This window comes from Marinomonas arctica (genome assembly GCF_003259225.1).
GTDB classification, from domain to species: Bacteria; Pseudomonadota; Gammaproteobacteria; order Pseudomonadales; family Marinomonadaceae; genus Marinomonas; species Marinomonas arctica.
This window is the reverse complement of sequence record NZ_QHJF01000010.1, coordinates 1-57,671: the sequence shown is the minus strand read 5'-3', so window position 1 is coordinate 57,671 and position 57,671 is coordinate 1. Positions and strand designations below refer to the sequence as shown.

Genomic DNA, 57,671 nt, shown 5'->3' with positions numbered 1-57,671 from the left:
TCTCAAAATTCGCTAAATTAGCCCTAAAAGGCCGTCTATTTTTAAATGTCAGCGCCTCTCTGCTGGCTTCACCTAATCATCAGTCAGGCATGACCTTAGCCATTTTAAAAGACTTAGGTTTGGATCAAAAAGACATCGTCATCGAGTTATCCGAACAACACCCATATGATCATAATGGGCTACCGCGCAGCAGCGTTGACCATTATCGTAAAATGGGCTTCCAAGTTGCGATTGATGACCTGGGCGTTGGCTATTCAGGTCTACAACTTTGGTCTGAATTGCAACCAGATATCGTCAAAGTCGATAAGCACTTTATTAAAGGCATCGACAAAGACGAGATCAAACGCGAATTTGTCCGCTCTATTTTAACCATTGCTCAACGACTAAACTGCACCCTCATTGCCGAAGGCATAGAAACACAACAAGAACTCGATCAACTGATTGAAATTGGTGTCACACTAGGACAAGGCTATTTCCTCGGTCGACCTACAGAAAACCCAGCCTTTTCAACACATCCGTATTTAGTGAAACAAGCCCAAAGACGCTCTCAGTTCCACATTGATCATACCGAGACGGTGCAAACCTTGTGTCGACCAACACCAACCTTGCACGAAGATTGCCTCTTGGATGACGCGTCACAATGCTTTAAAAAACAACCAGACCTTGTGGCTATTCCTATTTTAAACGATAAGCAAGAGCCGCTTGGTGTCGTCCACCGTAATCAATTGCATGAACTGTTTTCCACCCCCTACGGGCGCGCTCTGTATGAACATAAATCCGTCACCAATTTACTCAGTAACGATGCGCTTATTGTTGAAAGCAACGTCAGTTTGTCGAGTGTGTCAGCCTTAATCACTGATCAAGAAGCCGACCGACTCAATAACGAGATCATCGTCGTTAAAGAAGGCAAGTTTATTGGCACTGGACACCTGAGAGACTTACTTAAACGCATTACCGAATTAAAAATCCAAAACGCCACGTACTCGAATCCGCTCACGTTATTACCTGGCAACGTTCCCATACACAGAGAAGTGAGTCGACGCTTGGCCGCGAATGAAAACTTTTATGTGGCGTATTTTGACCTGAACGATTTCAAACCGTTTAATGACTTCTTTGGTTACTCAAAAGGCGACGCGGTCATCCAATTGGTTGGTTCGTTGATTAAAGAGTGGGTCACTCCTGACAATAATTTCATTGGCCACATTGGTGGCGATGACTTTGTGGTGATTTTTGGTGATCACGATTGGCGCCCTCAGTGTGAAGCGATTCTCCTTGCTTTTGATCAAAAAGTACGTGAATTTTATTCTGCTGATACGCTCCAAGAAGGGGGTGTTTGGGCAAAAAACCGTCATGGCGAAGTCCTTTTTCACCCTATTTTGAGTTTAGCCATCGGCGTTGTGCACCCAGACCCGCAACAATGCAGCAACCACCATCAGGTAGCGGAACTGGCAGCACAAGCGAAAAAATCGGCCAAACAACAAGGCGGCAACCATATTTACCTGCAGCCTTATCTCACACAAATAACCGCAGTAGGATAATGTGACCTAACTGTCACAAAGCCCTCATAACCCTGTCATAAAAGCGCTTTAGTCTTAGGATAGACCATAGAGGAGGCGTTTATGCAGACCACATTTCGATCCGTGTTTATTTCTGATGTGCATTTAGGCACCAAAGCCTGCCAAGCCGCACATTTATTGGATTTCTTGCAAAACATCAAAACTGACACCTTGTATTTGGTTGGTGACATTATCGATCTACAAGAAATGCGTCATAAAGCCTACTTTATCGACACACATCATCAAGTGGTCGAACGCATTCTTGCTATGGCAAAATCAGGCACCAAAGTTATTTATATTCCAGGCAATCATGATGCGTTTTTTCGTCAATTTGCCGGTCAAACGCTTTCTGGGATTGAGATAAAACTCAACGCTCGCCACAAAACCGCCAACGGCCGCACCTTTTATGTCAGTCATGGTGACGAATTCGATCAAATGGTTAAAATTAGCCCTCTAATGCTCGCCATTGGCGACAAAGCCCACGGACTGATGTTGTCACTGAATCAATGGATAAACGGCATCAGACGTCTTATTGGCTTACCCTATTGGTCTTTGGCTGGCTATGTAAAAAGTCACATTAGCAAAGCAAAAGAGTTTATCGAACGCTTTGAAACCGCCGCGTTAAAATCGGCCAAGAACCAAAAAGTCGACGGCTACATCTGCGGTCATATTCACTTTGCTTCCTTTCGTATCAAAGACGACATTCTTTACTGCAACGATGGGGATTGGGTCGAACATTGCACGGCGCTAACAGAATCCGCCGCAGGAGAAATGAGCCTAATACACTGGTCGGAAAACCCAAAAGTCTTAGCCACGGAACCCAAAGAAGAAGATTGGGGGTTATCACCACTGCCTACTCGGAGTTAGTGACGAAGGACGTCGAAAATATCAGTCACTTTTATTCTGCAAACAACTAACGCGTCGTAAACTTCACACGCCCTCCGCCCATTTGGTTTAGGTCGTGCAGTCGGCAGTCTTTGCCTTGGTAGGCGATTTGTGCGAGTAGTAGTTCGGCGGTGGCTAGGGCGTCGGTTAAGGCGTCGTGGCCTTGGTATTCGGGTAAGCCGTAGCGTTCTCGGCAAGCGCCAAGGCGAAAGCCGCCATCTTGTATCGGTTGCTGGGATCGATTGGCTTTAGTGCGTTCAATCGCTAGCGTGTCTAGCCAGCTGGCAGAAAAGGTCGGTAAGGCTTCGCTTTGCCATGCGTGCTTTAAAAAGCCCAGTTCCATAGGGGCGTGGTGCATAACCAAAACGCGCTCGCGCAGGAGATGCCTTAGATAACGCAGCACACTTTCTTGGCGTTTCCCCTGTTGCTGCACGTCCGAATCGGTGATCATGTGAATGCCGACACTGTCGCCAATTGGTGCGCTATCCAACACAATATGCCGCGCCGTATCCAGTTCAATCACGCCTTTATGAATGCAAACCCAACCGACGCTGACGATATGGTCTTGTTTCGGATCCAGCCCCGAGGTTTCAATATCCAACACCAAGTAATTCCACTCAGTCCAAGCACGTTGCATCGCTTGACGTGATATATGCCACGCTTTTATTTTCTGCAGGCAGCTTAATGGCATCTAGCTGTACCCTCTTAAAAAGCGCTGTTGCGCCACATCTTGCACATCGCTAATGATACTAAACGTCGTTTTCAAGTGCTTACGCTCTAAGGAGCTGAGATTTTTCGGATCCAAGTAGGCGCTGGCTTTACCGGTCGATTGCCAGTGCTGGCTTTGTACCTCCAAGCGCAAACCGTTGAGTTTGTCCCACGCGTCGATCAAATTACGGGCCGTATCGGTGCTGATCAATTTTTCTCGAATCGCCTGCTCGATACGATCCAATGTCGCTACCCGATAGGTCTGACAAGACAAACCGTACAAACGAGCCAAATCATTAATCAGCGCTAAACCTTGGTGTTTCAGATCCAATTGATGCTTGTGTTCACCAGACGATTCCAGCAAAAAGTGTCGGAAAAAACCCAATGGTGGCTTAGTCGCCAACGCCGTGCGTGTTAAGGTCGCTAGGAAAACACTATTTTTCTGAATGTCCCGTTGCATCGATGCAATGAGGGCATCAACAGGCGCTTCACTTCCATAGACACAACGAATATCAAAAAAGATGCTGGCATGAAGCAAAGCACTGGGGGCGCCACTTTTAATCCAAGCCGAAAACACCTGCCGCCAACCAGCTTCAGTCTTGCGCCACTCTGGGTTACTGGCCATGATGTTGCCGGGACACAAACGAATACCACACAGGGCGAGCCCTTGGCAGATAAACTCCGCTAAATCAGCAAAGTACTGACTTTCCGTAGCCGTTGGTTCACGCTCTAACATCAAGCCATTATCTTGATCACTGCCCAATGATTGGTCGCGGCGCGCTTGTGAACCGAAGACTAAAAACTGGAACGCCATGGGCGCTGGGCCAAATTTCTCCAGCGCCAGTTCAATCACTCGACGCGTCAAGTTATCACTTACCGTCGCTATGACCTTTCCTACGTCAGCTGGTTTCATATCGGTCACAATCAGGTTAATGATCAAGGTCGGCCATTGTTTACAAACATTGGCTAGGCTGTCTAGGGCATGCTGACGATGAATTTGATTGATCAATAACAGCGGGCTGAGCTCTTGGTGCCGTAATAAGTCTGCCGCGGTGAGCATTCCCACCGCTCTTTGTTGTTCATCAACAATCGGCAGGTGATGTATATTGCTCTCGCTCATCAGAGTCTGCGCCTGCATCACTAACGCGTCTGGCGTCAAACTAACAGGATGTAGGGTCATAATATCTCTGACCAACGTATCTGAAGAACCACCTAATGCCAAAATACGTGAACGCAAGTCTCGATCTGTCACTATGCCCAGCAAGCGTTCTTCCTCAACCACTAAAATCGAGCTGACCCGAGCCTCGGTCATACGCATGGCAATGGTTTGCACCGTCTCTTCTGGCATAGCTAAAATCAGCTGGCGGGTCATAATGTGGGTAACTGGGGTAGACAACTGTAAGGCGGGCGATGCCAGTTCGTTACGTTGACTGCGAGAGAGTTTGCGTAGCCGGTTATGTCGCGTGTGCTCAAAGAAAAGCCCAAAAGCGTCGCTCTTTTCTAGCGTCTCCATAAAGTGTGCTTTGTCAAAACGATAAACGAGGCTGTCTTCCATGGCGACCACCTGTAAACCATCGGGGTTTTGTGCCATCACACTGGACACACCAAAGCATTCACCGTCGGCAATTTGATCCACCAACCCGCCTTTTGGAGTACGGATTTCGCACGCGCCACGACGAATCAAATGCACGGTTGCCGCATCGCCTTTTAGGATGAGCGTCTGCCCCTGACGCACATATAACATTGTCACCCCCGTCAGTAAGTGCTTACGTTCGAGTAATGTTAGACTTGAGAAAGGCGGTATGGATTCGATAAATTTATGTACTTCAGGGATGTCTATGGCGGCCATTTTATTATTCTCGTTTTATCGACGTATAAAAGAGTGTGCGCTTTTATCATAGACAACAAAACCCTTCTTAGACCAATGTCTAGAAAGACGAATAAGAACTTGCCCCAAACAAGCAATGAATGACGGTGGACGATTATGGGCTAACCAAGTATCACACTGTTGCGGCCATGTGATTTGGCCAAATATAACGCATTGTCTGCTCTCGACAATAATGCATCCATGGTGTCTTTGTCTTGATAACTCGCGATGCCAATACTGACACTGGTTGAGACAGTTTTATCGTCCGCTTTAAACGAATAGGCATTCACTTTTGCACGTAGGGATTCCATCAGGATAGACGCGTCCTTGATGTTATGGCAGGGTAAAATCACTAAAAATTCTTCGCCTCCCCAACGCCCAATAATACCGTGACCATCCACTGCTTTTTCCATTAACTTACCCAGAGCAATCAGCACATCATCGCCCACTTGATGGCCAAACTCGTCGTTTACCTTCTTAAAATAATCAATGTCAATCATCGCCACCGTCAGATTCTCAATGCGCACACCGTGTTGCGATTCGTCTTCCAACTGCTCATCAAAGGCTTGAGATAAACGCTTCATCATCATGCGTCGATTCGGCAATTCGGTTAACGGATCAATCAGTGACGTTTTCTCTAATTCAATATTAAGCTGTCTTAAACTACGCTGATAACGATCCGATATTCGGGTCATTTTTTCTAATTGGCGTAAGTGTTTATCAAAACGTTCACTGAGACTTCTTTCCCGTTGAATCATCATGTCTTGATACGAATCAGACAACCGAGTTAAACGATCCATACGATCCCACTGATCTTGATTGATTTCCCATAGCTGCTTTAACGCCTTACTGGCAGGATGATCCCGATATTCAGGCACAGCTAAAATGTCATGAATGGTTTTTTCAAGCTCAATGAAATCGGTTTTCATTTATTTGCCTATGATATTAAAAGGAAAAGTACAGTCTTCTTTGAACTCTTCAGCCAACTCAGCGACGCGTTCGTTTTCTGCATCAAAGTACCAGTTGACCGCGACTTGACGACCTTTTTGAAAGGCGTCTTCCATTTCATCAAAGATGTCCATCATCACCTTAATACTGCTGGTGTTGAGATACAACAAGGTCAATTCCAGCGTCAGTGGTGACGCGGTTTCTTTCAAGTAGTCCATTACCCAAGCCACCATTGAGCTATAAAGCTCATAAGAATTCTCTGGGTAAGAGTCGCCTTCCATGTAGAGTATGCCGTTTTGCCAATCGCCTTTTATGCTAGGAGAAGACACGGTTCCTGTTATTACTAAATCATTCATTGTCATTGTCTCAAATTTGTATACTTAGACTAAAATACGCCGTTTCATCGTCTATATTTTTCAGTGCGGCTTCCATGGGCTTTGATGATTTTCGCGCCATATCAATCAGCCCCAATCCGGCTCCCGTCACAGCCCCTTCATCACGAGGCAGACGAAGCTGTGTCTTATAGGCTGCTTTCAACTCTGACTTATCCAGTTTAGCAAGAGATTCTATTCGTTCCACCAACGCGCTACCATCCTCTACACGAACAATGTTTCCAGCGGCAACTCGGTAACATCCCTCATAATGACTGACGATCACGGTGGCGGTATCTGCACCGGGTAATTGCGATGACGCCGCATAATGACGAATATTCTGCGTCAACTCGATATAGGCTGCAAACACATCTAAAGCAGACGCGGGTGACAATTGCTCAGACTTCAAATAATTCTTTAGCGCATTGCCTATTTCTTCTATCAAACTGCGAGAAATTGGCCCATTGAAACACAATAAAATATTGTCTTTTTCGAAACGCTCTCTTAACCCGTATAAATCCGGCGAACTCATTTCACCTCCCCTTATAAATGCGTATTGTTAACGTCAAATCGAAATAACAGCAATGTAATATCGTCCCTTTGTGGCTGCTCTCCCATGTATTGGTCTAGAGCAGACTCAAAGGATTCAGCTTGCTCTTTTAACGACAAAGCCGCATTGGCTTTAATCAAGGTTTCAAACCGTTGATTACCAAAACCAAAATTTTTCTCACCGCCCGATTGGTCCAAAAAGCCATCTGTCGCCATATAGTAAGTCCAACCAGACATAGGCAAATCGGTATTATCGTATTCACCTAAACGACGGTCTCCCAGGGCACGGCGGCCAGCATGATACTTCACAAAGTCATCACCGTTACTGCCATACAACGCAATTTTAGCGCCAGAAAAACGTATAAAATCACCGTTTTTAGGCACAAAGACCAAACCGACATCAGCATTGGTAGCGACCTTGTTGGCACTGATCTCTTCATTTAACATGGAGCGCAATGTTTCATCAATCAGCTTTAATAACGCGGCTGGATCTGCAATGCCGACGCGAACAATAGAATAATCAATTGCCGCCCTGACTAACATGGTCATTAAGGCACCTGGGACGCCATGTCCTGCACAATCGACTATTCCCAATAAGAAGCCTTCATCAGTGGAATGAAAGACATAAAAATCCCCACCCACCACATCTCTGGGCCGCCAAATGACACTGTGATCATCCCCTAAAAAATGGCGCATCTGGCGATCAGGCAAAATGGATTTCTGAATCAAACTCGCATAATCAATCGAGGCGCCTATTTTGCGCTGGGCTGCCATTATTTTCTCATGACTTTCTTCCAGCTCTGCGGTTCTTTCTTGGACGCGTTCTTCTAATTCCTGAGTGTGATTACGAACTTGTTGAGCCATTTTATTAAAGGTTTGACTCAAATCACCCATTTCATCATTACCACCCACATGAAAAGACACGTCATAAGAGCCGCTGGCAATGGTTTTCGCTGACTGCTGTAATTGACGAATAGGCGCAATTAATAAACGCTCTACCGCAAAACCAAACACAATCAACAACAAAATTAACAGCAGTACAAACACGCTCACCGCAGGCAACACGAGACTGGAGTCAAAAATACTCACATTATCCAAATCCACATTGGTCACCACAAACCAATCCAGTAATGGAAAATACACAAAAGACATGAGTTGCTTATGTCCACCTTGCTGAACACTCACTGTCACGACATTTGCCCCGCTGCTTCGGGCATTGGCTAAAGCGGCTTTTACACTTTTTTTAGATGCCTCGTTATCTAGCAACGCATAGATAGAGCCTTTTTCAGAACGATTCGTCTGCACATTGTTAGCGACCAGCATTTCATTGGGATGAATTTCGATCACACCATCGGCATTAATAATAAACGGGGTTACCCCTTGTACTTGGTTTTCAAGAAATTGCGCCACAAAGACATCTAACGAAAAGCCCGTTCCCGCCAAGCCTATAAATTGCCCTTGATCACGCACAGGTACATTAATCCAGACCTTCATGACCTTTAATACTTCATCGTAGTTGACGTTAATATCAAAAGGCACTGTCGTCTGACGTGTTGAAAAGTACCAACTGTCCGCACTATTTTGAGCGCTTAACGCGTATTTTGGTGTAAGAGATAAGCGGTTGTCTTGATCCGCAAAATAATATTGCCCCGTCGCATCATTCACAATGAACATGGCATGATTTTGAAACGCATCGAGATAGCCTTGAGTCTCTTCCAACCAAGCATTTGCCAATACTGGATCATCAGAACGCTGTAACCACGTCTTTACCACCGTTGAATTGGCAAAACGTTCGGCCAAAGCCACTTCTCTTGATACCGGTGTTAATATGCGCTGATAGTTTAGCTGCGTAAAACTGTTGGCATAATTTGTGGCTGACAACTCCTGCCCTTTTTGCACAAAAGACCAGCCAATAACCGTAATAATTAACAACGCAAAAAGACACGTACTCGCCAACACAAACAACGACTTACCACGCAATCCCCAACGGGCCATGCCAGAATTTCCTTCACTTATTAAATAAAAAATACTCTAAACATTAACTTGATATAGAAAAGAAAGGAGTAACATTTTGTAACCTAGCACCCTATTTGCCCTACTCACGGGGCAAAAGTCTTGGTTTATCGCACTCAAGCTCCCACACAAAAATATCTTTCAAAATCAATAATCTGAAGATTAAGCACAAAATTCCCCAGACAAAGGCTTGACGAAGCCGAAATGTTATCGGTAACATAACAACTTAGTTACCGGTAACATATACCGTAAAAAACCAAGCACTTTCCTACAAACGGTTCTTAGAAAAAAAACAATAGGAAGCAATACCATGAATAAATTCAGCACCACCATTCTAACAGCGACTATGGCTGGCATCCTTTCTACCTCAGCGATTGCAGCGGATTACAAGTTTAAGTTTCAGTCCTCTGACCCAGCGGGTGATAAAAACTTCCAAGTTCAAAAGGAATGGACGCAACGTGTCGAGGAGATGACTGGGGGACGTGTACAAATTGATTTACTTCCAGTAGGCAGCATTTTTAAGCACACAGAAACCTTAGACGGCATTAAAATGGGCATTTTAGATGGCCACATTACTGCTACTGAATTCTTCTCTGGTAAAGATCCAGCCTTTGGTCTAATTGGTAACACAGTGGGCGCATGGTCAAACACCCAGCAACTACTTCAGTACGTTAACCACGGTGGTGGTTACGAGCTAATGAATGAACTTTATGCGCCTTATGGTGTGAAATTCATCGGCGGTTCTACAACAGGTGTTGAGTCTTTAGTATCTCGTGTTCCACTAGACAGTGTGGCGGATTTAAAAGGTCTAAAACTTCGTGCACCTGAAGGTTTGGTTCAACGTGTATTCGCTGCAGCGGGTGCCGCTCCAGTAAACTTACCGGGATCTGAAGTATTCACCGGTCTAAGCAAGGGCGTTATCGATGCCGCTGACTACACGGTTTTCTCAACCAACCAAAAAGCGGGCATGAACGACATTGCAACACACCCTGTTCAGCCTGGTTTCCACTCGTTGCCATTGATTGATATTTCAATGAATAAGAAAAAGTGGGACGCACTGCCAGCGGATATTCAAGCTATCCTGACGGTTTCAGTACGTGACTTCTCTGAAGACATGACGACGCAATTGCGTATTGCTGATCAAGCCGCCGTAAAAGCAGCCAAAGCGGACCCAAACATCACTATCCATGATTGGTCTGCTGAAGAGCGTAAGAAGTTCCGTGAAATTGCTCGCACTCAATGGGCTGAATTCGCCAAAGGTTCTGCTAACGCACAAAAAGTGTATGACTCTATTACAAAATACCTAGAAGAGAACGATCTCCTCTAATCTGAGACAAACCTTTTCAACCTGCAAACAGGCGTCCTGCAATGACACATTGCATCGGCGCCTGATTTTCATTGGATTATGATCATGAAAAACGAAATTCATCCAGAGACGCCCGATAGTTCAGAACGCCCTAGAAATACGTTAGATAAGGTGATTTTTACTTTTGGCAACACCATCAGTCTATTGTTTCTTTTCACCGTAGCCATTTCTTTTTATGAAGTGTTGATGCGCTATGTGTTTAATGCTCCCACCATGTGGGTACATGAAACAGCTTCTTTTCTTGGCGGTATGTTATTTATTTATGGTGGTATTTATGCCCTATCCATTAATAAACATGTTCGCGTCGTACTCATATACGACCTCGTCTCTGACACCACACGCCGTTGGTTGAATGTTTTTCATCACATCATGGGGCTGTTATTTTCTGGTCTGCTTAGTTGGGCGGCTTATCAAATGGTACAAGACTCTTGGTTTACGCCATTAGGAGATTTGCGTTTAGAAACGTCTGGATCGGCTTGGGATCCGGTGTTCCCTGCCTTGGTAAAAGGTATGGTGTTTGCCACTTTGTGCATCATGTTTGTGCAGTTTTCCTTGCACTTAATACAAGAATTAAATGGCTTAAGGAAACGTAAAGATGTTTGATTTATCCGCGATTGGAATAGGCTACGGCAGCCTACTCATGCTTGGCTCAATGATTTTATTGTTGCTAACTGGCATGCAATTAGCCTTTGTTACCGCTTTGGTTGCCCTTATTTTTGCGATTGGTTGGTTTGGTGTTGGCGCCTTGCCTTTGATCACCAGCCGTCTATACAGCTTTGTTGGCGACTATGTTTTCCTTGCCGTCCCCATGTTCGTCTTAATGGCCGCATTATTAGACAGATCAGGCATCGCTCGCGATCTGTTCGATGCCATGAAAGTCTTTGGTCGTAAACTACGTGGCGGTGTGGCGATACAAACCTTATTGGTCGCCGTTGTTTTGGCGTCAATGTCTGGCGTGATTGGTGGTGAAACCGTCCTGTTGGGTATTTTAGCGTTACCGCAGATGCTACGCCTTGGTTATAACCGTAAATTGGCGATTGGTACGACCTGTGCCGGTGGCGCACTGGGCACCATGTTACCGCCCAGTATCGTTTTGATTATTTACGGCTTGACCGCCAGCGTTTCCATTGGCGATTTGTTTAAAGCCGCCTTTTTACCGGCTTTTATTCTAGCGTTTGCCTACATGGCTTATGTGCTGATCTTGTGTCGTATTCACCCAGAATACGCCCCACTTCCTAGTGCAGAAGAGCTTGCCGCAGACGAAGACGTCAACTATTTCAAAGCACTACTGTTTCCATTGCTGACTGTGATGATGGTATTAGGCAGTATTTATACAGGTATCGCCTCGGTCACTGAAGCCTCTGCCCTGGGCGTTGTTGGTATCCTGATTAGCGCGGCGATTCGCGGTGAACTGAATTTTGCCATGCTAAAAGACAGCGCCAAAGCGACCATGAGTACCTGCGGCATGATCATCTGGATCGGTATTGGTGCGACGGCGCTGGTCGGTGTTTATAACCTCATGGGCGGTATCGATTTCGTTGAAGAGATCATCTTGTCATTAAGTGGTGGCAGCGTCATGGGCACCATCATGATCATGATGGTTATTTTGTTAGTGTTAGGGATGTTCTTGGATTGGGTCGGTGTTGCGTTATTAACCATGCCAATCTTCGTCCCCATTATTACTGGTCTTGGCTTAGACCCGATCTGGTTTGGTGTGGTTTTCTGTCTCAATATGCAGGTTTCCTTTCTATCACCACCCTTTGGCCCTGCGGCATTTTATCTTAAATCTGTTGCCCCCAAAGACATCAGCCTCGGTGAAATTTTCAGCTCTTTATTACCCTTCATCGGAATGCAGATCGCGGTACTTGCCTTGGTCATATTCTTCCCTGAGCTGGCCCTTTGGTGGAAATAACCCATTGTGACCATGCCGTTCAATACGGCTTTTTGAACGACACAGCCTTGCTGGAAACAGCAAGGTATGAGGAACCCAGATGATGACAAAAAGAATTGTAGTGCTAGGCGTATCAGGCTCAGGGAAATCCCTAATAGGCAAAAATATCGCCGACCAACTCGGTTATCCGTTTTTTGATGGTGACGACTTTCATAGCCAAGCCAATGTGGACAAAATGCGTCAGGGCACGCCACTTAACGATGATGATCGTAAAGACTGGTTAGCCACACTGAATGCCTTACTGATCAATAATCCAGCGGCTGTTATTGCCTGTTCTGGACTCAAACCAGAATATAGAAGCATGCTGCGTAATGGTTTGGACGATGTCACCATGATTTACCTAAAAGGTGACATAGATACCATTTGGCAGCGTCATCAAAAACGCGACGGTCACTATTTTAACGGGCGCAACATGCTTGAAAGCCAGTTCGCCACCTTGATCGAGCCAACTGAAGACGAAGCCTTCGTGATCGACATCTCACAAGAAGCGGATGTGGTATTGAATGAAGCACTGACACTTTTGGCGAAAAAATAAGCGATAACCTAAAACAAGAAGCACAATCACATGTTGTGCTTCTTCTCAAAAAATAAGTAAACACTTACTCTCGATCTGAATCTTATTTTTATTCAACTAACGCCTTAATAACCGCTATTTTTTGTTTCTAGCCATGAATGGCTTATGATAATGTTACGTGTAACAAAACATGGATACGTCACTGGTATGAAAATCTCTAATACAAAAAATAAGCGCCCTACTCTACAAGACGTAGCGGATTTGGTTGGCGTCACTAAGATGACTGTTAGTCGTTTTCTTAGAAATCCAGAGCAAGTCTCTGTGCCCTTGCAAACCAAGATCGCTGACGCATTAGAAGACTTAGGCTATATACCAAACCGGGCTCCTGATATTTTATCCAAATCAAAAAGTCACGCGATTGGCGTTTTACTGCCCTCTTTAACAAACCAAGTCTTCGCTGAAGTCATCCGTGGCATTGAGTCGATACTCGAACCGGCTGGCTATCAAACTATGTTGGCCCACTATGGGTATAGCAAAGAAGCAGAAGAATCCCGTATCGCGACGCTACTCTCCTATGGTGTCGATGGCCTGATTATTTCTGAAAGTTACCATACTGAACGTGTTAGAAAGATGCTTTCTGTCGCAGGTATTCCAGTGATCGAAATCATGGATTCGGTTTCCCCCCCTATCGAGCAAGCCATCGGCATAGACAATCAAGCCGCCGCTTATGCGATGACGCAGTTCATGATTCAGCGCGGTCGACAAAAAATTGTCTACTTTGCAGCTCGCATGGACCAACGTACCTTGTTTAAGATTAAAGGCTATGAAGCCGCCATGCACGACAACGGCTTAGCGCCTTTGTGCTTAAAAACCAACAGCGCTTCCTCCTTCACCTTAGGGGCGAAGTTTTTAAAAGACGCCCTACAGCAACAACCCGATACTGATGGTATTTTTTGTACCAACGACGATTTGGCTATCGGCGCACTCTATGCTTGTCAAAAAGCAGGGATTAAGGTGCCAGAAGACATTGGCATTGCAGGCTTTCATGGTCATGATATTTCCCGCGCTATGGTGCCCTTACTCGCTACCGTTATCACGCCCCGTGAAGAAATGGGACGTCTTGCCGCCGAGCATTTACTGTCGCGCTTACAAGGAAACCCCGTCTCACAACGCATTATTGATTTACCCTTCCAAATAGAAGCCGGTGAAAGTATCTGATGCTATGTTCATTGCTAGGCAGCAGCATAATAGCCTAGCACGACATTGTTAAAGACAGATCTGACAGTGAAGACGAGGCACCCCAGACTGGCGCGAAAAACACTTCAAATATAATTGATAAGTGTTATCATTATTGTGTTTTTTCTTCATACTCAAAGGCTGTCCCATGAAGCGTTTTTTCGCCATTACCCTCTCTACTCTTATACTGTGTCTCTCTTTCTCTGCCCCCGCCTTTTCTTCTACACAAAACGGTATTCACAATAGTGTAGAAGACAGTAAGGGCACGTTTAGCCTAGATTACACGCCAAAACGCATCGTCGTATTAGAGCTTTCCTTTGTGGACGCATTGGCGGCTGTTGGCGTCAGTCCTGTGGGCATTGCCGACGACAAAGATCCTGAGCGTATTTTAAAAGAAATTCGTGATGAAATTGAAGATTGGACGTCGGTGGGTACGCGCTCTCAGCCCAGCCTTGAAACCATCGCATCGCTTAAACCGGATCTCATCATTGCCGATATTTCACGCCATGAAGGGGTATATGCGGATCTGCAGAAAATAGCTCCCACCTTAATTCTGCCCTCACGTCGCGCGACCTACGAAGAGAACCTTCACGCCACCGCTATCATCGGCAAAGCCATTGGCAAAGACAAAGAAATGCAAGCGCGCTTAAAGCTGCATGCTCAAAGAATGGCCGATTTTGCAAAACAATTACCAGAAGGAAAAGAAGTGCAATTTGGCGTAGCGCGTGATGACGCGCTGTTTTTGCATACCGCCGATTCGTACGCTGGCGGTGTGATTCGAGCCTTAGGCTTAAAAAATGCCAACACGGGTAGAAGCGACGACGCTTATCGCCAAACCAGCCTAGAGCAATTCCTTGCAGTAAATCCTGACTACTTTATTGTTGGCCATTACGTCACACCCAGTATTATCGATAAATGGAAAAATGAACCGCTTTGGTCTGTATTAAAAGCCGCCAAAAACAAGCATATTTATTCTGTTAATCCCAATACCTGGTCTCGATGCCGTGGCATTATTTCAGCGGAAACCATGGGGCAAGATCTCATTCGTGTTTTTAGCGCCAATCAATGATTTTTACACGTCTGCCTTTTATCGGGCAATGCTTGCTCTTGCTACTGTTTTTGCTGGTCTGCGGATGGATTAGCTTGTTCAGTTGGTCTGTTATTGCCGTGACGCCGATGGACGCTCTTCACGCTTTATACAAGATGAATGAAGACAGTATTGCCCAGCATATTGTCCACGATTTACGCCTACCAAGAGTACTAATTGGTATTATGGTGGGCGCCAATCTCGCGGCGGCGGGCGTTATTATGCAAGGTTTAACACAAAACCCTCTCGCCTCTCCCTCTGTTTTAGGTATCAACGCAGGCGCCGCGCTGGGCATGGCAACCGTGTCCAGTATCGCTCCTTGGTTTGGCCTACTCGGCACGTCGGTGGCGGCTATGCTTGGCGGTGGTATCGCATGGGCTTTGGTTATGCTGCTGGGCAACGCATGGCGTGGTGGCAATGAACATGGTCGATTGGTACTAGCAGGTGTCGCTATTTCCGCATTGTGTGCGGCGTTAACCAAAGCGGTGATTATTATCGCAGAGGACCAAGCCGCTGGAGTGCTGACTTGGCTTGCGGGTAGCTTGACCGATGCCCGATGGCAAACCTTTGACGCCTTATGGCCTGTTTGTATTATCGGATTATTAGGCGCTCTCTTCATTGCGCCCTCGCTCAATCTATTACAGCTTGGCGACGATAATGCACGCAACCTTGGCGTGTCGCTTATCTGGGTGAAATTGGGCGGTAGCTTTCTGGTCCTGCTATTAGTGGGCAGCGCCATCAGCAGCGTAGGCGCCATTGGCTTTGTTGGACTACTTATTCCTCATATGGCCAGAATGCTGGCGGGGCAAGATCATCGCAAGTTTTTACCTGTTGCTATGATACTTGGCGCTTGCTTGGTGGTTTTATCGGATACCGTCAGTCGCGCCATTATTTATCCCGCAGAAACGCCTGCTGGGGCAATTTTGGCGCTCATCGGCGCGCCGTTTTTCATCTATCTCGTCCGCAAAAGGACCTTATGATGGCCACGCGCTCACTGCCAATCTTGTTACTTATCTTGTTAGGCTTGCTGGTTGCAAACCTCATGTTTGGCGCGGTGTCACTTCCCTTTAAACATATTATAGAAGGGTTTCAAGTCGGTAACGCGAACTACTTTACTATTCATGAATACCGTTTCCCTCGTACTATTTTGGCCATGTTAGTGGGCGCCATGATGGCCCTTGCTGGCGCGTTGGTGCAGGGCGTGATTCGCAATCCCTTGGCATCACCGGATGTACTGGGTGTCAGTCATGGGGCGGGGCTAGCCGCTGTCTTTTATATGACATTTTTTCCCAGTGCCGACATCAGTTGGTTGCCTGCCGTCGCGTTAATTGGCAGCTTGATTGCCGCGCTGATGCTCTGGTGGCTATGCGGCCAACACAGCAGCACGATTAAACTGGCCATTACGGGCGTCGCATTAGCCGCGCTATACGCCAGCTGTATCGATTTCCTCATGCTGGTTAAGCCCTTAGAAATAAACAACGCATTACTGTGGCTAACGGGGAGTTTATGGGGACGCGGTTGGAATCAACTTGCCATGTTATTGCCTTGGCTACTGCTTATTCCCTGTGCGCTTTGGCTGGCAAAACCGCTCAACCTTATTTATCTTGGCGACGACAGCGCCATTAGTCTTGGCGTTAAAGCAAGCACGCTGCGTTTAGTCTCACTCGCCATCGCCGTTGGACTCACAGCCTCATGTGTCGCCATTTGTGGCCCGATCGGCTTCCTAGGCTTAGTGGCTCCTCACTTAACTCGTAAACTGGTTGGTGGACGCCATCAATTGCTCTTACCTTCCACCATGTTGGTTGGCGCCATTTTGCTGCTGCTGGCCGATCTCGCGGCTCGTACCATTGACCCACCGATTGAATTACCCGCCGGTATTATGACCGCCATTATCGGCGCACCGTATTTTCTTTGGTTACTCTTTAGGACAAAATAATCCATGTCTCTTAGCACTCACAATTTATCCGTTGGCTACCATGATAAAGCCATCGTAAAGCAGGTTAATTTGAGTATTCCTGAAGGGAAAATCATTGCTCTACTTGGTCCAAATGGCTGCGGGAAATCCACCTTACTAAAAGCTATGGCGCGCATTCTTTCTCCTATGGAAGGGCACGTTCAGTGGCAGGGGAAAAATCTTCATAGCATAGCGTCCAAAAAATTGGCTCAGCAATTAGCATTATTACCGCAGACTCAACCTATTCCGGAAGGGATAAAAGTAAAAGATTTGGTCGCCTATGGGCGTAGTCCATACACCGGTTTTTGGGGGCGACTTAACAGGCAAGATCAGCTAATAATAGACAGCGTTATGCATGAAACGGGCATTACCGAGCTTGCAGATCAATTGGTCAGCGAACTCTCCGGCGGTCAACGCCAACGCGTTTGGTTAGCAATGACCTTGGCTCAGGATACGCCCTACTTACTGCTCGATGAGCCCACCACCTACATGGATTTAAGCCATCAAGTCGAGTTGATGCACTTATTGCGTAAGCTCAATAAGCAAGGCAAAACCATCATTACTGTATTACATGACATTAACCAAGCCGCTCGGTACTGCGACCATCTTATTGTGATGAAACAAGGCAGCATTATCACCCAAGGCTCACCTGACTCTGTCCTCACACAGACACTGATGAAAGACGTTTTTTCATTGAATGCGCAAATCCACCGAGACCCAATTGCCAAAACGCCCATGTGTGTAGTGGAATAAAAAAATAATATTCCACTGATATGCATCCTTTAGGCTGCTATTTAAAGCAGTAATGCAAAGGCTTCGTCTTGGCTGATTACGGTGGCGTATTCACCATGTAAATTTGCCAGTGACATAGCATGTACCTCATCGGCGCTGCGCGCGTGCCCAAAAAAATCGTCTTTTTCAAAGGCAAAGCAGGCACTTCCCACCACATAGGTGTTAAAACCTAAGTTTCCTGCACTTCTGACCGTCGACTCGACTGAATTATTGGTACTGACACCAACTACCACTAAGGCCTGTGTCTCTTGATCTCTTAACCAAGCTTCAAGATCAGAATGAATAAAAGCATCCGGCACAGATTTTTCAATAATTTTCTCATCTGCTAAGGGCTGAAAGGCATCTTGAAACAATACTCCTTCTTGCTCAGGCCAAAACAACGACTCAGGTTCTGTAGATAAATGTCGAACATGCACAATCGGCGCATGGCTAGCTCGCCAGTGAGCAAGCAATTCCGCTATTTGATGCTCAGCATCTGGGTTATTTCGCTCACCCGCTTGTGGCCAAGACATGCCTTGCTGCATATCTATAATAATCAACACAATGGGGTTAGACATGGTTCATTCCTTGTTAAAACACGCTTATTTCACGTCTTTGCTTTCTTGTTGGCTGCTCTTTTCCGTTTCTCGCTGTTCAAGTGCTAATAATCGTTTTTGCTGATGACGCAATTTGAAAAAGAAAACCACTAAACTCATGAACAACAAGAACGTCAGGTTACCAAGAAAATTCACTCGGTATTCCAAGGCGTTAACGTGAGCCATCTTAGTAGCAAGAGTCTGATAATCCCCCAAAGAGGCCGTGGATAACTGCAAAACAGCCACGCTACGCTCTAATTCCACAACGGTTTTTGCAAGTTTTCCCTCCTCTTCTACCGAGCTTTGCTCTGCCATCGAAAACGTGACAGAACAGCTAAGAAACAAACAAAACAGCAAGCGATATAACATAAATGGCCTCTCAAAAACGTCAAATAATATCCGCATGATAACGGTATGTTAACCATAATAGCTAGATCGTTATCGATGCCATTTACGATCTAGCGTTATTTCAGCTGCATTCTAGCTTATCAGTCCATACATCCATCACACATCAAAAGTCACACTTTAAAAATTGAAATACTGCGATTCAAAGAATCCGCTTGAGCGGCAATTGACTGACTGGCTTTCGAATTTAACGCCACAGATTCAGTGGTGTCTTCGGTAATTTCGCGAATAGTATCGACGTTTTTACTAATCTCATTAGCCGCAATCGTCTGCTGTTCAATGGCTGTTGACACAGAACTCGCCATAGACGATATTTCTTGTACATCAAGAATGATCTGTTTTAGAACGACCCCCGTGGTCGCGGCTTCGTCACGGCTTAAAATACCATCTTGGCGACAATCTTCCATTAAAGTGACAATGCCTTTTGTACGGCCTTGCAAGGTCACAATAATCTCAGAAATTTCTTCTGTCGCAGAATGGGTTCTACTGGCTAACGCCCTAACTTCATCGGCCACAACCGCAAAACCACGTCCTTGCTCACCCGCTCGTGCCGCCTCAATTGCCGCATTCAGTGCCAGCAAATTCGTCTGCTCAGCAATGCCTTGAATCACATTTAATACGGTACCAATACTCTCACTTTCTTTCGCTAACGCACCAACCGTTTCGACAGAACTTTCTAATCGTTCTGAAAGCTGGCGTATACGATCAATGGCAGAATTCACCTTTGACTGCCCTTCAATTGCACCTTCTTGAGTCAATAGAGCCTTCGCTGCCGCCATTTCCATATTACGTGAGATGTCTTCCACAGTGCCCACCATTTCAGTAACCGACACGGCAACTAGATCCGTTTCTGCTCTTTGTTTCTCAGCGTCCTCAGATGTTCTCGCGGCATTTTTTGACAACTGAATGGTGGTTGCATTCATCTCTTTCACGGTTTGATTGGCATTGGCAATCACATGACTAAAGTCTGCTAACATATCGTTGATACTGGCGGCAACCAAGCCAATCTCATCTTTTGCAGGCAGATCAACACGCAGACGCAGATTATGCGTCGTTTGAATCTCTCGCATCGTCACTTGGATGGTGCTCAAGGCAGAATTAATCGTCCGATTAATAACCCAAGCAACAAGCACGCCGAGCACAACAATAACGCCACACAAAATAGTCGTGATCATCATCGCAAAAGAGGCTTTTGCCTGAATAACAACGGTTAATTGTGACGCTAAAGTATCAAGTGCAGTCTCCGTTCTATGAATGGATTCACGCATCGCCAACAACTTACCTTCTTGACTGTTCAAACCTAATGCTTTTTTCCCGTCTGCGTATTGATTAAAACCCTGACGATATTGTTCAGCAAGCGATACCAGTAACGAGACTTTGTCCTCAGGCAGTGAAGCTGTTTGCAAGTTACGTTCTAACGTGTCCAAGGTTTGATTAAACGTGGTGATATACTTAGGGTCTTGGCGCAACATAAAATCCTTTTCATGGCGACGTAGCTGCAACATAGTGACTAATAACGCGTCCTGATTTAGCGCAGACAATTCACTTTCTATATTGTGTACTGCTCTGCGTAATTGTCCTTGTAGCCCTGTCTCTGGTGTTAACCCAAGCGTTTCAGAAGCCGATACGACCGACGTAAAGCTCACTTGATATTCTTTAAAATACACCATGAGTTCCCGCAGAATATTTGTCTCGATGTCGAACTCGTTCATCACATTTTCAAGCAAAACTTGATCGTCAAGAAGAGACGTCATGGTCTCATTAAATTTTGTCTCATAAGACAGATCAAGACGGGCAAGGAAGTCTTTTTCGTTACGACGCAACGTCAGCATGTCCACTTCCTGTTGCGAAACTAGGCTCTTGGCATACGTTAGTTTTTCAAGACTGCTCTGGGTGTTGTAAAAAAGTCCCAACATGGCAACCAGCGCCACAACAAGCAATGCCGTATTCAAAATCAATTTGTGTTTTATAAGCACAAGAGGTTCCTATCATTCAAAAAATTTTCCTTCTCATATAAAACTCAATCCTTAGTCATAATATGATAATCAAAAAGGGCCAGAAGATCCTGTACCCACACAAATCCCTAAAAAACATCACAGCTTGTAACATTACCATCCAAGACTTGTTACAAAACATCTTCTCACATCAAAACCGAGCAAACGACGTTTTCATAAAATCTAACAACAAACGAAGTTTTTTAGACTCTGCGGTGCCCGGTGGAAAAACCGCATACACGTCAATTCCGGTACACTTATAATCTGGTAAAATTCGCTCCAGACTGCCATTAGCGATACGAGGTAATGCGTCGTACATGGGAATTCGTCCAATGCCATTGCCGCCTTCTAAAAAAATGGTTCTAGCGGCTGCATTATTGGTGCTCACTGCGCCACGCACGGACAAACTAAACGACTTGGAACCCTGACTAAGATGTACTGTATTCGCTGCTGGCGTGTAGACCACCCAATCATGATCATAAAGCTCTTCCGGCTGTGTTGGCTTACCACGACGACGAAAATACTCTGGCGAACCACATAAGCAAGTTTCAAAGGTTTTTAATTTACTGGCTTGAAGTCCAGAGTCTAGTAAGGGCGCACCGCGAATCGCCAAATCAATACCGTCTTTCATGATGTTAACTACTTCGTCACTCAGCGACACATTTAGTTCAATTAATGGGTAAAGTCGTCGAAACTCATTCAGCGCTGGCACAATCACCTGTAACCCCAAATTCACTGGACAAGAGATCTTCAGCTTCCCTTCAGGCTCTTGTTTGGCCTTTTCTATTTGTAAGTTCGCTTCATGAGCCTGAAAGGCAATCGCTCGACAACGCTGGTAATAGGCTTCGCCCGTTTCAGTTAATGACAAAGAACGCGTGGTACGATTCAGCAGTTTTACGCCCAGTTGCTCTTCTAACTTTTTCAGGTGATAACTCACCACACCGCGGGAAATCCCCATGAATTTTGCCGCAGCCGTTAAACTGCCTTGCTCCACTACTTGGGCAAATACCACCATACTTTTTAATTGCTCAAACGAGATTTCCATCGTGAGGACTCTTTTTCTATGGACAACAAAGACGACACCAATTGTATCAATTATTAGATCAATGAAGTCAAAAACCTTCTCATTATGCTTATTAGATAAATTGGATAGACTAATCACACGTTAATTAAACAACTCATTCAAACATTTAGGATTCTCTTATGAACAGTCTTATGAGCAACAAAAACATTCTCGTCGTTCTAACTTCCCATTCAGATCTGGGCGATACTGGCCACAAAACGGGCTTTTGGGTAGAAGAATTCGCCGCACCTTATTACGCATTTCTGGATGCTGGTGCTAAAGTCACTGTCGCGACACCAAAAGGGGGCCAAGCCCCCATTGACCCAAACAGCACAGTGCCGGATGCACAAACAGATGCAACAAAACGCTTTTATGATGACCAAGCAGCGCAAAATGTGATCGCTAACACTCAAAAACTTAGCGACATGAAACAAGATGACTTTGATGCCATCTTCTATCCTGGCGGCCATGGCCCACTTTGGGATCTGACTGAAAACGAAGAATCCATTGCCTTGATCGAAAGCTTCATTGCAGCGAACAAACCGATTTCATCGGTATGTCACGCTCCAAGTGCTTTCTTGAACATCAAAGATGCAAATGGTGAGTACTTTATCAAAGGCAAAACCGTCACGGGCTTCACCAACAGTGAAGAAGCGGCGGTACAATTAACAGAAGTTGTGCCTTTCCTTTTGGAAGACGAGCTAAAAAAACGCGGTGCAGACTACAAAAATACCGCGGATTGGACACCTTTCGCCGTTCAAGATGGCTTGATGATCACAGGCCAAAACCCTGCCAGTTCGGAATTAGTCGCTGAGAAACTATTGGCTCAACTGGCTAAATAAGCCACCTGAGTCAATCAAGATAAGCGACAAAAAAGCCCGTCTTAAGGAAAGACGGGCTTTTTCTTATAAGGCGTAATCGAAGACGATAATATCTTCTAAAATCGGCACTAGCTGTGCTTTTAAAGCGTCGTGATCTGGATGCGGGATGTAATGATCCAGAGCTGCTTCATCAGCAAAGGTCATAAATACACAGTGGGTGTAGTCTTTATTACGCCCCTCTTTACTCATGTTTACGCCCCATTCAACCGCTTCAATACCGGCAATCTTGCTTTTAATCGAATCAAAATGATTGAAACACGTTGAGATGGCTTCTGCGGTCGCATCTGCCTTGAACTTTATAAACAGTACATGACGAATCATGAGAACTCCTGATGAAATAAGGTGATTTCGCAAAATCATACTCCGCCTTTGTCGCTAACAACATGCCAATACGAAACAATCCTTAAAAGGTCAATTTCGTTCAATACGCAAGACATCTAAAAAACGATAGTGAGCGCCTGTTTATTATTTTTTTAGGAACACCTAATGACTCTTTCACTCCTTGCTTCCATGTCTTTATTTGCTTTAGCGGCGTCTTTATCACCTGGACCGGTTAATCTGCTTTCACTGAGCAGCAGTGCTCGTTACGGCATCAAAACTGGGCTTATTTTTGTCACAGGGGCGACATTCGGATTTATTGTTTTGTTTTTACTGATTGGCTTTGGTCTGCATTATCTAATTGACCAATTAAGCTGGATCACGCAAGTGCTGCAATGGCTAGGCATCGCTTTTCTTTTGTACTTGAGTTATCAGTTATTCACCGACAATGGCGAGCTAAATTCGGACAAAAATAATAACGCGCCAACCTTTATGGCAGGCGCTATCATGCAATGGCTCAATCCAAAAGCATGGTTGGCTTCGCTGTCTGGCATTGCCGCGTATATTCCCAACGCCGAAACAACGCAAGTGATGATTTTTGCGGGCTTATATCTACCTATCTGTTGGCTATCTTTAGGCGTTTGGGTGTGGGTAGGAAAAATACTCGGGCAGTATTTCCAAAGCCCAGCCAAGATGCGCTTACTGAATAAAACCTTGGCGATTTTACTCGCAGGAAGTTGTCTGCTAATACTGATCTAAAGGCAATAGCTCTAAGAAGAAACCGAACGCCGATACTGATCGGGCGTCGCCGCTACTCGCTGTTTAAACACGCGCTGAAAATGAGCTTGATCGCTAAAGCCAATAGCCTGAGCCACGTCTGCGATGGCTTGCCCTTGTTTCAACGCTTGCTGACCAAGTTGGATGCGACGATTCAAACGATAAGCATGAGGCGTCATATTAAAATGACGTTTAAAAGCACGCACCAAATAGCCAGTACTAAAACCAAATTCGGCACTTATCTGCTCAATAGAGGTGTCTTGTAGACAGTGTTGATGCAAATAATGTGCGACTTGATACAAGTTATTGGCCGGCAAAGCGGTAGCCGATTCGCTATTGTCAGATGCTAACTGAGTAAATACAGCCACCAGCACGGCTTCCAACCTTTGTTTTTTTTCTAAAGGCGAAAGGTTTACAGCCATTAGAGATTCACATACTTCTACAAACGCCCGATATGCCTGAGCGGATAACAAGGTATCGCCAACGGTATTTTGCCATTTCGGTGTCTTACGTATACCATGACCAAATAACAAAGAAGCCAACCAATCTTTATTTAGATGCATCATGTAATAGGCCCAAGGGGAATCTTGGCGAGGATTACACGCATGCACCACATCTGGATTCATCATCACCAAAGCGCCACGCTCAACCGCATGCAATCGATCTGCACACAGAAACTCACTCTGGCCTTCAAGAATAGCACCTATTGACCATTCTTGATGGGAATGCGGTGCGTAGCTCACTTTTCGACCATCTAATACTTGACGCAGCTCCACAAAAGGTAAAGTCGGATCTCGCCAGAAAAGCGGCTGCGTAGAAGGCATCATTTCGTCTTCCTATCAATATACAATTACGGCTCACAACTTAGGCGGAATTGGTCATCTAACGTTTTAGGTAAAACCAGAGTACTGAACGCTAAGCGCTGAGATTGCTTACACATACTGTTACGTTCTGACTCATCGTCTACATAAATTCGGCGATATTCAGCGTTTAGAACGGGCTTCCCAGCTTGAATAAGGCCCGAGTAAGAACGGCACTCGGAATATTCAAAACATTGTTCTGTCACCGCAAAATCAAAGTCACTACTCAAGAGTCGGGCCTGATCTGGATTATTCTTCAAACCAATCCCTAAACCTAATTGATGAGCTTGTGTCGCCAAAAATCGATTATAGTCTAGTTGATCATTAGCCCGAAAAGAAAAGCCTGTATTAGTACGGTAACTGTCCACATTGTCAGGCTCCACTCCATCACACCCTTTTTCAGCAGCCAAATTAAGCCTGCGAACCATCACGTCACGCACTTGACTGGAGCGAATATCTAACCAGCGCTCATCGTCCCAACCTTTCAAGGTTTTGCCTAAGTCTTGCTCGGAAAAATCTGTGGCATCAGGTCGCCAATCTTCATAGGATCCCGCAGAAAAATAACAAATCACCTTTTTACCAGACGCTTGTAGGCGTTGAATCAGTTCAACAGACGAATCAAATAAATCAATGTCGTATATCGCCACATCATAGGATTCGTTCACCTCACCATCCAGTTGCCAATGCCAAGTGGCACCAACAGGCGGTCGATACCAATCGTTTGCGGCATAAAGAGGGGCAAAAAATAACGACAACAGCAGACAAAACGCGATGAAGGGGAAGAATACAGTGCGCATACAGGACTCCATTTGTCAGAAAAAGCTTATAAAAAAGCCCACGACACGGTTGCCGTTCTACCACTGTACCCTTTTATGCCAAGAAAGGCTTACACTCTAGGAAATCATTCCCTATCGGTCGTTCTTGGCAAACACACCTAATTAATTAACTGATGAGCAAGCGCGTATTTAACCAGACCAGCGGATGTGTGGATATTCAGTTTATTTTTAATATTTTGCCGATGGGTTTCCACCGTTCTCACACTGATATTCAGCGACAGGGCAATTTCTTTATTAGACAAACCAATCGCCAGTGCTTTCAAGACCGCCATTTCCCGTTTACTCAATTCTTCACAAGATAGGCTAGGAACCACCTGCGAAAAAAGAGCATCAGATGCACCAGAACTAAAATATGTTCCCCCCTGATACACAGTATTAATCGCTTGCACTAGCTCTTCCGAGGACACATCTTTTAACACATAACCATTCGCACCAGACTGAATTAAAGACAAGATGTATTCTTTGTCATTGTGCATACTGAGCATCAGTATTTTGATGTTAGGCTGCTCAGTTTTAAAACGCTTAGTAGCTTCCAAACCATTTAAAATAGGCATAGAAACATCCATTAGAACCAAATCTGGATGTGTGTCTTGGGCTTTTTCCAGTGCCTCTAAGCCATTCGACGCGGTGGCGATAATGTCGATATTGCCTTCTAATTCCAAACGAGCTTGAAGGCCATCCAGCACCAACATGTGATCATCCACCAACAGTACACGAATCTTTTTTATCATTATTGTCACTCTTCTCTAAGCGATTAAAATCCTTGTTCCAAGGGTAATAATGCCTGCACTTTAGTGCCTTTGCCACGCTGGGACTCTAATGTAAAATCACCACCAATTAGTTCGATCCGTTCTCGCATATTGATCAAGCCAATGCCGGAAGACAACACACTCTTCTGAGAAAAGCCGCAGCCATCATCCAAACATTCGAACCCAATATGTCGATAAGACTGCCAGACATGTAAGGTAATATTTTTTGCTTGGGCGTGTTTTTCAATATTGGTTAACGCTTCTTGGGTCAAACGATAGATAGTAATTTCAATCTCATCCGGTATGTTTGATACCACCTCAAAACAATAGGCTACTTTTATTCTGGTACGCTCCATGAATTGATCAACTAAGGCTCTTAAGGCGGTATCTAAGCCTAGATCATCCAACAGCGTTGGTCGTAAATTATGTGAAATTTGTCGCACTTCACTGATGGTTTGATTAATCAAGTCCCCTGCTTTGGATAACTCCTGATGAATCACTTCTTTTTCATGATCCCGTTTTAATTTATTTTCTGCCAACTCAATACGAAACTTACAACTCACTAACAGCTGATTAATACCGTCATGCAGCTCACGAGAAAAACCCCGTCTTTCATTGACTTGCAAACGCATAAAACGTTGCGCTAGCTCTTTTAATCTAGAATCGGCTAATTTATGTTCATGAAGATTAATTGCGAGCCCCAGCAATATGACCAACACAACCGTAACCACCACCACTTCAATCACGGTAAAAAAACTGCGCTGAATATTGTCATTCATAATGCCTTTGGTTTTAGCAAGCTCGGCGTAAATATCATCCAAATACAAGCCCGTGCCCATTATCCAATCCCAACGATCAATGGCGACCACATAGCCTAATTTGTCTTCTTGTTTCATTAGTGGCGGCTTCTCCCAGATATATCGGTGATATCCACCACCCGCTTGAGCCGCACGAATTAAGCCCTGAATCAAATAATTCCCAGTGCGATCCTGAAAGTTCCATAGGTTTTTGCCCACAAAATCTGGCTGTGTTGGGTGGACTAGATTCACACCAGACATTTCATAAGCGAAAAAATAGCCATCGTCCTCATAACTTAATCCAGCCAGAATCTTTTTCACCCGATATTGCGCTTCCGCATCCTCTAATTGATCGTTTTCTAAGATAGGACGAATCGCCGACATCGCAATATTGACATGATTTTTTAAGGCTTGTTTTTTAGCATCGACTAGATTGAACTCGTAAATGGCCAGCTCTTGCTCGGCCAAATCACGGGCGGACTGAAAGCCCAAATAGGTAATAATGGTTGTAGCAACGATTAATGGAGCGACAGCAAGCAAGATAATCTTACTTTTTAATCTCATGAGGAATGACCTTTTTTTATTATTGTATAGCCACCGACCTAAACGGCGAACATTAGAGAAAAGTGGACCATCACCCACTTTTCTCTATTACATAATAAAAACAGAATTAGTGCATCCCATACCATTCAGGAAAAATCATAATGCTGACTAAAACTAAGATCTGGATCAATATAAACGGCGTTACGCCTTTATAAATATGCATTGTACGCACCGACTTAGGGGCGACGCCTTTTAAATAAAATAAGCTGAACCCAAAAGGAGGCGTTAAAAAAGAGGTCTGCAAATTCATCGCAATCAAGATCGCGAACCACACCATATTAATCCCTAATGCTTCCGCCACGGGCACCAAGATTGGCACAATAATGAAGGCAATCTCAACAAAGTCGATAAAGAAACCCAACACCAAAATGGCAACCATCGCTAAGATAATAAAGCCCCATTTTTCGCCGGGAAGATTAAGCAACACTTCTTCAACTATTGCATCACCACCGGTATAACTGAAGGCCATCGAGAACGCCGTTGCCCCCATCAAAATGGCAAATACCATGGCCGTCACTTTAACCGTTTCTAAACCACTGTCGTAGAGCATTTTCCAGCTAAATTGACGGTAAAAAAGCGCCAAAATAATGGCACCCACACCACCCAACGCAGATGACTCTGTTGGCGTCGCAATCCCCGTAAAAATAGACCCCAAAACGATTAATACCAAAGCCAATGGCGGAATGATCGCTTTTAAAGCACTGCGAATTTGCTGGGCACGAGTCTCACCATCTAGCTCTTGTGGCATAGCAGGCGCTAATTCAGGCTTCAAAAAAGTCAGAATCAAGATGTACACAATATAGCAGCCGATCAGCACCATACCGGGTAACAATGCCGCTTGGAATAAATCCCCGACCGGAATGCGAATGACATCGCCCAAAATGATCAAAATAATGGAAGGTGGGATAATTTGCCCTAGCGTCCCTGATGCGCAAATCGTTCCACATGCCAAGGATTTACTGTAGTTGTACTTCAGCATCACGGGCAAAGAAATCAATCCCATGGCCACTACGCTGGCCCCCACCACACCCGTAGACGCCGCTAACAAAGCCCCCACGAGCACAGTAGATATCGCCAAACCACCACGAACGCCACCAAACAATTTCCCCATGGCCTCCAATAGCTGTTCTGCCAATTTGGTTTTTTGCAGCACGATGCCCATAAAAACAAACAAAGGCACCGCCATCATTACCGTATTTTCCATGTAGCTCTGAATGCGGAACGGCATAAAGGCAAACATATCAAAACCTTCCGCAAAAACGCCGAAGATTAAAGCGACGCCACCAAAGGTAAAGGCGACAGGGAAGCCTAGTAACAGCATGACTAGGGCAACAAAAAACATGATTATTCCGATCATAAATAACCTACAAGCTTAAAATGGTGACAAGTATCAATGTTGAATCGGCGGATGTGAAAAACCTTCTTCACTCACGCCGCGCAGCACATTAATGCAACGAATGATCATGCCTAAGCCACTAATGGCCATCGAAAAGAAGGCAAACGGAATCACCGCTTTAATAATCCAGCGATAAGGCAAACCACCCGGATCACCACTGGTTTCCCCAAGCGCATAAGCTTCATGAGCAAAGCCTACGCCGTAGTAACCAACCAGCAAGGCAAAAGGGATAAGAAAAAACACACAACCAAATAAGTCGATCCATGCTTTGCCACGAATCGACAAGTTTTCATAAATCAAATCCACACGTACGTGACCGCCGTGTTGAATACCGTAGGGAATCCCCAATAAGAAAATGGCCGCATACAAATGCCACTCCAACTCTTGCATCCCAATCGATACATCATTGAAGGCATAGCGCATCAAAACGTCATAGAAAACATTAAACAGCAAGGCGATAAACAACAGAGTCGATAGCACGCCAAGGAAGTTAGAAAAACGAGTAATGCCTCGTTCTAGACTGATCAAAAACATAACAAACTCCTAGCAAGTTCTGCAGAATGTCTATGCTTGTGGCATGTTGCAAAAATTGCTTCTAGAAAAAGGCATGGCGAAGGGATCGTATTCGCCATGCTGGGAGGTTTTAGTCCGCTAAACTGTCAATACTGTCTAGGTATGCGCGGTCAGAGATATTGGTCCAAACGCGAACCTTTTTAAGATAAGCGGCTTGAGAATCCAAGATTTCCTTAGCCAACACATCTTTTGCTGCGGCTTCTTCAAGCAACTCTTGGTTGGCATTCTTCATCGCCTGTAGTACTTCTTTTGGAAAGGTTTTGATTTGCACGTCTGGATATTCCGTTGACATCTTAGACCAGTTCTCAGCGCTTTCATGGTAAGACTGAATGTACATGTCGTAAGAAGCGAGCTTCATAGAAGTACGCAAGATTTCACGAAGATCGTCTGGTAATTTTTTCCAAGAACGTTCGTTAACCAAAAATTGCAGTTCTGTTGCTGGCTCATGCCAACCCGTGTAGTAATAAGGCGCGATTTTATGGAAACCAAGATCCATATCCAACGACGGTCCAACCCACTCTAGAGCATCGATAGTACGACGCTCTAGAGCGGTATAAAGCTCTCCAACCGCAATATTGGTCGGACTAGCACCCAACTTCGCCATGACTTCACCCGCGAAGCCTGGGATACGCATTTTCAAACCTTTAAGGTCGTCAACGCTGTTGATCTCTTTTTGGAACCAGCCGCCCATTTGGTTGCCTGTATTACCACCAGGGAAAGACAGCAAGCCAAACGGTTGATACACCTTCTGCATCAAATCCATACCGCCGCCATAATAGAACCAACCGTACTGCTCAGGCGTAATCATGCCAAATGGCATAGTAGTAAAGTAAAGGGTATTTGGCACCTTGCCTTTCCAGTAATAGGAAGCAGAATGGCCCATGTCATACTGACCAGAACGCACCATATCAAACACCCCCAAAGGGGCTTTGTGTTTGTTGGCGGAATCTATGGTGATTTTTAAACGACCGCCAGACATTTCATCCGCAATGCGCGCCATGTTTCTGGGTGCATCACCAAAGATAGGGAAGTTAGAAGCCCATGTCTCAGCCATGGTCAGTTTGTATACTTTTTCCGCCGCCATAGCAGACATAGAAAAAGCACTTAATGCCACTGCGGTCGCAGCAACCAACGTGGTAAGTTTTAAAGATTTCATTGTTTTTATCGTCCTGTGGTCTTATTGTTTTTTTTAAGATCGAGCAGGACAAATAATCACGCGAATGAAAAGTGTAAACAATTCGTAAGAATACCGAATTAGTACGCGGATACTACGTAGACGACTCCGTATTACTACTTAGTAAATGGAAATATCTAGGAAAAGTAACCCGCTAATCTGCAGCCATCAATCTAGCGATACAAGGCTCTATCGCCTCAGCAAAAACCTGATACTGACTGGCATTGGGATGCAAAAAATCATCCATCACATTACTGGTTAAGCAACCATTTTCGTCTAGAAACACAGCATTTATATCCAGAAAAAATACTCTTTTATCATCCACATAAGTGCAAATGATCTGATTCACTTCGTCATTTAACTTACGAAGCTTTTGCGTTGGTTTCGCGCTACGAGGGAAAATGGCCAGTAGCAACACCTTGGTCTTCGGTAATTTTTCGGCCAACACAGACAATATTTGTTTAACCCCTAACGCCGTATCTTCGGCTTTGTCCATGCGATGTCCCGCATTATTTGTTCCAATCAATAAAACCAATAACTTAGGCGCAATGTTATCAACTTCCCCATGAGCTAATCGCCATAAAACATTCTCGGTTTTATCGCCATTAAAACCCAAATTCAGTGCATTCCTTGATTGATAAAAAGTCTGCCAAACATCCGCACCTTCTTTCTCCCAAGCTTGCGTGATGGAATCCCCAAGAAACACCAAATCCACTCGCTCCATGGCACTCTTTTCAGCTAATTTTTCTTCATGACGAGGCAACCACCATAGAGTGTCTTGTGGCATTGCCTTAATGGATAAAGGTTCTGTTGATAATAGTCTTGCTGTTTTCATCACAAATCACATCCTAAAAAATGCGTTCCCGGAATCGGGTTATAACTAGGCTCAAAACCCAGACGGACGTACAAACGTCTAGCAACCTCAAAGTCAGCCAACACATCAAGACACATGCGCTGATAACCATTTTCCTTGGCACAAGACATTAGCGCAGTGACGAGCTGTTCACCTAAACGATGGCCTCGCTCTATCGGTCGAATATAGACTCGCTTCATTTCACAAATTTCAGTATCGACTCGACGAAAGGCGCCACAACCGACGACCTCATTATTTTTCCAGATCAGTAAAACCATACCGTTAGGATGCGAGTATTTTTCATCTAAAACAGCAAACTCTTGCTCATTCTGTTGATAATCCAAACTCACTGGCGCCGACGCTATATACTCACGAAAGATCGCTAATACACAGTCGTTGTCTTGTGGAAAATCGGCAGGGCGAATGGTAAACATCTTGTGTCCTTACGTTGAAACTGGATAGGCAAAATAATACCGACAAACAAACCTGAAAAACAAAGCTTAACCAAATTTTTTTAAGCTTCAAGGCAAAGCCATACTCCTTTATGATCTCTGCCTTCTGAAATTATATGATTAAAGAGATAACACCGTGGGCATTGTTCTTTTTTACCTCAAGAAAATCATCGGCATGATGTTGATGCCCATACCCCTGACGTTAGTGGCCATGTGTCTCGCGTTTTTACTGATGAAAAAATGCCCGAAGCTCGCTCGGCTTTTCTTGTTAAGCGGCATCATCATGCTGGGATTAACCAGCTGGAGCCCAGTAGCCGATAAACTCATCGCCACGGTCGAACATGATTATCCTGTGTTTAATATTGAACAGCCAGTGGATGCCGTTATCGTCCTCGGCAGTGGCCACAAAGATCTTAGTAATACGCCAACAATCATGGCTCTAGGCAACAGCGCACTGTTCAGACTTGAGGAAGGTCTGCGCATTTTAAAAGCCAACCCCAACGCGCAATTATTCGTGTCTGGTTACTCCGGAGAAATGACCGAACCTCACGCAGAAGTCATGCGTCGAGCAGCCATTGAGTTAGGCGTCAAACCCGACCGTATTAAAGCCTTCCCTCTCGCCAAAGACACCGAAGAGGAAGCCAACAGCATGAAACCCTACCTAGATGGAAAACAAGCCGCGCTGGTTACCGAAGCGTCACACCTGAAACGTGCGTCTATCTTCTTCGAACAAGCTGGCATCGACATCATCCCTGCGCCCGCCCTGTACTTAGGCTCAGAAAAAAGTGACTGGCAAATCGACGCCAACGCCGCCTACAAAAGTCAACGCGCCTTTTACGAATGGCTTGGACGTGGCTGGCAATGGATTAAGGAGTAAGCAATGACATCTAAAATGGCATTTGAAACGAATAAAAAAGATGACCCAATATCTCACGATGCTTGGTTGATACCTAAGCGCCTTAGTCTGAAAAACCTAAAGGGCTCCCTTATACACCAGGATGAGCAGCTAAATTGACGATAGACTGTATTTTCAATGCTATCTTTTCACTTAATAGATTGGACAAAAAACGTTAAAAAAGATACAAAAACTACCAGAGCAATAAATTTACGGGCAGCATTAGTAACAAGACAAATTCAAGAAGGAGCGTAGAGGATTAAAATGGTAGATTTTACAAATGGTAAATGGATTTTTGAGCCAAAATTTAGTGAAGTGAACACAGACTCAGTCTCTATAACAACTGAGCCAAACACAGATCTCTGGCAACGCAGTTACTATGGCTTTCGCAATGACAATGCTCCCGCATTACAGATCGAGTCTGAAGAAAATTTCACCTTTACCGCCAAAGCCAATTTCACTTACCACACTCAATTTGATCAATGTGGTCTTATTATCTACCTCGATAGTGAGAATTGGTTCAAAGCTTCCATTGAATACGAAAACGAAGCATTTTCAAGACTAGGAAGTGTCGTAACGAATTTTGGCTACTCAGACTGGGCCACCTCAGATATTCCCTTACCAAAAGAAATCTGGTATCGCTTAAGCCGTCGAGGAGCTGATTTCCTGATTGAATCATCATTTGATGGTATTGTTTTCAATCAGATGCGTGTATTTCATTTGCACCAGCTTGGTGAAACGACTGTCGAGATGGGCAAATGCAACCCGCCACAACCCGCAGAGAAATCGGTGAAATTCGGTGTGTATGCGTGCAGCCCTCAGAACTCGTCTTTTACCGCTACGTTCACCGATATGAGTTTAGAGCCTTGTAAGTGGCTAGCTCACTCCGCCTAAACAACGTCAAAGATAAAGCTTAGAGAATCAGGATGTTGCCAACTGTCTTTCATCATGTGAGCCGATTAAGCGAATTATTCGGCTCACATGGGAATTGGTCTAGGAAACCGCCTTAACCAACCACGCTTTCATTTCTTCTAAATCGGTTTTATGGTCTGGAAAGCTATCAATAAGGGAGTCGACGCAAGCTGCAATGGCGTCTGGTCGATACATTACACCAACAAGTTTTTCTGCAAGCTGCTCTATTGGATCGGGGAACAAGCTGTCGGTGAAGGTTTGTGCAGCGGTAATATGAGCGTTGCTCAGATCAAGGTGAATCTCGACGCCACCCCACTTAAAACGCTCGTCTAAGGCATGGTTGAACTGCGGGGATTTACCAAAATTCCAATCCCAGCTTTGCTGCTGTTCAAATTTTTCAAGAAAACCAGGAAGATCTGGCAAGGCGTCGGGGGATATTTCCTCTATGACTGGCACTTCATCAAAATATTCACAAAACGCTTCGACAATGGCGTCACAGACGAGCTGATGATCAATTGCTGGATACAAGCTGTTTAGATTGGTGACTCGTGAGCGCACGGAGGTGATGCCTTTTGACTGGAGCTTTTTTACATCGGGATTAAGATAATGGGCTAGGCGGCTTAAATCCGCATGCAGCAATAAAGTACCATGGTGAAAGCCGCGGTCCTTAGTCTCTTTATAGGCAGAGCCAGAGAATTTGCGCATGGCTTCACCCTCTCCGACCACCAGATCGTTACGGCCATTAGCATAACCTTCGATGCCTAACTTCTTTAAGCCTTTCAATACAATCTCAGTAGATACGGCTTTGCTGTATTCCGGCTTGCCAGCCATGAAAGTAAAATTAGTATTGCCCAAATCATGAAACACCGCCCCACCACCACTTTGGCGACGAGCAAGGTGAATCTTGTCTTGCTCCATACTGTTTATATTACATTCTTTCCAAGGATTCTGAGAGCGACCAATCACTACCGTATCGGCATTACGCCACAGAAACAACACCCGTTGATCCGCTGGCATAGCGCGGAAAATACAATCTTCTACAGCAAGATTAAAGTGAGGATTATTGGAATGGGAAAGTAGAATTCGGCTAGCCATGGCATCTTCTCTTGTCACAAAAAAGTAAACTTAATGATCAACTACCTTTATAACCCGTTTACAGGCATAAAAAAACCACGATGCTTTCACACCATGGTTTTTAGAAGCAAGCCTCATACCTATTATAGGTATTCGACTTTCTCAATCTCGTATACCACTTCGCCACTCGGAACCTGAATGGCAACTTCGTCACCTTCTTCTTTCCCGATAATGGCTTTTGCGATTGGCGATGCGTAAGAGATTTTCTTCTCTTTTACATCCGCTTCGTCGTCACCGACAATCTTATAAGTCACCGTTTCTTCAGTATCGACGTTAAACAAGGTTACTGTCGTACCGAAAATCACTTTGCCAGACGCTGGCAAGGATTTCACATCAATCACTTGTGAATCAGCCAACTTGCCTTCGATCTCTTTAATACGACCTTCAGCAAATCCCTGTTCTTCACGAGCAGCATGATATTCAGCGTTTTCTTTTAAGTCGCCATGTTCACGCGCGGTTGCGATATCCGCAATCACGCGAGGACGGACGACAGTTTTCAAGTGATTCAGCTCTTCTCTTAGACGAGCTTCACCTTCTACTGTCATTGGTACTTTTTTCATTATTTCCCCAAGTGCAAATCTTGCAGTCTTCTAACTTTCGTTTCACCCGTTAGGCTAATCGCCATACTCGTTGCTTCAGCACCAGCCAATGTCGTAGTGTAACAAACCTTGCGCTGTAAAGCTGTACGACGGATAACAGAAGAGTCTGCAATCGCTTGCGTACCAGACGTGGTGTTGATGATGTAATCAATTTCGCCATTTTTCATCATATCGACGATATGAGGACGACCTTCATTCACCTTGTTCACTTTGCGAACTTCGACGCCACGCTCAGTGAGGTATTTTGCTGTGCCTTCAGTACCAACAAGATCAAAGCCTAATTCAGCCAAGCGACGAGCCACATCCACAGCCCCTTCTTTGTCCATATCACGAACGCTGATAAAAGCACGGCCAGACGTTGGCAATACGGTACCACCACCCAACGCGGCTTTACCAAACGCTTCAGCAAAGGTATCACCTACGCCCATCACTTCGCCCGTAGACTTCATTTCAGGCCCAAGAATCGGATCGACACCTTGGAACTTGTTGAATGGGAAAACGGCTTCTTTCACGCTGTAGTAAGAAGGAATAATTTCTTTAGTGAAACCAAGCTCTTCCAGTGTTTTGCCTGCCATGACCAAAGCAGCCACTTGCGCCAAAGAACGACCAATACATTTAGAAACGAAAGGTACAGTACGTGATGCACGAGGGTTCACCTCGATCACATAAATTTCGCCATCCTGAACCGCAAGCTGAGTGTTCATCAAACCCACAACGCCAAGCTCTAGCGCCATGTTTTTGATCATCTCACGAATATCGTCTTGCACTTCTTTAGACAAAGAGTATGGCGGCAAAGAACACGCAGAATCACCAGAGTGAACGCCCGCTTGTTCGATATGCTGCATAATGCCGCCAATCACCACTTGCTTACCATCACTGATACAGTCGATATCAATCTCAATCGCCGCATTCAAGAAGTGATCTAGCAACACAGGGCTGTCGTTAGACACTTTCACAGCACTGGTCATGTAACGCATCAGTTCTTTTTCGTTGTACACGATTTCCATCGCACGGCCGCCCAATACATAAGATGGACGAACCACGAGTGGATAACCAATTTCAGCGGCTTTGGCTGCAGCTTGGTCAACACTACGAACGGTCGCGTTATGAGGCTGTTTGTAGCCCAAACGCTGAATCATGCTTTGGAAACGCTCACGATCTTCTGCACGGTCAATAGACTCAGGCGTAGTACCAATGATTGGCACGCCTTCGTTTTGCAAAGCACGCGCAATTTTCAGCGGCGTTTGACCACCGAATTGAACGATCACGCCTTTCGGTTTTTCTTTGCGAACGATTTCTAACACGTCTTCAAGCGTGACTGGCTCGAAGTACAAACGGTCAGACGTGTCGTAGTCAGTCGATACGGTTTCAGGGTTACAGTTCACCATAATGGTTTCGTAACCGTCGTCACGCAAACCTAGCGCCGCGTGTACGCAGCAGTAGTCAAATTCAATACCTTGACCGATACGGTTTGGACCACCACCAAGGATAATGATTTTTTCACGATCAGTTGGTGCAGCTTCACATTCATCTTCGTACGTTGAGTACATGTACGCTGTGTTAGTGGCAAATTCGGCCGCACAGGTATCAACACGCTTATACACTGGATGAACGTTCATCAAGTAACGACGCTCACGCATCGACTTTTCTGTCACACTTAGCAAGCTAGCAAGACGCGCATCAGAGAAACCTTTGCGTTTTAGACGACGAATCACATCGTACGTCATGTCGATCAGACCCTTGTCTGCCAACGCCGCTTCTTCTTTGATCAAGTCTTCGATTTGCACCAAGAACCAAGGATCAACGCCAGTAGCTTCATATACTTCATCAACCGTCATGCCTGAACGGAACGCATCGCCAATGTACCAAATACGGTCAGAACCTGGAGATTGAAGCTCGTAAGCCAATTTCTCTTTGCTGTTTTCTTCCGCGAAATCCAACTGAGGATTAAAACCGTCAGAACCCACTTCCAAGCCACGCAAAGCTTTTTGCAACGACTCTTGGAAAGTACGGCCAATCGCCATCACTTCACCAACGGATTTCATTTGCGTGGTTAAACGGTCGTTAGCGGTTGGGAATTTCTCGAATGTGAAACGAGGAATCTTAGTGACAACGTAGTCGATTGCGGGTTCAAAGCTGGCTGGTGTTTGGCCGCCAGTGATGTCGTTTTGCAACTCATCAAGGGTGTAACCAATCGCCAATTTCGCGGCAATTTTTGCAATTGGGAAGCCCGTTGCTTTCGATGCCAACGCAGACGAACGAGACACACGAGGGTTCATCTCGATGACCACAAGACGACCTGTTTTTGGGTCCATACCGAACTGTACGTTGGAACCACCTGTCTCTACACCGATCTCACGCAATACCGCCAAAGACGCGTTACGCATGATTTGATATTCTTTGTCTGTCAGAGTTTGTGCTGGTGCCACCGTGATAGAGTCACCCGTGTGAACCCCCATGGCGTCGAAGTTTTCAATCGCACAAACAATGATGCAGTTGTCTTTTTTGTCGCGGACAACTTCCATCTCGTACTCTTTCCAACCGATCAAAGATTCATCGATGAGCAATTCGTTGGTTGGCGACAAGTCCAAACCACGAGTACAAATTTCATCAAACTCTTCCATGTTGTACGCAATACCGCCACCGGTGCCGCCCATAGTGAAAGAAGGACGGATAATACAAGGGAAGCCCACTTCCGCTTGCACTTTCAGTGCTTCTTCCATGTTGTGAGCAATACCCGCACGCGGGCATTCAAGACCGATGGAGCGCATGGCTTTATCAAAACGGCTACGATCTTCCGCTTTGTCGATCGCATCGGCTGTCGCACCGATCATTTCAACATTGTATTTCGCTAGCACACCATGACGTTCAAGATCCAACGCACAGTTCAATGCCGTTTGACCACCCATGGTCGGTAGCACCGCATCTGGGCGCTCTTTTTCAATGATCTTTTCAACGGTTTTCCACTCGATAGGCTCGATGTAAGTCGCATCGGCCATCGCTGGGTCTGTCATGATAGTGGCTGGGTTAGAGTTCACCAGAATAACGCGAAAGCCTTCTTCACGAAGCGCCTTACACGCTTGCGCACCCGAATAGTCAAACTCACAAGCCTGACCGATAACAATAGGGCCCGCACCTAAAATTAAGACGCTTTTTATGTCAGTACGTTTTGGCATAATATTTCGCTCCGCTCCTACTTTTAGGCTTTAGTGGCTTTGATGTTTTCAATAAACTGATCGAACAAAGGCGCCACATCGTGTGGCCCTGGGCTCGCTTCAGGGTGACCTTGGAAGCTGAATGCACTCTTATCAGTACGTGCGATGCCTTGCAAAGAACCATCGAACAAAGATTTGTGAGTCATCACAAGGTTAGCTGGCAAGGTGTCTTCGTCTACCGCAAAACCGTGGTTTTGACTGGTGATCATCACTGTGCCTTTTTCAATCGCTTGTACCGGATGGTTTGCACCGTGGTGACCAAACTTCATTTTCTTGGTTTTTGCGCCAGAAGCCAAAGCCAAAAGCTGGTGACCAAGACAAATACCAAACACAGGAATATCGGTTTCTAAAATTTCTTTGATGGCTTGAATGGCATAATCACAAGGCTCTGGATCACCAGGGCCATTAGATAGGAAAACACCATCTGGATTCATTGCTAACACATCTTTTGCAGGTGTTTTCGCAGGTACAACCGTTAGACGACAACCGCGTTCAACCAACATACGCAGAATATTGCGTTTTACACCGTAGTCATAAGCAACCACGTGGAAGTCAAAAGAGTCTGGTGTTGTGTGACCATTTACAAGATCCCAAGTCGACTCAGTCCACTCGTATGCTTTCTCTACCGTTACTTCTTTCGCTAGGTCCATGCCTTTCAAACCTGGGAAAGCACGAGCCGCCGCAATCGCCGCCGCTTCATCTAAGTTTTCACCCGCCATGATGCAACCTGCTTGCGCACCTTTTTCACGTAGAATACGTGTCAGCTTACGAGTGTCGATGTCAGCAATACCCACCACACCTTTGCGCTTCAAGTAAGAATCTAATGATTCTTGTGAACGCCAGCTGCTAGCCACTAGAGGAAGATCACGAATGATCAAGCCTTCACACCAAATTTTGTCGGATTCTTCGTCTTCAGAGTTAACGCCAGTATTCCCAATATGGGGATAGGTCAAGGTGACCATTTGTCGAGCATAGGAAGGATCAGTAAGAATTTCTTGATAACCAGTCATCGAAGTGTTAAATACCACTTCAGCCGTTGAGGAGCCATCTGCTCCGATCGACACCCCTTTAAAAACCGTGCCGTCTTCCAGAGCCAGAATCGCTGATGTTGCCAAAGGAACCTCCCATTTAGAGCCTTTCAGGTTGCAAAAAAGCGAGATAAACCGGCGGCTCATCTCGCTTTTAAGAAATTGCGTTTTTGCCGTGCATCTATTGATGGATAACCAATAGATCTCGCGTTCAAAAAATCTGCCTAATTCTACTCTGATACGGCTTTTGCGTCCACCGAATTGCCACCAAATCTGGCAAAAACACCCAATTAGCGTGCATTTTTTCTTGACTTCTTAGTCAAGAATAAGCATGGCGCAAAATACCTTTCTAGCACAACAATCCATCGGCGACATTTTTCGCCGCATCGTAACCTTTTAAATTGCCCAATACCGTCAATGAGAAAACCATCGCAGCGGCAGGCCCTTTGCCAGTCAGAATATTACCATCCATCACCACAGGCTCATTGGCGATGTATTCCGCTCCAATCAATCCTTTTTCGAAACCTGGGTAACAGGTCGCTTGTTTATCCACCACAAAGCCATGGGTACCAAATACCACAGCAGGTGAGGCACAAATAGCCGCTAATAACGCATCTTGGATGTCATGTTTTTCCAACATATCAATCAACAATGCACAATCACGCAAATGTTCTGCCCCCGGCATACCGCCAGCCAACACAACCGCATCAAAAATCTGATCCGCCACATCGGTCAATACCACATCAGCCTCGAGCTTTGTGCCATGCGCCATTACAATGTGCTTTGACTCATGAATACTCGCCACCGTAACGTCTACACCGCCACGTCGCAATACATCGATAATCGTAATGGCCTCAATATCTTCATTGCCATTAGCAATAGGAACCAATACCTTGCTCATACTTTACCTCTTTCCAATACATTAAATTCATAAAAGCGTTAAACAACGACTTCGTTTAAAGGCTTTCTATTTTCAGTGTAAACAAACAGGCCGCTTCGCGCCCGAGCGCTGTTTGCCCTTGTTTTTCTATTTGATAATAATTTTTCCGACGCCCAACCAACTCGAATCCCATGGATTCGTAAAGCAAAATAGCGCCGTGATTCGACTCGCGCACTTCTAACAAGAGCTCATTAACACCTTGCTGCACGACCGCATCTGACCAAACCATGATCAACTTTCTAGCCAGCCCCTGTCTACGGAAAGAGGAATCAATCACAATTAATTCTAATTCGGACTGATCAAGCACCACCGATGCAGTTAACCACCCAACGATGGATTTTTGTGTGGCATCCCCTAATTCAACCAGCCAATTTTGGCGCGTCTGCAACGCCTCCGCGACCAAACCTTTCCTCCAAGGATGAGGGTTAGACAAGGCATCAAGCTGAATAATGGGCTGTAAATCGGACTCCGTCGCCAGACGAATAGAAATAGAAGGTATCATAAAATAGAACGCCTCATGGAAGGCAAAAGATTAACGGAAAAGGCTTGATTGCATCACTTGCCACGCCTCTTTGCGCAATTCAGGAATACGATACAACTCAGACAAACTAACAATACGCGCGGTAGGATAGTGTTTTAATGGGCTTTCAGGTGCTAAGTCTTCCACCAGCTGAGTGATTTGTGCACCAGCCAGTACCAACAATGGCGTTTCAGGAAAGTCTTTTACTAAACGCCCCACATAACTTTCCAAGGCGCCAAATAACCAATCTGTGCGCTTCCAAAAATGGGGATTTTTCAAAGCACCCGGCCACGAAAATGCACTGCCCTGCCATTCATTAATCGGCTGTTTTAATAAGGCTTGACCCATTTTTAACGCCAAACGTTCTATCTCTTCCGCTTGAGAGAATACTTCGGGTACATCGCTCAAAATCAAAAGCTTATTTGATAAAGCATAAGCATAAATATTGAGCCGCGTGATGTGAGTATTCAAAGCTGGATCTGGCTCAACCACAATATCGACAGCCAACTCTTCGATTGGCTGTAAATCTTCAACAATGATTTCCGGTCCTGCATTTAACTGTTCACGCAAATGATGCACCAAAGGGTCTTTCTCATCAGTAGCGCGTTTCTCAACTGGAACAGAAACGGGTTCTACTGCCTTAAACCCCGCAGACGATGGCGGCGGAACAAAGCCCACAGCGGCCTCAACAGCAATCGGCCAGGGTTGAATCGGCATAAACACCGTCCCTGTCACGCTGTCTGAAGAAGACAGCCAAGACACCACCCCCATTTGCGCTAAGCAATGCGTTTGAAAAGCCTGTTGAGGTGGTAATTCGCGGGACATAATAACCTTAATCGCAGTCGTAAAAGTGCACATTCATCGAATTGAATATTGGTAAGCAAATATACTCGCTTACGCCAATAGATGCCACTTGATGGCCTAAAGCTTGCTAGAGATCTTTACGCAACAGCTGTGTATAATCACGGCCAATTTTGAGAAAACTCCTAAAAGGTATAAAAACATGGTGTCTTTGTTATCTCGTTTAATGGTGATCGCTGCGGTTTCAATCAGTAGCCTAAGCTTCGCCGACAACTTGCCAGACCTAAAAGGTCGCACTATTTTAGCCGTCACGGAAAATGCCTACACGCCACTTAACTTTGTCGACCCAGCCACTGGCGAAGGCATAGGTTGGGAATACGACGCCATGAACGAAATTGGCAAACGCTTAAACGCCAAAATAGAATGGCACCTGAGCAGCTGGGACACCATGATCCAAGCCGTTAAACAAGGCCAATACGATGTCGGCATGGACGGCATCACCATTAATGAAGAACGTGCCCAGCAAATTGACTTCACCATTCCTTACATGACGTCTCAGCAGTTCATGTTGGTTCGTGCCGATGAAGATCGCTTTAACGATGCCAAATCCTTTGCTGCCAATCCAGACCTGCAATTTGGCGCGCAAGCTGGCACCACCAACTTTTATGTCGCCGTCTACGATGTGCTTGATGGCGATGAAAGTAACCCACGCATTACCTTATTAGACACCTTCGGCGCTTCCGTACAAGCACTTAAATCAGGCGATGTGGACAGCGTATTAATGGACGCCGCATCGGCTCGTGGTTACATCGGCGCCAATCCTGGCGCATTCAAAATTGTTGGCGGTCCATTGGGCTCCGAAGACTTTGGTTTCATTTTGGCTCCGGGCTCAGATCTTGTTCAACCGATCAATGCCGCCATCGAAAGCATGAAAAAAGACGGTACACTGGATGCGTTGAACAAAAAATGGTTTTTCGACTATAACCAATAAGCCCAACGTCATCAACACAGAGTAACGGATCGTCTACATACAGTTTAGACCGTCCGTTTTTTTATTAATGACGACCAAGGAATGGTCCTGCTATGAATTGATTATGCCCTTTAAAAACACCGTAGAACGCACACCTTGGTGGTTAGTCTCTATCATCATCCTTGCTCTGATTCTATTATGGAACATGGTGGCGGACGAAAGTTACCAACGCATCGCCAGCGCCCTTAGCGAAGGACTACTCACCACCATTGGGGTCACATTTTCGGCTTTTATTTTGGCCAGTTTGCTTGGTTTACTCATTGCACTGGCTGGGTTTTCTCGTCATCGCATACTTCGTGAATTCGCCCGTTTTTATGTGGAAATCTTCCGCGGCATTCCCGTTCTTGTGCTCTTGTTCTACATCGCCTTTGTCGGCGCACCAGAAATGGTAAAATTCTACAACTGGGTATTACAAATACCGATTGAAGCGGGATGGATAGAAAAAGCCACGACAAGAGACTTCTCTCTACTGTGGCGTGCCATTATCGCCCTTGCCATCAGTTACAGCGCTTTTATTGCTGAAGTCTTTCGTGCCGGCATTCAAGAAGTGAGCAAAGGACAAATAGAAGCCGCCAAAGCACTAGGCTTATCCAACTGGCATCGCTTCCGCTTAATCACCCTACCCCAAGCCATGCGCAAAATCTTACCGCCCCTTGGCAACGACTTCGTCGCCATGATCAAAGACTCCGCACTCGTCTCGGTATTAGGCGTACAAGACATCACCCAACTCGGCAAAGTCTTCAGCTCCTCCACCTTCCAATTCTTCGAAACCTACAACGTCGTCGCCTTCATGTACCTCGTACTCACACTCAGCCTATCGCTACTGATACGCGCCTTTGAAGCGCATCTAAGACGCAATGATCATCATTGACTAGAGACGGATCTAAATATGGAACACTTTATCAATAAATAATCAATTTAATATATAGAAACCATTAACTGTTAAGGTTACAGTCTTTGTTTGTTTGTTTTAATTCTATTTATATAGCTTAGACACTAGCTGCCATACATTTCATAAGGATTCATATGAAATTATATCGTGGGGTAAAAACTATTCCTCTGGATGAGGTCCAAGAAAACACTTATTTGAAACTCCCCAGAAAACCTCTTAACTCTCCACAAAAACTTCATGAGGTTGCAGACGAATGGTTTGAAAAAACATTTGGAATACGTGCAAGAAGCCAAACAATTTTTTGCACCCCAGACATTAAACAAGCACTACAGTTTGGAAAAGTGGTTGAAATCGTTCCGGTATTTAGTGATAAAAGTGTATGTTTCATCTTTAGTGAAGAAGTTCATGATTTTAATGAAGCTATTGCTGAAATCACTGACATTGAAGACTCTAAAAAAATAAAAGATTGGTTAGAATCTAAAAACTACACTTCGTTAATGGAGTTTTCCGATATTCCTCATGATTTTAATGGAGAAATAATGCTCTACTGTAAACTATACAGGGTCATAAAAAAATGAAAGAAGACTGCTTAGAAATCCTAAAAAAATTAGAGATTGATACTATTAATGATTTTTCCTTCAAAAAAGAACTTGGCGGGGGAAGCTCTTTTACCGCCTTATATGAAAATAAAAACAATGATAAAGTTGTTTTTAAATTTCTTATATTCCCAAGAAATAAAATTGAAATAGAAAGATTTAAATTTGAATATCAGTCATTACTAAAAAATATTTCAAACACCGATAGATATGGAGAAGACGATAGGTTTTTTTTATTTAGAGGACCAAAAACGAGCTACCCCGTTCCAACAATAACTCATAATATAAAAAACATATCAAACAAAATATTTTATTTTTCTTATAAATATGAGGAAGGAGAACTATTATCTTCAATAGACTCATCAAAACTTAACTTAAATGAAAAATATGAATTTCTGTACAGACTTTCGTCTGCAATGAATTATTTTTCTAGATTGGGATATGAACACAGAGATCTTCATCCTGAAAATATTTTAATTAAAAAAGGCTACACGATGTATCCATTTGATAGTGTCGGTCACCTACATAATAAAAATTTATTAGACAACGATCCTAGAATTGTTTTTCTAGATATGGGCATGTGTAAATTACAAAAAGGTTTAGGGGACTTAAATAGATACGATTTTTCAGAAAATTACGATGAAAATCTAATCGAAGACGATAACAGTAAAAGAATAATGGCATCTTTTACTTCAATGCCTCCAGATTTTTTATTACATGGTACTGATACTGTTAACTATGATAGCTGGTCTTTTGGAGTCTATGCATACAATCTAATTTTCGACGAATTGCCTTTTAAAGTAGATAGTATTTCTGATGCATATAAATTATTAATGAGAAGAGAAGACTTAGATATATCATTTACCAGAAACATTGGAAAACTTTCGACTATCAGTAAATTTACCTTCAAACACCTTTTATCTACAAAAGGGGAAAATAGGCCATCGATAGATTCTATTGTCAGGCTTTTTGGATGGATCAACTCCAAAGATACTAGATTAGAAGACGATTTTTTTGTAAAAAAGGTGATTCACAATCAAGGCTTCGATCCAGAGCACGATCCTTTAGATGATATTTACTAAACTTAACCGCCAATAACCAGAAGTCATGAGCGAATAACATTCCGACGAGGTAGGCGGTAGTTTCGAGAAGAAATGTTATTCGGTCGATGGCAACAACGCAGTTCGAGTAACAAGAACAACCCCATCCTAACCTTCCCCTTGGAAAGGGGTCGAAAAACAACTTCCACTGATCCTGTAAGTCGCTATTTATCCTAAACAAAAATATACCGACAAAAAACGCATTACGACAAATCACGTCTTGTCGGGCTAAAGCCGCGACCTACAAAATCCTTTGTAAATCAAACAATTGCAGGCAAAATAACGTCACACGCCTGATCACGGTCGTACCTCCCTCATCAGGCCTACAAAACAAATTCCACCAAAGCTTGTAGGACGACAAACGACATAATGCCAGCCAGAATATCGTCCAGCATGATGCCGAAACCGCCGTGGACGTTTTTATCAACCCATGAGATTGGCCAAGGTTTCAGAATATCGAATAGGCGAAACAATACAAAGCCCAGCACGATATAAAACCAACCCGCAGGCGCCAGCCACATGGTGATCCAGAAACCAACAAATTCGTCCCAGACGATACCAGCATGGTCATGTACGCCCATGTCTTTTGATGTTTTACCACAAAGATAAATCCCGACCAGTGACGTCACCACCAGCACAGCAAGATACGCCATCGCGCTTAAATCTTGTAATAACCAAATAAAAATCGGCACAGCCGCAAGCGTACCAAAAGTACCTGGTGCTTTTGGCGCAGCGCCGGAACCAAGGCCAAACGCCAAGAAATGTATCGGATTACGCCATACAGACGCTGGGGCAGAATTTGCCATGGTGTTGCTACCTATTTATTAAATGAAAAATGAAAATTTCTTGTGGCCTCTCATGGCGCTAAAAATGTTGCCAGCCAGTTATCTCGCCATCATAGTGTTGAATCACCAAGCCCTCTTCGACAATCTCGCCTACCTTGGTGCATGGCAAACTCAATGTTTGGGTGATTAATGCTATTTCGGCGGCTTGTTCTTTTGCTGCGGTAAAGCATAACTCGTAATCATCACCACCAGTTAAGGCTAACGCCACCGCCGTTTCAGGTTGCCAACGACTTAACTCAGCGGAAATCGGCACACGATTCGCATCGATATTCGCACCAACACCAGAGGCTTTGAGTATATGCTGGATATCTTGCGCAAGGCCATCGGAAATATCCATCATGGCATGCACCACGCGCTTCAGTGCCATGCCGGCAATTAGCCTTGATTGCGGTCGCCAGTAACGATCATAAAAATAATCAAAGCGCTCACTCGATACTTGCAACTCACCCGTCACAATCGGCACGGCCGCCGCGGCATCACCAAGCAATCCAGTCACATAAATATCGTCACCGACCTTGGCGCCACTGCGCTTTACGGCCATGTCAGGCTCAACATAACCATGCACTTGTAGTGTAATCGTCAGTGGCCCTTTGGTGGTATCGCCACCCACTAGGGCCAAACCAATCGGCTCCGCCAGTTCCGCCATGCCTTGCGCTAGACCCGCTAACCATTGTGGATCGGATTCTGGAATCGTCAGTCCCAAGGTGAAAAACGCCGGTTTTGCCCCCATCGCGGCTAAATCACTGACACAACTTGCTACCGCGCGATAACCAATGTCTACAGGGTCCGCATCGAACGGAAAATGTCGCCCTTCGACTAGAGTATCCATGGAAAACACCAGACTCTGTCCCGGCGGCACTTGCACTTGCGCGCAATCATCACCGATACCTAACAAAAGATCCCCGCGCCCTTTTGTACTTGCCATCACAGACGCTTGAAAGATATTTTGTATCAACTCGAATTCTCTCAACAGAAGATCCTTGCTTATCTCAGTTAAAGGTTAAATAAAAGGCATTTGCTGAGCAGTAAACGCTCGTCTATTTTAAAACAGAAAGGATACCGTAATGTCAGCAGTCTGTCAGAAGCAAAAAAGGCAGATTGCTCTGCGCAACCTGCCCTTTGGAGAAGAAATTATGATCGCTATCGCTCAGCGTTAATCTTCTGAACGTTTAGCTCGTTGTTTAGGCGTTGGGATCACTTCGAGATAAAAAGACTTCCAATGCTGGCTTTGTGCCGAGCTAATATTGGTATTGATATCGCCTTCATGGATCGCTCGCGCTTTGTCAGCCGTTTGACCAAACTTGCAGTTAAATCCCCAAAAATCCGCGCCCTCTGGCAAGGCTTTGTTGCGCTCCGCTTTGATGTATTGCTTAACTTCGTTTTTCGCTTCTTCGATGAGGCGCTGATATGGCTTTTTTGGGTGAGATAAGACAAAGTTCTTTTTCATTATGATCCTAAAAATATTGGGTAAGGCCGCCTAACAACCGCCTTGATACCCATCTATGATAGCGGGTTAAGAATAAACCAGCCATCAATAAGAACAATGTTTCGAAACAAATCGTTATTTGTTAGCTTTAGCCAAGGCTGAACATGAAGGCATAAAAAAGCCCCGTTACTAACACGTAATAACGGGGCTCTTAACTGTCTTTTAATGACGCTTTCAGAAACGCTTACATAATCGTTTTTCGATTATTTGTTCGACTCTTTATTCGCTTCTCGGCGAGCGGCGATTTCTTCGCGGCGCACGCGTTGTGCTAGTTTGTCTAAAATGCCATTAACGTATTTGTGGCTTTCGGTCGCACCAAAGGCTTTGGCAAGTTCAACACTTTCGTTGATCGCAACACGGTAGGGTACGTCTAAGCGTTGAGACAATTCATACGAACCGATACGCATCACCGCCAACTCGATTGGATCCAGTTCGCTTAATGGACGATCCAGTAGTTCTTCAAACAAAGCGTCCAGTTTCTTAGCGCTGGCGGTTACACCTTGTAGCAATTCACGAAAGTAGACTTTGTCACAAGAATCCATATCTTGATCTTGATCCATCACGAACTGAGTTTCTATCTCGCTAACCGCTGTTTTGTTCATTTGCCATTGGTAGACGGCTTGTAATGCCAAACGACGAGAAGCACTGCGCAATTGCGAACGTGAAGGCTTTTTATCTTTACGTTTTGGTGCTGGAGTTTGGTCGTTTGTTGTTTCCACTTCGCTCATTTTTTGCCTCAATTGTCCAGACTACGCAGCCTTATGGGCTGACGCTTTTTGCCTGTTTGGCTTATGTCTGTTTGGCTTTTGTTTATTTAGAAAATACCCTTGGTTGTTAAAGAGCTACTAGCTACTGCCTTTAGACAGCATCTAAGTCATATCGACCAAAGGTACGAATATACAGGTTCTCTTGGGCGGCGATTATAGCAACATTTATTCTAGGTTTCTCGGCTAAGTTTTCTAAATATTCATCAGAAAAAACATTTTTCAGGGATTTTCAAAAAAAAACCTGATAAAGCAATGACTCAGCTTTTATCTATTCTTCAAAGTCGGCTTCAAAATCATCATCTAAGTAGCTTGGCAGGTACACCAAACGCACATCTTGACCAACTTGGCGAACCGATTTCAGTGTCAGCTCAACGGCTTCGTCCATGACCTCTAAAGGCAATTTAAATAACGGACGTGCGCTGGAACCCAATAATTTCGGCGCCATGTACACCACGATTTCGTCGATCAGACCGGCTTCTAAAAAACCACCAGCCAATTCAGCGCCAGCTTCTAATAAAACTTCGTTAATGCCGGCATCGGCAAGTTGTTCCATTGCGTCCAGCAGATCGAGCCGACCATCTTCGCTACGCGGAGCAAAACGCACCGTCACGCCTTTTTTGGTCAGAACGTCTAGATGCTCTTCTTCCACTTCGTCTTCGACAGAAAACACCCACGCCTGATGAGTTGGATAAAGAATTTTGGCTTCAGGAAGGATCGACAAAGCCGTGTCCATGATGACACGAATCGGCTGACGCACGCTTTTGGGATCTGCCTCTTGGTCGTTATTATCGATACGGACCGTCATGCTGGGATTGTCCGCTAATACCGAACCAATGCCCGTCACAATCGCATCACTTTGAGCACGCAAACGCTGTACATCAAGGCGCGCTGCTGGGCACGTAATCCATTGGCTCTCGCCAGATTCCATTGCTGTACGGCCATCCATACTCATGGCAAGCTTCACTCGTACATAAGGCAGTCCTTCACGCATACGCTTGATAAAACCAGGATTCAACGCCTCACAGTCCGCTTCTAGAACGGGGCCGACAATCTCAATTCCCGCTTTTTTTAGTTTTGCCAAGCCATTGCCAGACACTTCAGGGTTCGGGTCTTGCATACCGTAAACAACACGGGCGACACCGGCTTTAATCAAGGCATCGGCACAAGGTGGTGTTTTACCTTGATGGCTGCAAGGCTCTAAGGTGACATACGCGGTTGCCCCAACGGCATCTTGTTTGGCATCGGCCAATGCGTTGACTTCGGCGTGACCTTCTCCGGCTTTAACATGAAAACCTTGGCCAATGATTTGCTGATCTTTGACCAATACACAGCCAACACGTGGGTTTGGGTGAGTGGTATAGCGGCCTTTTTTCGCGAGTTGGATGGCTTTCGCCATCCAATATTCATGGTTATAAGTCATGCTTCGTCTTCTTTTTTCGGTTCTAGGGTTGCGGCACTGCGGTTTTCTAAGCGATCTATCGCTTCGCGGAACTCACTGATGTCTTTAAAGCTACGATAGACAGAAGCAAAGCGCACATAGGCCACTTGATCAAGGCGCTGCAGCTCTTCCATGACGGCTTCGCCTGTCCAGCGGGAAGGCAATTCGCGCTCACCAGTGGCTTGCATTTTCTCTTTGATACGAGTGATTGCGGTTTCGACCGCCTCGATACTAACTGGGCGTTTCTCAATGGCTTTAATAATGCCATTGCGCAGTTTATCCTCATCAAACGCTTCTCGACTGCCATCACTTTTGATCAATTTTGGCATTTGTAATTCAGCCACTTCAAAGGTGGTGAAGCGCTCTTGGCAATGGATACAGGTACGACGGCGACGCACTTGGGCGCCTTCAGAGACTAACCGAGAATCCACTACTTTCGTATCTTGAGTTCCACAAAAAGGGCATCGCATGGTGCTTCCAATATCGCTAATTTGGTGTAAGAATGCCTGAAATTAGGCCATCGCGTGATGGATGAAATCATACCAACCCCGCCATAATATAGCTACCGAGCTACTGTGTGCGCGTTTATCATTCTTCACGATAGAAGATTTGATAAGTTTATAAGGATTTATATGCCGTTCGCAGAATTATCGGGCTTGGTTGCGGCCTTATGTTGGACTGTTTCTAGTTTAATGGCACCAGGGCTGATCCAACGCTTTGGCACCATGCGCTTCAATACTTTTCGTATTGTCATTGCCAGCTCCATTCTTTTAGTCATTTGTTTAATCACTCAACGCTTCGATGCGACCTTATGGCAACATGCCGAGATCATCATGTTATCCGGCCTGTTGGGCATTTTCATTGGCGACACCATGTTGTTTACCGCTGTGCATCGGCTTGGCCCTCGTCGCACTGGTGTACTGTTTGCCACCAATGCCCCCATGTCGATTCTATTAGGCTGGTTGTTTCTAGGGGAAAACCTGTCTTTTAACCAACTGTTTGCCTGTGGCTTAGTATTGGTCGGTGTGGTAATCGCGATTCTATTTGGACGCAAAAACAGCCTGCTTGGACGCAAAAACAGCCTGCATGCTTGGGAACAAACCAAAGGCAAATTAAGTATCGGGATTTTGCTAGCGCTTGGCGCCGCACTGGGGCAAGCCAGTGGCGCCTTGCTTAGCAAACCGGCACTCGTGGATGGCGCTGATCCCATTGCGGTTTCCGCATTACGCGTTGGTACGGGCGCGCTGGCATTGGTGCTGGCTTATGGTTTGTACTATCGACATAAACAACCTGCCGAGGCGATTCCATTTAGCCAGCTCACGCGGTTTGATTTCATGGGCATTGCGGCCCTTGCCACCATTGGTATGGTCATTGGTATGAGCGTGCTCGTCTGGGGTGTCGGCAACGCAAACGTCGGTATCGTCACCACGTTATCAGCCGTTGTTCCTGTATTGATTCTTCCGGGTTTATGGATTACCACAGGCCAACGCCCAGCCTTAGGTGCATGGATTGGTGCCATTTTCGTTGTGGCTGGCGCGGCTTTGATTATTCTATTCAGTCACTAAAAATCATTCGATATTCCTCTTTACCATATTAAATAAAAAAATTCACTTGAAATAGAAAAGCTATAAGACATAAGATTCACAAATTGTAATTTTATGTAACAAAAAAAGGAAATAGCATAAAGTGAATATATTTAGATGCATAGGGATGATGATTCTGACACTTCACTCCCTTCATGCCATGAGTGCAGAAACCATCAGAGTGAATAAGGTGGTGGGAGAAAAAGAAGAGCTGATGTTCAGCGTGTTGAAGCTCGTTATGAGTAAAGTGGACTCAGGCGTCACCTATATTCAAAACGACCAAGAGCTAAACACTGCGCGAGCTATTGGCGCTGTCGAGTCAAAGACGCTCGATGTTATGTGGGGAGGCTCTACCTCCACTTACGAAGACAAAATGCTACCTGTTCGAATACCTGCCCTAAAAGGATTACTAGGCCATCGCATCTTTATCATTCGTGCTGCTGACCAAGAAAAATTCAATCAAATAAATACCTTGGAAGATTTGAAACGCTTCAAACCAGGCTTGGGAACACTATGGGGTGATACCAAGATAATGAAGTTGGCTGGCATTCCAACTGTCACTACCATCAAATATCCCAACTTATTTTTGATGCTAGAAGGCGGTCGATTTGATTACTTTCCAAGAGCACTTCACGAGCCTTGGGTCGAAGTGAAATCTCGTCCAGAACTGAATTTAGCCATCGATAAACACCTCATGCTGATTTACCCCTTCGCACAATATTTTTATGTCGAAAAATCGAATAAAGCGCTGCACGACAAAATCTATAAAGGTTTTGAAATGGCCATTGCGGATGGAAGCTACGACAAATTGTTCTTCAACCACCCGATGATTAAAGATGTTTTAGAGCAGGCAAATCTAAAACAACGCAAAGTCATTCGTATAAAAAATGCCACCATGCATCCAGATACCCCCTTTGATCGCAAAGAATTTTGGTTGGATTTAGACAGCCTTTAAACCAGCGAAATAACGATATATTTCTTATACCCAAAGCAACGATACGAGATAGAAATGAATTCAATCAAACAGAAATCCATGCTTTTTCTTTCTACCGCTTCACTCATCGTGATGGTAATCATTTTCTCCAGCAGCTATATGTTGGCTAAAAATCATTTCGATGAGGCGTTAGACAAGCAAATTAAAGGCTTAAACAACACCTTGTCGATAGCGTTACAAGAACCTATTTTTTCTTATGATTCAGGCCTAATTGAACACATTATGTCTTCTTTTATGAATCTTCCTTTTGTGGACAGCATAAAAGCTTATGACCAAAGAAATAAACTACTTGGCACAGCAAAAGATGAACAGAGTTCAAAAGCAGACACCCAAGACTTACGTATTGATAAAGTAGATATTACTTGGAGTGACAAGAGTGTCATAGGCCATCTTGAAGTAACATACCGCATGGACAGCAACGCCGAACTACTATCGTCTATTCGAAATATGTTCCTACTGATTGGCGTCATTTTGATACTCGTTTTACAGATCACCAACTGGTTCGTACTGACTCGTTATGTCGTGAACCCAATCAAGGTCGTAGCCAACGCCATGGCTGAAATCGCACAAGGTGGTGGTGATCTAACAAGACGACTCAATATCCAAAGTAAAGATGAAGTCGGAGCGCTTGCTCAGGGTTTTGATACCTTTATTTCCAATCTTCATACCTTGGTACAAAAAATTGTTCACTCAAATAACGAACTATCAAACTGTTCTCGCAGTATTAAGTCGAATGCAAATGAAAACGTCAAATCCACAGAACAACAGTTACTAGAAATTGAACAAGTGGCAACCGCGCTCAATGAAATGTCCTCAGCGACACATGAAGTGGCGAGAAACGCCAATGAAACAGCGAATAAAACCCAGCGTTGTAATGAGCTTGCCGTCAAAGGTAACAGCATCGTCAAAAACACCATCAATGATATTCACAACTTAGGCAAGGAAATCAATTCTACGTCTGTGAAAATAGTTGAATTAAAAAATCAAAGCGCGCAAATTAATACCGTATTGGATGTGATCAAAGGCGTTGCTGAACAAACGAATTTATTAGCGCTTAACGCAGCAATAGAAGCCGCTCGTGCTGGCGAACAAGGTCGTGGGTTTGCTGTCGTGGCCGATGAGGTGCGTTCATTAGCACAGCGTACTCAAGATTCAACGTCTGAAATAGAGGGCATCATTAATAGCTTACAAACTGCCTCTGAGGACGCGAGTAAGCTCATGCAAACGACTAGTGCCACACTACAAAGAACGATTGACGAATCCAGCGGAGCAATTACCGCGCTCGACAATATCATTCAAGATATTATCGTCATCAATGACATGAACGCGCAAGTCGCCACTGCGACAGAAGAACAAAGCTCTGTGGCTTCCGAAGTTAACGACAAAGTACTCATCATCAATAATGCCACTATCGTCATCACCGACAATGCTGCAAACATCGAACAACTCAGTGATCAACTTGACCTGCTCAGCTCCAGCATAAACAGTGACTTATCGAACTTTAAGCTTTAAACGATCTAGATAAAAACGCAGCAAGAACCGCCATCATAAAAAGCGGTTCTTGCTCGCATCTGTATTTTTCCCAATCTTCCCTTGTGCTATCCTTATCTAACTAATTTCATTTGGCTCTCCATCAACTTGCCAGACATTTTTTGGCAACCCCGTGGAGCGTTTTAACGAAATTTATTCGCGACGTTACGAGCAAAGCCAAGACGAGGCAAAAACTGACGAAAAAGCAGAGTTTATGGTTTATAAATGAGCATTTTGAGTCTGTTTTTAACAAAGTATTGGCGAGCGCAGTAGTCGTGCTAGGATTTCTAATCATAGGATAAGTTGATTCTTTATGGCTCAGTTTGTATACAGCATGAATCGCGTTGGGAAAATTGTTCCGCCTAAACGCGAGATTCTAAAAGACATTTCTCTTTCATTCTTCCCTGGCGCTAAGATCGGTGTATTGGGTCTTAACGGTTCTGGTAAATCAACGCTACTGCGTATCATGGCAGGTGTGGATACCGAGCATAATGGTGAAGCACGCCCAATGCCGGGCATCAAAATCGGCTACTTGGAACAAGAACCGCATCTTGATCCAGAAAAGAACGTCCGTGGCATTGTTGAAGAAGCCTTCGCTGACGTGATTGCTGCCATGGCGCGTTTGGATGCGGTGTACGCAGAATACGCGGAGCCGGATGCGGACTTTGACGCCCTAGCAAAAGAACAAGGCCAGCTTGAAGCCTTGATCGAAGCGAAAGAAGGCCACAACCTAGACCGCGCCCTTGAAGTCGCGGCCGATGCGCTTCGTCTTCCACCTTGGGACGCCAAAGTAGAACACCTTTCTGGTGGTGAGCGTCGTCGTGTAGCGCTTTGTCGTTTGTTGTTGAACAAGCCAGACATGATCCTGCTAGACGAGCCAACGAACCATTTGGATGCTGAATCCGTTGCTTGGCTGGAGCGCTTCTTGAAAGATTACCCAGGCACCGTTGTGGCGATTACCCACGACCGTTACTTCCTAGATAACGCCGCTGGCTGGATTTTAGAATTGGACCGTGGCCATGGTATTCCATACGAAGGCAACTACTCGTCTTGGTTAGAGCAGAAAGACGCTCGACTACAAACCGAAGCGAAGCAACAAGCGTCTCACCAAAAAGCCATTAAATCGGAACTTGAGTGGGTTCGCCAAAACGCCAAAGGCCGTCAATCTAAGTCCAAAGCCCGTTTGGCTCGCTTCGAAGAAATGAACTCACAAGAGTTCCAAGATCGTAACGAAACCAACGAATTGTACATTCCACCAGGACCACGTCTTGGTTCTAAAGTCATCGAAATCGAAGGCGTCAGTAAAAGCTTCGAACACAAGATGCTACTGGAAGACTTCAACATGGTGGTGCCACAAGGCGCGATCGTGGGTGTGGTAGGTGGTAACGGTGCCGGTAAATCAACGCTATTCAAAATGATCGCTGGCATCGAAAAACCAGACACTGGCACAGTGACGTTGGGCGAAACAGTACAGCTTGCTTACGTTGACCAAATGCGTGAACTGGATGGTGACAAAACCGTCTTTGAAGAAGTCGCTGACGGCCTAGACATGATCACGGTTCACAACTACAAAGTACCGTCTCGTGCTTACATTGGCCGCTTTAACTTCAAAGGGTCGGATCAACAAAAATTGGTTAAGCATTTGTCTGGTGGGGAGCGTAACCGTTTGCACCTAGCAAAACTGCTTAAAGAAGGCGGCAACGTATTGCTACTGGATGAGCCGACCAACGACCTAGACGTAGAAACCTTACGTGCACTAGAAGACGCCCTACTGGCCTTCCCAGGCGCCGCGATTGTTATTTCCCACGACCGTTGGTTCCTAGACCGTATCGCGACACACATCCTTGCATACGAAGGTGACTCTAAAGCCGTCTTCTTCGAAGGTAACTACGCAGAATACGAAGCCGACTACAAAAAACGTACCGGCAACGAAGCCACACCAACGCGTATCAAATACAAACGTATTGATGCGTAATTCTATTTAATAGGATTGGTTGGTAAAGAATGGAAAGCCGCTTGCAGAAATGGAAGCGGCTTTTTTTAAAGATCATCAATAATGATCTGATCAGACTCAATATCAACACTTAATACACACTTATCCTGCCCTAAATAACTTAAATGAGCTTCTAAGGCATGATGATTCAAATTTAAATCGATCCCACTTAATAGAATACTACTTTCCAAATTTCCTTTTAAAAATCCATATATATGCTCTTCTCCGTCAACTAGAAGTTCTTCTCTATTCAATTCCTTTCGATAAGAATAATCCAGCATCTCATAACGCCCTTCAGCGACAAACATATGTAAGTCGAACAAACAATCTATGTTAATTGATAAGCTAAAACGATCTCCGCCAAGATATTTAGCTTTAGATACATAAATTGATCCAAAATCAGAAATTTCAGAAATAACAGCTTGAACAGAGTCGTTACTTAAGCTCCCTAACTCATTTTTAAGACCAAATGGCAAACTAATGGAGTTATAATAGAATTGCTTTTCAAGATACTCTTCTATCTTGAACTCTTTTATGTATTCTTCAACTTCCACACTTACTGAAGAAGACTCCAACATATTTAGAATTCCGTTAATTCTTCCATCTTGACTGTCTAGTTGTATGATAGCTTGACCAATATCTACTTCTTCAAAAAGGCTGTCTAATGAGTTAAATGTCTTAACACCATCTAAGTCATTACAGCATATAACAAGATGCTGATCTTTCGTGATCACAGAAGTTTTAAAGTCAAGCGACACTCTTTTTATACAATCTAGAATTACTGCATCAGGAAAATCATCACGACTTTTGGACTTTTTAAATGCTCCTTTCCCGATAAAGTAATCGTCGAAAATTTCTTCAATTAAGGTGTTTTTTATTTTATAAATCTCAATCCCATCTTGGCTAGCCCATTCATAAAATTCAGTCTCAATTTTCTGAATGGCTTCTGAAATCGAGCGATCTAGATTAGAAACATGATATTCATTACCGAAAACCTTAGTGTTTTTCAGTTTTTTTGATTCTGAAAGAATCTTATCTTTCGAGATTTCGGACTCTGAAATTCTTTTAGTTATATACTCTCTGGCTACAACTTCAGAGATAACAAGTTGCAAACAACCAGATTTCACAAGTCTCAATAACATCTGCATTCCAGATGTATCAGTGCGAGCATTGTGAAAAATATTGGTATCTAATATCACTTTATCCCCCTGTGTCAGGATAGTTGTCGCCTCATTTGTTATTATAAATAGACAGGGGACGGTAAGTGAAA

At 44.7% G+C, this 57,671-nt stretch carries 57 protein-coding genes (1 of these 57 running past the window's edge); 23 read left to right on the top strand and 34 right to left on the bottom strand.

Annotation, left to right across the window (positions count from 1 at the left end; genetic code table 11):
* Both DK187_RS07405 and DK187_RS07400 read left to right on the top strand, forming a co-directional pair.
* A protein-coding gene (locus DK187_RS07405) for a GGDEF domain-containing protein (RefSeq protein WP_111606713.1) crosses the window boundary here: on the top strand, nucleotides 1–1,538 show its 3' portion. It extends 229 nt beyond the left edge of the window; the window shows 1,538 of its 1,767 coding nt (coding positions 230–1,767); its start codon lies beyond the left edge, outside the window; it ends in the stop codon at nucleotides 1,536–1,538.
* 81 nt (nucleotides 1,539–1,619) lie between these two features.
* Entirely contained in the window at nucleotides 1,620–2,423 is an 804-nt protein-coding gene (locus DK187_RS07400; RefSeq protein WP_111606712.1) for a UDP-2,3-diacylglucosamine diphosphatase, read from the top strand.
* 46 nt (nucleotides 2,424–2,469) lie between these two features.
* Here DK187_RS07400 and DK187_RS07395 read toward each other — a convergent pair whose 3' ends face one another.
* From DK187_RS07395 to siaA, 6 genes are all read right to left on the bottom strand, one after another.
* Nucleotides 2,470–3,132, bottom strand: coding sequence for a 3'-5' exonuclease (locus DK187_RS07395; protein WP_111606711.1), 663 nt, complete (start codon nucleotides 3,130–3,132; stop codon nucleotides 2,470–2,472).
* Nucleotides 3,133–4,998, bottom strand: coding sequence for a DUF294 nucleotidyltransferase-like domain-containing protein (locus DK187_RS07390; protein ID WP_111606710.1), 1,866 nt, complete (start codon nucleotides 4,996–4,998; stop codon nucleotides 3,133–3,135). It lies immediately after the preceding gene.
* Nucleotides 4,999–5,138: 140 nt separating this feature from the next.
* Complete coding sequence (locus DK187_RS07385) at nucleotides 5,139–5,945, bottom strand: diguanylate cyclase (protein ID WP_111606709.1); 807 nt, start codon at nucleotides 5,943–5,945, stop codon at nucleotides 5,139–5,141.
* On the bottom strand, nucleotides 5,946–6,320 hold the full coding sequence (siaC, locus tag DK187_RS07380; protein WP_111606708.1) for a biofilm regulation phosphoprotein SiaC: 375 nt from the start codon (nucleotides 6,318–6,320) through the stop codon (nucleotides 5,946–5,948). It lies immediately after the preceding gene.
* Between the two features lie 10 nt (nucleotides 6,321–6,330).
* A complete protein-coding gene (siaB, locus tag DK187_RS07375) occupies nucleotides 6,331–6,867 on the bottom strand; it encodes a biofilm regulation protein kinase SiaB (RefSeq protein ID WP_111606707.1) in 537 nt (178 codons plus the stop codon).
* 11 nt (nucleotides 6,868–6,878) lie between these two features.
* Entirely contained in the window at nucleotides 6,879–8,879 is a 2,001-nt protein-coding gene (siaA, locus tag DK187_RS07370; RefSeq protein ID WP_111606706.1) for a biofilm regulation protein phosphatase SiaA, read from the bottom strand.
* Between the two features lie 328 nt (nucleotides 8,880–9,207).
* On the opposite strand from siaA, the gene DK187_RS07365 reads away from it, so the two are divergent.
* From DK187_RS07365 to fecE, 9 genes are all read left to right on the top strand, one after another.
* Complete coding sequence (locus DK187_RS07365) at nucleotides 9,208–10,224, top strand: TRAP transporter substrate-binding protein (RefSeq protein WP_111606705.1); 1,017 nt, start codon at nucleotides 9,208–9,210, stop codon at nucleotides 10,222–10,224.
* 84 nt (nucleotides 10,225–10,308) lie between these two features.
* Entirely contained in the window at nucleotides 10,309–10,866 is a 558-nt protein-coding gene (locus DK187_RS07360; RefSeq protein ID WP_111606704.1) for a TRAP transporter small permease subunit, read from the top strand.
* Nucleotides 10,859–12,175, top strand: coding sequence for a TRAP transporter large permease (locus DK187_RS07355; protein WP_111606703.1), 1,317 nt, complete (start codon nucleotides 10,859–10,861; stop codon nucleotides 12,173–12,175). The genes DK187_RS07360 and DK187_RS07355 overlap by 8 nt, the downstream gene beginning before the upstream one ends.
* A 79-nt stretch (nucleotides 12,176–12,254) precedes the next feature.
* Nucleotides 12,255–12,749 carry a gluconokinase gene (locus DK187_RS07350; RefSeq protein ID WP_111606702.1) on the top strand — a complete coding sequence of 165 codons (495 nt, stop codon included), beginning with the start codon at nucleotides 12,255–12,257 and terminating at the stop codon, nucleotides 12,747–12,749.
* Nucleotides 12,750–12,935: 186 nt separating this feature from the next.
* Complete coding sequence (gntR, locus tag DK187_RS07345) at nucleotides 12,936–13,946, top strand: gluconate operon transcriptional repressor GntR (protein ID WP_223232247.1); 1,011 nt, start codon at nucleotides 12,936–12,938, stop codon at nucleotides 13,944–13,946.
* 166 nt (nucleotides 13,947–14,112) lie between these two features.
* Complete coding sequence (locus DK187_RS07340) at nucleotides 14,113–15,033, top strand: Fe(3+) dicitrate ABC transporter substrate-binding protein (protein WP_111606700.1); 921 nt, start codon at nucleotides 14,113–14,115, stop codon at nucleotides 15,031–15,033.
* A complete protein-coding gene (locus DK187_RS07335; protein WP_111606699.1) occupies nucleotides 15,030–16,031 on the top strand; it encodes an iron chelate uptake ABC transporter family permease subunit in 1,002 nt (333 codons plus the stop codon). Before DK187_RS07340 ends, DK187_RS07335 begins: the two co-directional genes overlap by 4 nt.
* Entirely contained in the window at nucleotides 16,028–16,987 is a 960-nt protein-coding gene (gene fecD, locus DK187_RS07330; protein WP_223232248.1) for a Fe(3+) dicitrate ABC transporter permease subunit FecD, read from the top strand. The genes DK187_RS07335 and fecD overlap by 4 nt, the downstream gene beginning before the upstream one ends.
* 3 nt (nucleotides 16,988–16,990) lie before the next feature.
* Nucleotides 16,991–17,758 (top strand): Fe(3+) dicitrate ABC transporter ATP-binding protein FecE, encoded by a 768-nt coding sequence (gene fecE / locus DK187_RS07325; protein ID WP_111606697.1) that lies wholly within the window; start codon nucleotides 16,991–16,993, stop codon nucleotides 17,756–17,758.
* 41 nt (nucleotides 17,759–17,799) lie between these two features.
* Here the strand turns inward: fecE and DK187_RS07320 are convergent, their stop codons facing one another.
* The 4 genes from DK187_RS07320 to DK187_RS07305 form a co-directional block, all read right to left on the bottom strand.
* Entirely contained in the window at nucleotides 17,800–18,354 is a 555-nt protein-coding gene (locus DK187_RS07320; protein WP_111606696.1) for a cysteine hydrolase family protein, read from the bottom strand.
* A 24-nt stretch (nucleotides 18,355–18,378) separates the two neighbouring features.
* Complete coding sequence (locus DK187_RS07315; protein ID WP_111606695.1) at nucleotides 18,379–18,741, bottom strand: hypothetical protein; 363 nt, start codon at nucleotides 18,739–18,741, stop codon at nucleotides 18,379–18,381.
* A gap of 149 nt (nucleotides 18,742–18,890) precedes the next feature.
* Nucleotides 18,891–20,753, bottom strand: a complete 1,863-nt coding sequence (locus DK187_RS07310) for a methyl-accepting chemotaxis protein (RefSeq protein WP_111606694.1) — start codon at nucleotides 20,751–20,753, stop codon at nucleotides 18,891–18,893.
* 169 nt (nucleotides 20,754–20,922) lie between these two features.
* Nucleotides 20,923–21,816 carry a LysR family transcriptional regulator gene (locus DK187_RS07305; protein ID WP_111606693.1) on the bottom strand — a complete coding sequence of 298 codons (894 nt, stop codon included), beginning with the start codon at nucleotides 21,814–21,816 and terminating at the stop codon, nucleotides 20,923–20,925.
* A gap of 158 nt (nucleotides 21,817–21,974) precedes the next feature.
* On the opposite strand from DK187_RS07305, the gene DK187_RS07300 reads away from it, so the two are divergent.
* Nucleotides 21,975–22,676 (top strand): type 1 glutamine amidotransferase domain-containing protein, encoded by a 702-nt coding sequence (locus DK187_RS07300; RefSeq protein WP_223232249.1) that lies wholly within the window; start codon nucleotides 21,975–21,977, stop codon nucleotides 22,674–22,676.
* Between the two features lie 63 nt (nucleotides 22,677–22,739).
* On the opposite strand, the gene DK187_RS07295 is transcribed toward DK187_RS07300, so the two are convergent.
* Nucleotides 22,740–23,036: a Dabb family protein gene (locus DK187_RS07295; protein ID WP_111606692.1), complete on the bottom strand. Its 297-nt coding sequence runs from the start codon at nucleotides 23,034–23,036 to the stop codon at nucleotides 22,740–22,742.
* Between the two features lie 165 nt (nucleotides 23,037–23,201).
* On the opposite strand from DK187_RS07295, the gene DK187_RS07290 reads away from it, so the two are divergent.
* Complete coding sequence (locus DK187_RS07290) at nucleotides 23,202–23,792, top strand: LysE family translocator (RefSeq protein WP_111606691.1); 591 nt, start codon at nucleotides 23,202–23,204, stop codon at nucleotides 23,790–23,792.
* Nucleotides 23,793–23,803: 11 nt separating this feature from the next.
* On the opposite strand, the gene DK187_RS07285 is transcribed toward DK187_RS07290, so the two are convergent.
* The 9 genes from DK187_RS07285 to DK187_RS07245 form a co-directional block, all read right to left on the bottom strand.
* Nucleotides 23,804–24,637, bottom strand: coding sequence for an AraC family transcriptional regulator (locus tag DK187_RS07285; protein WP_111606690.1), 834 nt, complete (start codon nucleotides 24,635–24,637; stop codon nucleotides 23,804–23,806).
* 23 nt (nucleotides 24,638–24,660) lie between these two features.
* A complete protein-coding gene (locus DK187_RS07280; protein ID WP_111606689.1) occupies nucleotides 24,661–25,467 on the bottom strand; it encodes an endo alpha-1,4 polygalactosaminidase in 807 nt (268 codons plus the stop codon).
* A 137-nt stretch (nucleotides 25,468–25,604) separates the two neighbouring features.
* Nucleotides 25,605–26,237: a response regulator transcription factor gene (locus DK187_RS07275; RefSeq protein ID WP_111606688.1), complete on the bottom strand. Its 633-nt coding sequence runs from the start codon at nucleotides 26,235–26,237 to the stop codon at nucleotides 25,605–25,607.
* Nucleotides 26,238–26,260: 23 nt separating this feature from the next.
* Entirely contained in the window at nucleotides 26,261–27,616 is a 1,356-nt protein-coding gene (locus DK187_RS07270; protein ID WP_111606687.1) for a cache domain-containing protein, read from the bottom strand.
* Between the two features lie 106 nt (nucleotides 27,617–27,722).
* Nucleotides 27,723–29,012, bottom strand: a complete 1,290-nt coding sequence (locus DK187_RS07265; protein ID WP_111606686.1) for a TRAP transporter large permease — start codon at nucleotides 29,010–29,012, stop codon at nucleotides 27,723–27,725.
* A gap of 33 nt (nucleotides 29,013–29,045) precedes the next feature.
* Complete coding sequence (locus DK187_RS07260; protein WP_111606685.1) at nucleotides 29,046–29,585, bottom strand: TRAP transporter small permease subunit; 540 nt, start codon at nucleotides 29,583–29,585, stop codon at nucleotides 29,046–29,048.
* 109 nt (nucleotides 29,586–29,694) lie between these two features.
* Nucleotides 29,695–30,780 carry a TRAP transporter substrate-binding protein gene (locus tag DK187_RS07255; protein WP_111606684.1) on the bottom strand — a complete coding sequence of 362 codons (1,086 nt, stop codon included), beginning with the start codon at nucleotides 30,778–30,780 and terminating at the stop codon, nucleotides 29,695–29,697.
* 172 nt (nucleotides 30,781–30,952) lie between these two features.
* Nucleotides 30,953–31,633 carry a GDSL-type esterase/lipase family protein gene (locus DK187_RS07250; RefSeq protein ID WP_111606683.1) on the bottom strand — a complete coding sequence of 227 codons (681 nt, stop codon included), beginning with the start codon at nucleotides 31,631–31,633 and terminating at the stop codon, nucleotides 30,953–30,955.
* Nucleotides 31,633–32,085 (bottom strand): GNAT family N-acetyltransferase, encoded by a 453-nt coding sequence (locus DK187_RS07245; RefSeq protein ID WP_111606682.1) that lies wholly within the window; start codon nucleotides 32,083–32,085, stop codon nucleotides 31,633–31,635. Before DK187_RS07245 ends, DK187_RS07250 begins: the two co-directional genes overlap by 1 nt.
* 154 nt (nucleotides 32,086–32,239) lie before the next feature.
* Between DK187_RS07245 and DK187_RS07240 the strand changes: the two genes are divergently transcribed.
* On the top strand, nucleotides 32,240–32,980 hold the full coding sequence (locus DK187_RS07240) for an ElyC/SanA/YdcF family protein (protein ID WP_223232250.1): 741 nt from the start codon (nucleotides 32,240–32,242) through the stop codon (nucleotides 32,978–32,980).
* A gap of 282 nt (nucleotides 32,981–33,262) precedes the next feature.
* Complete coding sequence (locus DK187_RS07235; RefSeq protein WP_162623481.1) at nucleotides 33,263–33,892, top strand: DUF1349 domain-containing protein; 630 nt, start codon at nucleotides 33,263–33,265, stop codon at nucleotides 33,890–33,892.
* Nucleotides 33,893–33,991: 99 nt separating this feature from the next.
* Here the strand turns inward: DK187_RS07235 and DK187_RS07230 are convergent, their stop codons facing one another.
* From DK187_RS07230 to DK187_RS07200, 7 genes are all read right to left on the bottom strand, one after another.
* Complete coding sequence (locus DK187_RS07230; RefSeq protein WP_111606680.1) at nucleotides 33,992–35,005, bottom strand: lipoate--protein ligase; 1,014 nt, start codon at nucleotides 35,003–35,005, stop codon at nucleotides 33,992–33,994.
* Between the two features lie 122 nt (nucleotides 35,006–35,127).
* Nucleotides 35,128–35,604, bottom strand: a complete 477-nt coding sequence (gene greA, locus DK187_RS07225) for a transcription elongation factor GreA (RefSeq protein ID WP_111606679.1) — start codon at nucleotides 35,602–35,604, stop codon at nucleotides 35,128–35,130.
* Nucleotides 35,604–38,819, bottom strand: coding sequence for a carbamoyl-phosphate synthase large subunit (carB, locus tag DK187_RS07220; protein WP_111606678.1), 3,216 nt, complete (start codon nucleotides 38,817–38,819; stop codon nucleotides 35,604–35,606). The genes greA and carB overlap by 1 nt, the downstream gene beginning before the upstream one ends.
* Before the next feature lie 23 nt (nucleotides 38,820–38,842).
* Nucleotides 38,843–39,973: a glutamine-hydrolyzing carbamoyl-phosphate synthase small subunit gene (gene carA / locus DK187_RS07215; protein ID WP_111606677.1), complete on the bottom strand. Its 1,131-nt coding sequence runs from the start codon at nucleotides 39,971–39,973 to the stop codon at nucleotides 38,843–38,845.
* Between the two features lie 262 nt (nucleotides 39,974–40,235).
* Entirely contained in the window at nucleotides 40,236–40,787 is a 552-nt protein-coding gene (locus tag DK187_RS07210; protein WP_111606676.1) for a DJ-1 family glyoxalase III, read from the bottom strand.
* A 55-nt stretch (nucleotides 40,788–40,842) separates the two neighbouring features.
* Nucleotides 40,843–41,328 (bottom strand): GNAT family N-acetyltransferase, encoded by a 486-nt coding sequence (locus DK187_RS07205; protein WP_111606675.1) that lies wholly within the window; start codon nucleotides 41,326–41,328, stop codon nucleotides 40,843–40,845.
* A 30-nt stretch (nucleotides 41,329–41,358) separates the two neighbouring features.
* On the bottom strand, nucleotides 41,359–42,171 hold the full coding sequence (locus DK187_RS07200) for a hypothetical protein (RefSeq protein WP_111606674.1): 813 nt from the start codon (nucleotides 42,169–42,171) through the stop codon (nucleotides 41,359–41,361).
* Between the two features lie 178 nt (nucleotides 42,172–42,349).
* Between DK187_RS07200 and DK187_RS07195 the strand changes: the two genes are divergently transcribed.
* From DK187_RS07195 to DK187_RS07180, 4 genes are all read left to right on the top strand, one after another.
* Entirely contained in the window at nucleotides 42,350–43,138 is a 789-nt protein-coding gene (locus DK187_RS07195) for a transporter substrate-binding domain-containing protein (protein ID WP_111606673.1), read from the top strand.
* A gap of 103 nt (nucleotides 43,139–43,241) precedes the next feature.
* Entirely contained in the window at nucleotides 43,242–44,048 is an 807-nt protein-coding gene (locus tag DK187_RS07190; RefSeq protein ID WP_111606672.1) for an amino acid ABC transporter permease, read from the top strand.
* A gap of 155 nt (nucleotides 44,049–44,203) precedes the next feature.
* Nucleotides 44,204–44,647, top strand: coding sequence for a hypothetical protein (locus tag DK187_RS07185; RefSeq protein ID WP_111606671.1), 444 nt, complete (start codon nucleotides 44,204–44,206; stop codon nucleotides 44,645–44,647).
* Complete coding sequence (locus DK187_RS07180) at nucleotides 44,644–45,747, top strand: protein kinase domain-containing protein (RefSeq protein WP_111606670.1); 1,104 nt, start codon at nucleotides 44,644–44,646, stop codon at nucleotides 45,745–45,747. Before DK187_RS07185 ends, DK187_RS07180 begins: the two co-directional genes overlap by 4 nt.
* Before the next feature lie 341 nt (nucleotides 45,748–46,088).
* Here DK187_RS07180 and DK187_RS07175 read toward each other — a convergent pair whose 3' ends face one another.
* The 6 genes from DK187_RS07175 to nrdR form a co-directional block, all read right to left on the bottom strand.
* Nucleotides 46,089–46,571 (bottom strand): phosphatidylglycerophosphatase A family protein, encoded by a 483-nt coding sequence (locus tag DK187_RS07175; RefSeq protein WP_111606669.1) that lies wholly within the window; start codon nucleotides 46,569–46,571, stop codon nucleotides 46,089–46,091.
* A 58-nt stretch (nucleotides 46,572–46,629) separates the two neighbouring features.
* The gene (thiL, locus tag DK187_RS07170; RefSeq protein ID WP_268237590.1) at nucleotides 46,630–47,565 is read right to left on the bottom strand and encodes a thiamine-phosphate kinase; all 936 of its coding nucleotides are present in this window, start codon (nucleotides 47,563–47,565) and stop codon (nucleotides 46,630–46,632) included.
* Between the two features lie 198 nt (nucleotides 47,566–47,763).
* A complete protein-coding gene (locus tag DK187_RS07165) occupies nucleotides 47,764–48,057 on the bottom strand; it encodes a DUF6172 family protein (protein ID WP_111606667.1) in 294 nt (97 codons plus the stop codon).
* A 242-nt stretch (nucleotides 48,058–48,299) separates the two neighbouring features.
* Nucleotides 48,300–48,824, bottom strand: coding sequence for a transcription antitermination factor NusB (gene nusB, locus DK187_RS07160; protein WP_111606666.1), 525 nt, complete (start codon nucleotides 48,822–48,824; stop codon nucleotides 48,300–48,302).
* Between the two features lie 307 nt (nucleotides 48,825–49,131).
* On the bottom strand, nucleotides 49,132–50,283 hold the full coding sequence (ribD, locus tag DK187_RS07155; protein WP_111606665.1) for a bifunctional diaminohydroxyphosphoribosylaminopyrimidine deaminase/5-amino-6-(5-phosphoribosylamino)uracil reductase RibD: 1,152 nt from the start codon (nucleotides 50,281–50,283) through the stop codon (nucleotides 49,132–49,134).
* Entirely contained in the window at nucleotides 50,280–50,771 is a 492-nt protein-coding gene (gene nrdR / locus DK187_RS07150) for a transcriptional regulator NrdR (RefSeq protein ID WP_111606664.1), read from the bottom strand. Before nrdR ends, ribD begins: the two co-directional genes overlap by 4 nt.
* Before the next feature lie 162 nt (nucleotides 50,772–50,933).
* Between nrdR and DK187_RS07145 the strand changes: the two genes are divergently transcribed.
* The 4 genes from DK187_RS07145 (at nucleotide 50,934) to ettA (ending at nucleotide 56,383) form a co-directional block, all read left to right on the top strand.
* Nucleotides 50,934–51,866, top strand: a complete 933-nt coding sequence (locus DK187_RS07145; protein ID WP_111606663.1) for a DMT family transporter — start codon at nucleotides 50,934–50,936, stop codon at nucleotides 51,864–51,866.
* A 145-nt stretch (nucleotides 51,867–52,011) separates the two neighbouring features.
* Nucleotides 52,012–52,839 (top strand): type 2 periplasmic-binding domain-containing protein, encoded by an 828-nt coding sequence (locus DK187_RS07140; RefSeq protein WP_204355597.1) that lies wholly within the window; start codon nucleotides 52,012–52,014, stop codon nucleotides 52,837–52,839.
* A gap of 54 nt (nucleotides 52,840–52,893) precedes the next feature.
* A complete protein-coding gene (locus DK187_RS07135) occupies nucleotides 52,894–54,390 on the top strand; it encodes a methyl-accepting chemotaxis protein (RefSeq protein WP_111606661.1) in 1,497 nt (498 codons plus the stop codon).
* Between the two features lie 331 nt (nucleotides 54,391–54,721).
* Nucleotides 54,722–56,383 (top strand): energy-dependent translational throttle protein EttA, encoded by a 1,662-nt coding sequence (gene ettA, locus DK187_RS07130; RefSeq protein ID WP_111606660.1) that lies wholly within the window; start codon nucleotides 54,722–54,724, stop codon nucleotides 56,381–56,383.
* Between the two features lie 65 nt (nucleotides 56,384–56,448).
* Here the strand turns inward: ettA and DK187_RS07125 are convergent.
* A partial coding sequence (locus DK187_RS07125; protein WP_204355596.1) for a PIN domain-containing protein occupies nucleotides 56,449–57,671 on the bottom strand: 1,223 nt, incomplete at its 5' end.

Bases quoted from the DNA above. Each gene is read 5' to 3' on its own strand.
- DK187_RS07400 (WP_111606712.1), top strand. From the start codon at position 1,620: ATGCAGACCACATTTCGATCCGTGTTTATTTCTGATGTGCATTTAGGC.
- DK187_RS07395 (WP_111606711.1), bottom strand. From the start codon at position 3,132: ATGCCATTAAGCTGCCTGCAGAAAATAAAAGCGTGGCATATATCACGT.
- DK187_RS07390 (WP_111606710.1), bottom strand. From the start codon at position 4,998: ATGGCCGCCATAGACATCCCTGAAGTACATAAATTTATCGAATCCATA.
- DK187_RS07385 (WP_111606709.1), bottom strand. From the start codon at position 5,945: ATGAAAACCGATTTCATTGAGCTTGAAAAAACCATTCATGACATTTTA.
- siaC (WP_111606708.1), bottom strand. From the start codon at position 6,320: ATGAATGATTTAGTAATAACAGGAACCGTGTCTTCTCCTAGCATAAAA.
- siaB (WP_111606707.1), bottom strand. From the start codon at position 6,867: ATGAGTTCGCCGGATTTATACGGGTTAAGAGAGCGTTTCGAAAAAGAC.
- siaA (WP_111606706.1), bottom strand. From the start codon at position 8,879: ATGGCCCGTTGGGGATTGCGTGGTAAGTCGTTGTTTGTGTTGGCGAGT.
- DK187_RS07365 (WP_111606705.1), top strand. From the start codon at position 9,208: ATGAATAAATTCAGCACCACCATTCTAACAGCGACTATGGCTGGCATC.
- DK187_RS07360 (WP_111606704.1), top strand. From the start codon at position 10,309: ATGAAAAACGAAATTCATCCAGAGACGCCCGATAGTTCAGAACGCCCT.
- DK187_RS07355 (WP_111606703.1), top strand. From the start codon at position 10,859: ATGTTTGATTTATCCGCGATTGGAATAGGCTACGGCAGCCTACTCATG.
- DK187_RS07350 (WP_111606702.1), top strand. From the start codon at position 12,255: ATGATGACAAAAAGAATTGTAGTGCTAGGCGTATCAGGCTCAGGGAAA.
- gntR (WP_223232247.1), top strand. From the start codon at position 12,936: ATGAAAATCTCTAATACAAAAAATAAGCGCCCTACTCTACAAGACGTA.
- DK187_RS07340 (WP_111606700.1), top strand. From the start codon at position 14,113: ATGAAGCGTTTTTTCGCCATTACCCTCTCTACTCTTATACTGTGTCTC.
- DK187_RS07335 (WP_111606699.1), top strand. From the start codon at position 15,030: ATGATTTTTACACGTCTGCCTTTTATCGGGCAATGCTTGCTCTTGCTA.
- fecD (WP_223232248.1), top strand. From the start codon at position 16,028: ATGATGGCCACGCGCTCACTGCCAATCTTGTTACTTATCTTGTTAGGC.
- fecE (WP_111606697.1), top strand. From the start codon at position 16,991: ATGTCTCTTAGCACTCACAATTTATCCGTTGGCTACCATGATAAAGCC.
- DK187_RS07320 (WP_111606696.1), bottom strand. From the start codon at position 18,354: ATGTCTAACCCCATTGTGTTGATTATTATAGATATGCAGCAAGGCATG.
- DK187_RS07315 (WP_111606695.1), bottom strand. From the start codon at position 18,741: ATGTTATATCGCTTGCTGTTTTGTTTGTTTCTTAGCTGTTCTGTCACG.
- DK187_RS07305 (WP_111606693.1), bottom strand. From the start codon at position 21,816: ATGGAAATCTCGTTTGAGCAATTAAAAAGTATGGTGGTATTTGCCCAA.
- DK187_RS07300 (WP_223232249.1), top strand. From the start codon at position 21,975: ATGAACAGTCTTATGAGCAACAAAAACATTCTCGTCGTTCTAACTTCC.
- DK187_RS07295 (WP_111606692.1), bottom strand. From the start codon at position 23,036: ATGATTCGTCATGTACTGTTTATAAAGTTCAAGGCAGATGCGACCGCA.
- DK187_RS07290 (WP_111606691.1), top strand. From the start codon at position 23,202: ATGACTCTTTCACTCCTTGCTTCCATGTCTTTATTTGCTTTAGCGGCG.
- DK187_RS07285 (WP_111606690.1), bottom strand. From the start codon at position 24,637: ATGATGCCTTCTACGCAGCCGCTTTTCTGGCGAGATCCGACTTTACCT.
- DK187_RS07280 (WP_111606689.1), bottom strand. From the start codon at position 25,467: ATGCGCACTGTATTCTTCCCCTTCATCGCGTTTTGTCTGCTGTTGTCG.
- DK187_RS07275 (WP_111606688.1), bottom strand. From the start codon at position 26,237: ATGATAAAAAAGATTCGTGTACTGTTGGTGGATGATCACATGTTGGTG.
- DK187_RS07270 (WP_111606687.1), bottom strand. From the start codon at position 27,616: ATGAGATTAAAAAGTAAGATTATCTTGCTTGCTGTCGCTCCATTAATC.
- DK187_RS07265 (WP_111606686.1), bottom strand. From the start codon at position 29,012: ATGATCGGAATAATCATGTTTTTTGTTGCCCTAGTCATGCTGTTACTA.
- DK187_RS07260 (WP_111606685.1), bottom strand. From the start codon at position 29,585: ATGTTTTTGATCAGTCTAGAACGAGGCATTACTCGTTTTTCTAACTTC.
- DK187_RS07255 (WP_111606684.1), bottom strand. From the start codon at position 30,780: ATGAAATCTTTAAAACTTACCACGTTGGTTGCTGCGACCGCAGTGGCA.
- DK187_RS07250 (WP_111606683.1), bottom strand. From the start codon at position 31,633: ATGAAAACAGCAAGACTATTATCAACAGAACCTTTATCCATTAAGGCA.
- DK187_RS07245 (WP_111606682.1), bottom strand. From the start codon at position 32,085: ATGTTTACCATTCGCCCTGCCGATTTTCCACAAGACAACGACTGTGTA.
- DK187_RS07235 (WP_162623481.1), top strand. From the start codon at position 33,263: ATGGTAGATTTTACAAATGGTAAATGGATTTTTGAGCCAAAATTTAGT.
- DK187_RS07230 (WP_111606680.1), bottom strand. From the start codon at position 35,005: ATGGCTAGCCGAATTCTACTTTCCCATTCCAATAATCCTCACTTTAAT.
- greA (WP_111606679.1), bottom strand. From the start codon at position 35,604: ATGAAAAAAGTACCAATGACAGTAGAAGGTGAAGCTCGTCTAAGAGAA.
- carB (WP_111606678.1), bottom strand. From the start codon at position 38,819: ATGCCAAAACGTACTGACATAAAAAGCGTCTTAATTTTAGGTGCGGGC.
- DK187_RS07210 (WP_111606676.1), bottom strand. From the start codon at position 40,787: ATGAGCAAGGTATTGGTTCCTATTGCTAATGGCAATGAAGATATTGAG.
- DK187_RS07205 (WP_111606675.1), bottom strand. From the start codon at position 41,328: ATGATACCTTCTATTTCTATTCGTCTGGCGACGGAGTCCGATTTACAG.
- DK187_RS07200 (WP_111606674.1), bottom strand. From the start codon at position 42,171: ATGTCCCGCGAATTACCACCTCAACAGGCTTTTCAAACGCATTGCTTA.
- DK187_RS07195 (WP_111606673.1), top strand. From the start codon at position 42,350: ATGGTGTCTTTGTTATCTCGTTTAATGGTGATCGCTGCGGTTTCAATC.
- DK187_RS07190 (WP_111606672.1), top strand. From the start codon at position 43,242: ATGCCCTTTAAAAACACCGTAGAACGCACACCTTGGTGGTTAGTCTCT.
- DK187_RS07185 (WP_111606671.1), top strand. From the start codon at position 44,204: ATGAAATTATATCGTGGGGTAAAAACTATTCCTCTGGATGAGGTCCAA.
- DK187_RS07180 (WP_111606670.1), top strand. From the start codon at position 44,644: ATGAAAGAAGACTGCTTAGAAATCCTAAAAAAATTAGAGATTGATACT.
- DK187_RS07175 (WP_111606669.1), bottom strand. From the start codon at position 46,571: ATGGCAAATTCTGCCCCAGCGTCTGTATGGCGTAATCCGATACATTTC.
- DK187_RS07165 (WP_111606667.1), bottom strand. From the start codon at position 48,057: ATGAAAAAGAACTTTGTCTTATCTCACCCAAAAAAGCCATATCAGCGC.
- nusB (WP_111606666.1), bottom strand. From the start codon at position 48,824: ATGAGCGAAGTGGAAACAACAAACGACCAAACTCCAGCACCAAAACGT.
- ribD (WP_111606665.1), bottom strand. From the start codon at position 50,283: ATGACTTATAACCATGAATATTGGATGGCGAAAGCCATCCAACTCGCG.
- nrdR (WP_111606664.1), bottom strand. From the start codon at position 50,771: ATGCGATGCCCTTTTTGTGGAACTCAAGATACGAAAGTAGTGGATTCT.
- DK187_RS07145 (WP_111606663.1), top strand. From the start codon at position 50,934: ATGCCGTTCGCAGAATTATCGGGCTTGGTTGCGGCCTTATGTTGGACT.
- DK187_RS07140 (WP_204355597.1), top strand. From the start codon at position 52,012: ATGATGATTCTGACACTTCACTCCCTTCATGCCATGAGTGCAGAAACC.
- DK187_RS07135 (WP_111606661.1), top strand. From the start codon at position 52,894: ATGAATTCAATCAAACAGAAATCCATGCTTTTTCTTTCTACCGCTTCA.
- ettA (WP_111606660.1), top strand. From the start codon at position 54,722: ATGGCTCAGTTTGTATACAGCATGAATCGCGTTGGGAAAATTGTTCCG.